We start from the raw sequence: 50000 nt of genomic DNA on the forward strand, positions 1-50000 counted from the left end.
AAGGAGAGGGGTTAGCGTAAGCGAAGCTCTGAACTGAAGCCCCAGTAAACGGCGGCCGTAACTATAACGGTCCTAAGGTAGCGAAATTCCTTGTCGGGTAAGTTCCGACCCGCACGAAAGGTGTAACGATTTGGGCACTGTCTCAACCAGAGACTCGGTGAAATTATAGTACCTGTGAAGATGCAGGTTACCCGCGACAGGACGGAAAGACCCCGTGGAGCTTTACTGTAGCCTGATATTGAATTTTGGTACATTTTGTACAGGATAGGCGGGAGCCATTGAAACCGGAGCGCTAGCTTCGGTGGAGGCGCTGGTGGGATACCGCCCTGAATGTATTGAAATTCTAACCTACGGGTCTTATCGACCCGGGAGACAGTGTCAGGTGGGCAGTTTGACTGGGGCGGTCGCCTCCTAAAGTGTAACGGAGGCGCCCAAAGGTTCCCTCAGAATGGTTGGAAATCATTCGTAGAGTGCAAAGGCATAAGGGAGCTTGACTGCGAGACCTACAAGTCGAGCAGGGACGAAAGTCGGGCTTAGTGATCCGGTGGTTCCGCATGGAAGGGCCATCGCTCAACGGATAAAAGCTACCCCGGGGATAACAGGCTTATCTCCCCCAAGAGTCCACATCGACGGGGAGGTTTGGCACCTCGATGTCGGCTCATCGCATCCTGGGGCTGTAGTCGGTCCCAAGGGTTGGGCTGTTCGCCCATTAAAGCGGTACGCGAGCTGGGTTCAGAACGTCGTGAGACAGTTCGGTCCCTATCCGTCGTGGGCGTAGGAAATTTGAGAGGAGCTGTCCTTAGTACGAGAGGACCGGGATGGACGCACCGCTGGTGTACCAGTTGTTCTGCCAAGGGCATAGCTGGGTAGCTATGTGCGGAAGGGATAAGTGCTGAAAGCATCTAAGCATGAAGCCCCCCTCAAGATGAGATTTCCCATAGCGTAAGCTAGTAAGATCCCTGAAAGATGATCAGGTTGATAGGTTCGAGGTGGAAGCATGGTGACATGTGGAGCTGACGAATACTAATAGATCGAGGACTTAACCATATAATATGTAGCAATGTTATCTAGTTTTGAAGGAATATGCCTTCATAGTTTGGTGATGATGGCAGAGAGGTCACACCCGTTCCCATACCGAACACGGAAGTTAAGCTCTCTAGCGCCGATGGTAGTTGGGACCTTGTCCCTGTGAGAGTAGGACGTCGCCAAGCAACTAAAAACACAAGTCTTTTGACTTGTGTTTTTTTGTGTTTTCAAACAGTACGTAAAAAGAAGTAATTATAATACAAACACGTTGCCCAAGGATTAATCATATTATATAAGAGATTGATGTATATTTTTCTGTAAATTGTTAAGGAATAGGAGTATAAAATATGTCCATTTAAATAGGGAGGGAAGGATATGAAATCGAAAAATGAAGTTTGTATTGTATGTGAGACAGAAAGAAAAGAAGGGATATATGTTTATAATAATTTAATATGTTATGAATGTGAAAAAGATATGGTGAATACGGAGACAAATGATCCGAAGTATATATATTATTTAAAACAGCTTCGGAAATTAGAAGTATCATATTTTTAAATAGGCATATGCCTATTATTTTTTTTGTTCTGTATAATAGAGAAAGAATGAAATAATAAGGAAGAGATATAGATGAATCAAAATCGCATACCTTTATATGAGGCATTAATAGAGTTTAAAGAAAGAGGGCCGTTGTCCTTTCATGTTCCAGGTCATAAAAATGGTTTGAACTTCCCTCAGGAGGCAGTAGAGGAGTTTAAAGATATACTATCTATCGATGTAACTGAGTTGTCGGGGTTAGATGATTTACATAGTCCGTTTGAATGTATAGATGAAGCACAACAATTATTAGCTGATGTATATGAAGTGGAAAAAAGTTATTTTTTAATTAATGGTTCAACAGTGGGGAACTTAGCAATGATTTTGTCTTGTTGCGGGGAACACGACATTGTTCTTGTACAAAGAAATTGTCATAAATCGATTATTAATGGTTTAAAATTAGCGGGAGCAAATCCAATTTTTTTAGATCCATGGATTGATGAAGCTTATAACGTACCAGTGGGAATTCATGATGAAATTATTAAGGAAGCAATTGAAAAATATCCAAATGCTAAAGCACTTATTTTAACGCATCCTAATTATTATGGTATGGGAATGGATCTAGAGGCAAGCATCGCTTATGCACATGCACATCAAATCCCTGTTTTAGTAGATGAAGCACATGGAGCCCATTTTTGTTTAGGGGGAGCATTTCCAAAGTCAGCATTAGCATATGGTGCAGATATTGTAGTTCATTCTGCACATAAAACATTACCCGCCATGACGATGGGATCCTATTTACATATAAATAGTCGCCTAGTGAAAGAAGAAAAAGTTTCTACTTATTTAAGTATGCTACAATCTAGTAGTCCATCGTATCCAATTATGACTTCTCTTGATATTGCACGCTTTACAATAGCGCGTATAAAGGAAAAGGGCTATGATGAAATTGTCGAGTTTTTACGGGGATTTAAAGAAGAATTGTGTTCTATTCCACAAATAGCTATTTTACAATATCCATTACAAGACGAGTTAAAGGTAACCGTACAGACACGTTGCCAGTTATCAGGATACGAATTACAGTCTGTATTTGAAAAGGTCGGTATATATACAGAAATGGCGGATCCATATAATGTCCTATTTATTTTGCCCTTGCAAGTAAATAAGGAGTATATGAAGGCTATAGAGATGATCCGAGAGGCATTGCAATATTATGAGGTGAAAGACAAGAAGGAATCTATTCGTTATACTTATAAAGGAGAAATTTCTCCTTTACCGTATACATATAAACAACTGGAAGGATATGAAACAAAAGTAGTATCTGTAGAAGAAGCAGTTGGGATGATAGCGGCAGAAATGGTGATTCCGTATCCACCTGGAATTCCATTGATTATGTATGGAGAAAGAATTACTTCAGAACATAAAGAGCAAATTATGTATTTAGAGAAAGCAGGCGCTCGTTTTCAAGGCAGTGCGAAATATATGAAAGTGTATGATATAGAAAGTGGGTTTTAGGATGAAGGGATTATTTGTAACAATTGAAGGTCCAGAAGGTTCTGGTAAGACAACGTTAATTCAAAGTTTATTGCCATACTTTGAACAAAAGGAACAGAAGGTAATGGCGACGAGAGAGCCAGGTGGTATTGCAATTTCTGAGGATATTAGAACGATTTTACATAAACAAGAATATACGATGATGGAAGCACGTACAGAGGCGCTTCTGTATGCTGCTGCACGTAGACAACATTTGGTGGAAAAAGTTATGCCAGCGCTTAACGAGGACTACCTTGTATTATGTGACCGTTTTATAGATAGCTCTTTAGCGTATCAAGGATATGCAAGAGGATTAGGTATGGACAAAGTATTTGAAATCAATCGTTTCGCAACTGAGGACTGTATGCCTAGTCTAACGATTTATTTAGACATTGAACCAGAGATTGGCTTAGCCCGAATTGAAAAAGATGCAGGACGTGAAGTGAATCGATTAGATATGGAAGATATCTCTTTCCATAAACGTGTGCGTGAAGGATATTTACAAGTTGTAGAACGTTTCTCAGATCGTATTGTATTAGTAAATGCTGATCAACCAATGGAAAAACTTATAGAAGAAGTTGTTCAGATTATAGAAGATAAATTGTTATAATAGAAGGAAAGAATGAAATAAGTGAGGTATGCATTATGACGAAGACGTGGGAGCAGCTTTCTGCTATACAACCCATCGGTGTAAAAATGTTGATGAATAGCATTGCAAAAGAGCGTATATCCCACGCTTACTTGTTAGAGGGAGGGAAAGGGACAGGAAAGTTTGCGACGGCAATTCAAATGGCAAAGAGTTTCCTCTGTTCTCAGCGGAATGGGGTAGAGCCTTGTCATGTATGTACAAATTGTAAGCGAATTGATTCAGGTAACCACCCGAACTTACATATTGTAAAACCAGACGGATTATCTATTAAGAAGCAACAAATTCATGATTTACAAGAAGAGTTTTCAAAAACAGGATTAGAGGCAAATAAAAAAGTATATATTATTGAGCACGCAGACCGCATGACAGCAAATGCAGCTAATACACTCTTGAAATTTTTAGAAGAACCGAGCAGTGATACAACAGCTATTTTACTTACTGAACAAAGTCATCAAATTTTAAATACGATTTTATCTCGCTGTCAAGTTGTTACATTTAGACCATTACCTACGGAATCTTTAATTAGAAGATTACAGGATGAAGGTATTACGGCATCTTTATCAACACTTGCTGCACAACTCACGAATAGTTTTGATGAAGCTTTAGCTTTATGTAGTGATGAATGGTTTGCACAAGCACGAGCTTTAGTGATAAAATTATGTGAAGCGCTCGAAAAGGATAAAGCCTCTATTTTTTTTGTACAAGAAAAATGGGGAAAACACTTTGGAGAGAAAGAACAATTACAGCAAGGTTTAGATATGTTACTCCTTATTTATAAGGATTTATTATATGTTCAACTTGGAGAAGAAGATCGTCTTGTTTTTCATGAGCAGAAAGAGATGTTTGAATCTTTCTCCTATGCTCAGAAGCGCATTGTATCAGCTCTCTTTAATATATTAGAGGCAAAAAATAGAATCAACGCTAATGTAAATGCGCAGCTTGTGTTCGAACAGTTAGTGTTGCGGTTGCAGGAGGGATGACCGTTTTGTATGATGTAGTAGGTGTTCGCTTTAAGAAGGCCGGAAAGGTGTACTATTTTGATCCGAACCAGTTCGATATCTCTGAAAATGAGTTTGTAATTGTAGAAACGGTAAGAGGTATTGAATACGGAAAAGTAGTTATTACCAAAAAGCAAGTTGATGAAAACGACGTTGTATTACCGCTAAAAAAGGTTATTCGTATTGCAAATGAAAATGATCGTACCATTGTTGAAGAGAACAAACATGCTGCGAAAGAAGCATATCAAGTTTGTCAGCAAAAGGTAGTAGAGCATAATCTTGATATGAAACTTGTAGATGTAGAGTATACGTTCGATCGTAATAAGATTATTTTCTACTTTACTGCGGATGGTCGGATTGATTTCCGAGAACTGGTGAAGGACTTAGCAGCAATTTTTAGGACAAGAATTGAACTAAGACAAATTGGTGTTCGTGATGAAGCGAAGATGCTTGGTGGTATTGGTCCGTGTGGTCGTATGCTTTGTTGTTCTACTTTTTTAGGTGATTTTGAACCTGTATCTATTAAGATGGCAAAGGATCAAAATTTATCATTAAATCCTGCAAAAATCTCTGGTTTATGTGGTCGTTTAATGTGTTGCTTAAAATATGAGAATGATGAATATGAGGCAGCAAAGGAACAACTTCCTGATTTAGATCAACGTATACAAACCCCGCATGGTACTGGCCGTGTTATCGGATTAAATATTTTAGAAAGATTAATTCAAGTGGAACTAGTAGACAAGGAACGGATAGTAGAATATACGTTAGATGAGTTAGTGAATAAAGGGGTCGTTTCGAGTCAAACCACAGATTAATGAGGTGGGTGCTTGTGGAGAAAAAAGATATTTTTGCATCGGTTTCTAGTATGGAAGAGCAAATTGGACATTTATACAAACAGTTGGGAGAATTAAAACAACATCTTGCAGAGTTGTTGGAAGAAAACCAACATATAAAAATGGAAAATGAAAATTTGCGACACCGTTTTGAAGAAGTGCAGATTAAAGAAAAACAAAAAACTCAAAAACGTAAAGAAGTGAAGCCGAAGACAGCTGATATTGGTGAAGGCTACGATAATTTAGCAAGACTATATCAAGAAGGTTTTCATATTTGTAATCTGCATTATGGAAGTGTACGTAAAGAGGGAGATTGTTTATTCTGCCTGTCATTTTTAAATAAAAAGTGAAATTACCTTTCCAATGATAATTGGAAAGGTAATTTTTTATACATGAGAGTAGAATGAAATATGTTTTTTATTAGTAGAAGATGAAATAGGGTAGGTTAAGTGTAAGAAAAGGAGTAACATATGAATTTATATGAAGATGAACGTTTAGATTACTTATTAGCGCAAGATATGAAGATCGTACAAAGCCCATCAGTATTTAATTTTTCGTTAGATGCTGTTTTACTTGCAGATTTTGCTTGGGTACCAATTCAAAAAGGTAATTTACTTGATTTGTGTACAGGTAATGCAGTTGTGCCTCTTCTATTAAGTACAAGAACGAAAGGGAATATTACAGGTGTGGAAATTCAAGAACGTTTATATGATATGGGAATCAGAAGCGTTCAATACAATAAGTTAGAAGAAAGAATTCACTTAATACACGGGGATTTGAAAGATATGCCGGAGAAACTTGGACGTCATCAGTATGATGTTGTCACATGTAATCCGCCTTATTTTCAAACACCTGCAACGTCTGAGAAAAATATGAATGAACATTTAGCGATAGCTCGTCATGAAATTATGTGTACATTAGAGGATGTTGTATCTGCAAGTAGTCAGCTAGTGAAGCAAGGCGGGAAAGTAGCATTTGTACATCGTCCAGGCCGTTTACTTGATATTGTTACATTAATGCGTAAATATAAAATTGAACCAAAACGTGTACGGTTTGTTTATCCAAAGGCAGGGAAAGAAGCAAATACGTTGTTAATTGAAGGCATTAAGGACGGAAACGCAGATTTAAAAATATTGCCACCTCTTTTTGTATATGAAGAAAATAATGAATATACAAAGGAGATTCGTTCAATTTTATATGGAGAAGAATAAGCATTGTTTTTATGTAGTAGTGTGCTCTGATGGAAGTTATTATGCTGGATATACAAATCATATAGAGAAGCGGATTCAGACACATAATAGTGGAAAGGGAGCTAGGTATACGCGTGCTAGACTTCCAGTTGTTTTAAAATATGTAGAATTTCATGAAGATAAGCGTACAGCTATGCAAGCAGAGTACTATTTTAAGCAATTAAATAGAAAACAAAAAGAAGAATATATGCAAAAAGGAGAACGCTATGTGGCAACAAAAAAGCTTTCAACAAAATGAAAAGGGAGTTTTATATTTAGTACCAACTCCTATTGGAAATTTAGAAGATATGACATTTCGTGCAATCCGAATTTTAAAAGAAGCTGATTTAATTGCTGCTGAAGATACGAGACAAACGAAAAAACTTTGTAATTACTTCGAAATTGAAACACCTGTTATGAGTTACCATGAGCATAATAAGGAAGTAAGTGGGAAGAAAATATTAGATAAGCTAGACGAAGGAAAGACAGTAGCACTTGTTAGTGATGCTGGTATGCCTTGTATTTCCGATCCAGGTTACGATATTGTTGTAGAGGCTGTAGCGGAACAGTATCATGTTATCCCGCTTCCTGGGGCAAATGCAGCCCTTACAGCGTTAATTGCGTCAGGTCTTGAAACAAAACAATTTTATTTCTATGGATTTTTACAAAGAAATAAAAAAGAAAGAAAAATGGAGTTAGAAAAGCTTCGTTATGTACAAACTACAATGATGTTTTATGAAGCGCCTCATCGTTTAGATGATACTTTAATCTCGATGCAAGAAGTGCTGGGAAATAGAGAAATTGTATTATGTCGAGAGTTAACGAAAAAATTCGAGGAATTTATTCGTGGAACAGTCGAGGAAGCAATTGAGTGGACGAAACAAAATGAAGTTCGTGGTGAGTTTTGTATTTTAGTAGCTGGCTCAACGGAAGAACCTGCTCCAGAAGAACAATGGTGGGAATCTATTTCGGTATATGATCATATTGAACATTATATAAACGAAAAAGGTATGAATTCAAAAGAGGCGATAAAAACAGTCGCTAAAGATCGAGATTTGTCGAAACGCGATGTATATCAAATCTATCATGTCGATAAAAAATAAGCTTCTCATAATTGAGAAGCTTATTTTGCTGTTTCGATATAATCTTGAAGTTCGTTTAAGATTTGCTCAGCGCCTTCTTTGCTTAAGATAATTTTACCTTCAGCTAAAGATAGGTTACCATCAGATACTTCACCAGTTACTTGGCAAGTCATGTTTGGCTTATATTTTTTTAAGATGATTTTCTCGTCATCAACGTAGATTTCAAGAGCATCCTTTTCTGCAATACCTAAAGTACGGCGTAATTCGATTGGAATTACTACACGACCTAATTCATCAACTTTACGAACGATACCAGTAGATTTCATAATTCTTTTCCTCCTAAAGAAATAGTTTATAAGTTTCGAGTCTATTTTCTAGATTCGTCATTTTTCGACAAAATACCCTATGGACATATGATACCAATCATTTACATTTCCGTCAATTCTTTAATTCTATATTTTTTAAAAAGATTTATAGATTTCTTACTTCTTATATATAATAGAATGTGAGTAATTTCTACTATTATTTCACTTTATTTTCAGAAAAATTTATAAATTTAAGTGAAGATTGTATATTTTCTCGAAATATGAGTAATAGATGATAAAGGCACTAGATATTAACTTGTTTTTTATCCCGCGTTAACGAGCAGTCAGATTCCCATTTCAAACCTCGGTTGGAAGAAAGAAGTCAAGTGGGGATCTGGCTGCTTGTAAAAGCCCAATTGGTGCGGGCTAATAATCCGCGGGAGTGAATAAAAGCCTACAGATTAAAGTTTCACTTTATATATAAGTTTTTGATATACTGTTTATAAATACATATGAGGTTATTCGGGAGGTCCAAAACAATGACAGAGGAAAACAAGTCCTTTTATATTACTACCCCAATTTATTATCCAAGTGGAAAATTACACATTGGACATGCTTATACGACAGTAGCAGGAGATGCGATGGCACGATATAAGCGTATGCAAGGATATAATGTTCATTATTTAACAGGAACTGATGAACATGGACAGAAGATCCAAAAGAAAGCAGAAGAATTAAACGTTACACCACAAGCATATGTGGATAACATCGTTGCAGGAATTAAAGAACTTTGGGAGAAGATGGATATCTCTTATGATGATTTTATTCGTACAACTGAAGATCGTCATAAAGATGTTGTTGAAAAAATCTTCAAGCAACTAGTAGATCAAGGTGATATTTATCTTGATGAATATGAAGGTTGGTATTCTGTACAAGATGAGACATTCTATACAGCACATCAATTAGTAGATCCAATTATGGAAGGTGACAAAGTAGTTGGAGGAAAAAGCCCAGATAGTGGTCATGATGTAGAACTTGTTCGTGAAGAATCGTATTTCTTTAGAATGGGTAAATATGTCGACAGACTATTAAAATTCTATGAAGATAATCCACATTTCATTCAGCCAGAGTCTCGCAAAAATGAAATGATTAATAACTTCATTAAACCAGGCTTAGAAGATTTAGCTGTTTCTCGTACTTCATTTGACTGGGGAGTTCGTGTTCCAGGTAACCCCAAACACGTTATTTACGTATGGGTTGACGCATTATCTAACTACATTACAGCATTAGGTTATGGAACAGAGAATGAAGAGATGTATAAGAAGTTCTGGCCGGCTGATGTGCACTTAGTTGGAAAAGAAATCGTTCGTTTCCATACAATTTATTGGCCAATCATTTTAATGGCATTAGATTTACCTCTTCCGAAAAAAGTCTTTGCTCATGGTTGGATTTTAATGAAGGATGGAAAGATGAGTAAGTCAAAAGGAAACGTAGTAGATCCAGTTACATTAATCGATCGTTACGGATTAGATGCATTACGTTATTACTTACTTCGTGAAGTTCCATTCGGATCTGATGGCGTATTCACACCAGAAGGATTCGTGGAGCGTATTAATTTCGATTTAGCAAATGACTTAGGTAACTTATTGAATCGTACAGTAGCTATGATTGATAAGTACTTTAACGGAGAAATCCCTGCATTTAAAGCAAATGTAACGGAATTCGATGAAACGTTAGTAACGTTTGCACAGGATACATTGAAAAAAGTAGAAGAAGCAATGGAGAATATGGAATTCTCTGTAGCGTTAAGCTCAATTTGGCAATTGGTTAGCCGTACGAATAAATATATTGATGAAACACAACCTTGGGTATTAGCAAAAGATGAGAATGATCGTGAAAAGTTAGCTTCTGTAATGGCCCATTTAGCAGAAGTACTTCGTCAAACAGGTATTATGCTTATGCCATTCTTAACAGTAGCACCAAGCAAGATGTTTGCTCAGCTTGGCCTTACTGATGAAGCGCATAAGTCTTGGGAAAGTCTATCTACAGTTGGCTGTATTCCAGCTGGAACAAAAGTAGAAAAGGGACAACCAATTTTCCCACGTTTAGAAATGGAAGTAGAGGTAGAGTACATTAAAGAACAAATGAAAGCCTCTGCTCCTAAAGTAGAAGAGAAAAAAGAAGAAGAACCGAAGGCAGAAGAAATTACAATTGATGATTTCTTTAAAGTAGAATTACGCGTAGCTGAAGTATTATCTGCTGAGCCTGTGAAAAAAGCAGATAAGTTGTTAAAAATCCAGCTAGATTTAGGTACAGAAAAGCGTCAAGTTGTTTCTGGAATTGCAAAATTCTATTCACCAGAAGACCTAAAAGGTAAAAAGGTTATTTGTGTAACAAACTTAAAACCTGTAAAATTACGCGGTGAATTATCACAAGGTATGATTTTAGCGGGTGAAGAGAATGGCGTATTGTCATTAGCAACAATTGACCAAAATCTACCAAATGGTACAAAAATTAAGTAATTAAGACAAGAAAAGAGATGTTTCACGTGTAACATGTGTGAAGCGTCTTTTTTCTTTTTACACTCTCAATTTTTGCATTAAGATTGTAGTATTGTTATCGTTAAGTTAGTAAAGGGCTTATTTGTGTAGAATAAACTTGATTTCAATATAAAAGGAGTTATGTATGATGTTGTTTGATACACATTCACATTTGAATGCAGAGCAATTTGAAGAAGATTTGCAAGAAGTTATTGCACGAATGAAAGAAGCGGGAGTTACTTATACAGTTGTTGTTGGTTTTGATGAAGTAACGATCAAAAAGGCGATTGAATTAGCTGAAACTTATGATTTTATTTACGCTGCAGTTGGATGGCATCCAGTTGATGCAATCGACATGACGGAAGAACATTTAGCTTGGTTAGAAGAACTTGCTTCCCATCCTAAAGTTGTTGCACTTGGAGAAATGGGCTTAGATTATCACTGGGATAAGTCTCCAAAAGAAATACAGAAGGAAGTATTCCGTAAACAAATTGCATTAGCCAAAAAGGTGAAATTGCCGATTATTATACATAACCGCGATGCAACTCAAGATATTGTTGATATTCTAGAAGAAGAGAATGCGGCTGAAGTGGGAGGCATTATGCATTGCTTTAGTGGCAGCGTAGAAGTAGCAGAGCGATGTGTTGATATGAACTTTTTAATTTCGTTAGGCGGACCAGTTACATTTAAAAATGCTAAGAAACCGAAAGAGGTTGCTGCGGAGATTCCGTTAGAGAAATTGTTAATAGAGACGGACTGTCCATATTTAACACCACATCCATTTCGAGGGAAACGAAATGAACCGAGTTATGTAAAACTTGTAGCAGAAGAAATTGCGAACTTAAAAGGAATTTCTTATGAAGAAGTAGCAGAAGTAACAACAAAAAATGCAAAAGCTTTATTTGGTGTTGAATAAAAAGGAGTGGGGGAACCCATTCTTTTTTTATTTTTGTGAAAAAAGAAGGGCGAATGAGGAAGTGTTACAATAAGGAGAGAGAAGAAAGTTTTGGACATTCTATTTTTTAAAATGTAAGAATGGGGAAAATAATAATGGAAAAGTCGTCATTTTTTTGTTTTACTAAGTAGAGACGAAACGAGTGTGGAGGCAAGCATGAAAATTAAAGAGATTATCGTTGTAGAAGGTAAAGATGATACAGTGGCGATTAAGCGTGCTGTTGATGCGGATACAATTGAAACGAACGGTTCAGCAATCGGTGATCATGTTATTGAGCAAGTTAAATTAGCGCTGCAAAAACGAGGCGTTATTATTTTTACAGATCCGGATTATCCTGGAGAGCGTATTCGAAAAATTATTTCTGATAAGGTTCCTGGATGTAAACATGCTTTTTTACCGAAGGAAGAAGCACTTGCTAAAAGGAAAAAAGGTGTCGGAATTGAGCATGCTTCTAATGAATCAATTCGCCGTGCTTTAGAGAATATACATGAAGAAATGGAAGCTTACACAAGTGAAATTAGTTGGAGCGATCTAGTCGATGCAGGCTTAGTGGGCGGAGAAATGGCAAAGAGTCGCAGAGAAAGAATGGGTAAGCTATTAAAGATTGGTTATACAAACGCAAAACAGTTACATAAACGTTTACAAATGTTTCAAGTTTCAAAAGAAGCATTTGCAGAAGCTTATAAGCAAGTCATACAGGAGGAAAGAAAATGAAGGATATCGCAACGCCAAATCGTACGAAAGACATTGTTGAAAAGTACGGATTCTCATTCAAAAAAAGTTTAGGACAAAATTTTTTAATTGATACGAATGTATTAAATCGTATCGTTGATCATGCTGAAATTGGTTCAGAAAGTGGTGCAATTGAAATTGGACCAGGTATCGGTGCATTAACAGAACAATTAGCGAAGCGTGCTAAAAAAGTAGTAGCTTTTGAAATTGATCAGAGATTATTACCAATTTTAGATGAGACGTTAGCTCCATATAGCAACGTTACAGTTATCAATAAAGATGTATTAAAGGCAGATGTCCATGAGGTGTTTAGTGATCAATTTGAGGAAGGGCAAGATGTAATGGTAGTAGCTAATTTACCGTACTATATTACAACGCCAATTTTATTTAAATTGCTGGAAGAGAAATTACCGGTTCGTGGATTTGTTGTTATGATGCAAAAAGAAGTGGGAGATCGTTTAGCTGCTAAGCCTGGAACGAAAGAGTATGGTTCTTTATCCATTGCTATTCAGTATTATACAGAGGTAGAAACGGTTATGACTGTACCACGTACAGTGTTTGTGCCACAACCAAATGTTGATTCTGCGATTATTCGTCTTCTGAAGCGTCCGAAACCAGTTGTAGAAGTAACAGATGAGACATTCTTCTTTGAAGTAGTACGAGCAAGTTTTGCACAGCGTCGTAAAACTTTAATGAATAATTTATCAAATAATTTAAATGGTTTCCCGAAAGATAAAGAGCTGTTGGATCGAATTTTAACAGAGGTAGGAATTGATCCGAAACGAAGAGGCGAAACGCTATCTATCGAGGAGTTTGCAACATTAAGTAATGCATTAATTCTTCATAAATTGTCATAAGAATACAAAAGGGATAGTTCAACTTGAACTGTCCCTTTTGTCACCTTTCCTCTCCTACATTCATACTTTAAAAACAGGTAAGATGGCCTAACGAGTTTGGAGGTAGGAGAATGGCTTTACATGTTGGAGAATTAGTGGAACGATATTCTCATAAGAGGGATATTCTTTTTCGTATTATAGAAATAAAAGGCGAGATAGCTATATTATTTGGAGAGGAAATTAGACTGGTGGCAGATGCGCCACTTGAAGACTTAGTTAGTATAGATCAACGAGAACATAAAAAAAGAGCAAAGCGTGAGAAGGAAACGATGGAGCGTACGTATCGTTTGTTTCAACAAGATTATGTATTAATGAAACAAAGGCATGAACACACTTCAACGGGTGGATACACAAGTGAGGTGAATTATTTTCAAATGCCAGGACGTGTATTGCATATAGATGGAGACCCGTTATATTTGCGCAAGTGCTTAGATTTATATAATAAAATTGGTGTTCCTGTACAAGGTATTCATTGTAAAGAAACAGAGATGCATGAAAAGGTAGTAGATTTAATAGATCATTTTCGCCCGGACATTTTAGTTATTACAGGGCACGATGCATATACAAAATCAAAAGGGGTAAAGGGAGATTTAGCAGCATATAGACATTCAAGGCATTTTGTACAGGCTGTTCGAGAAGTGAGAAAAAAATATCCATCATTGGATCAACTCGTTATTTTTGCCGGGGCATGCCAATCACACTTTGAAGCATTAATTCGAGCTGGCGCTAATTTTGCTAGTTCACCATCTAGAATTAATATTCACGCACTAGATCCTGTATATGTGGTGGGCAAAATTAGTTTTACGTCATTTATGGAGAGAGTCAATGTATGGGATGTTGTACGTAATACGATTACTGGCGAGAAGGGACTTGGCGGAATTGAAACGAGGGGAATTTTACGAACCGGATTACCCTTTCAACATTATGAAGAATAAGCAAGGTACATATGTATCTTGCTTTTTTGTATGGGAAGGATTTAAATCAGCTTGGATAAAAAGAGAGAAGAACGCACAGACTACATAATGATACTTTTACAATATAGTATTTCTTCTATCTATTCGAACGCATAATGCTTTTATAATGATATTGTCTGTGAGTTGCGGTTAATAATTGGGATAGATATATCGTGTTTTAAGTGTTCAATCTAAATTACAGCGAGGTGTAACGAAGTATATGTCAAAACGTTTAGATGAAATTAAAAGCGAATTAGATCACCATCTTGGAGAGAGACTGATGTTAAAGGCAAATAGTGGGAGAAGAAAAACAGTAGAACAATCAGGTGTACTTGCAGAAACGTACCGTTCTGTTTTTGTTGTACAATTGGATCAGCAAGAAGATGCGTTACAACGTGTATCATATAGCTATGCGGATGTTTTAACAGAGACAGTAGAGTTAACATTTTATGGTGAACCTCATAATGAAGTGATTTTATAATTGATGTAACGTTACATATATTCCCACAAATGAAAAGCTATATTATTTTGCATACTAATTATACCGTAGCAAAATAAGGAGGGACTCTGCATTGAGTAGACGAAGAGGTGTCATGTCAAATCAATTTAAAGAAGAGCTTGCAAAAGAGCTAGGCTTTTATGATGTTGTTCAGAAAGAAGGATGGGGCGGAATTCGTGCGAAAGATGCTGGTAACATGGTGAAACGTGCTATAGAAATTGCAGAACAGCAATTAATGAAACAAAACCAGTAGTTATAAGATACTTTCTATGCTACGGTAGCCGAGGAGTGATTCCTCGGCTTTTTGTACTCTAAAAGGTGCCATCATTTTACATAAGTAGTTTCATTCTGAATGCTTTTCGTTATAATTAGGGAAGTGTCATCGTCTTACTATAAATTTATGGTAAAATAAACGATAAAAGATTGAGTACATAGAGTGGGTGAATAGATTGAAGCTACTAGTGAAAGCACCAGCAAAGATTAATCTGTCGTTAGATGTACTGGGAAAAAGACAAGACGGATATCATGAAGTGAAAATGATTATGACAACAATTGATTTAGCGGATCGTTTAGAACTAATGGAATTAGCAGAAGACCGTATTGAAATTTTATCCCATAATCGGTATGTCCCAGACGACCAAAGAAATTTAGCTTATCAAGCAGCGAGATTATTAAAAGAGAAGTTTAATGTAAAAAAAGGCGTATCTATTACTATTGAAAAAACGATTCCAGTAGCAGCTGGATTAGCAGGTGGAAGTAGTGATGCAGCAGCGACATTACGTGGCCTTAATAAATTATGGAATTTAGGGCTTACAATTGACCAGTTAGCAGAGCTTGGCGCAGAAATCGGATCAGATGTATCGTTTTGCGTATATGGTGGGACAGCAATTGCCACTGGAAGAGGAGAGCAAATTGAGCACATAAAAACTCCACCTTCTTGTTGGGTTATTTTAGCAAAACCCCATATTGGTGTATCTACTGCTGATGTGTATGGAAATTTAAAGTTAAATCGAGTTACACATCCAAATGTAGATAAAATGGTTGATGTCATAAATGCCGGGGATTACAAAGGGATTTGTGATACTGTTGGTAACGTTTTAGAAGATGTAACGTTTGCGATGCATCCTGAAGTTGCACGTATTAAGGCACAGATGAAGCGATTTGGGGCGGATGCCGTATTAATGAGTGGAAGTGGCCCAACCGTATTTGGCCTTGTGCACCATGATTCGCGAATGCATCGTATATATAACGGATTAAAAGGATTTTGTGAACAAGTATATGCAGTACGTTTATTGGGAGAGCGAGAAACGCTTGAATAAAGACGTATAATACGTTATGATTTGTTTAGAATATTCGTGATTTGAGGTGGGAGTATGAAAATTAGACGAAGTACAAGATTAGTCGATATGACGTATTACTTGTTACAAAATCCTCGTCAGCTAGTTTCTCTCACTTTTTTTGCTGAAAGGTATCAATCAGCTAAGTCTTCCATTAGTGAAGATTTAGTTATTATTAAGCAAACGTTTGAACAACAAGGGGTCGGCACATTGCAAACGATACCAGGAGCAGCAGGAGGAGTGAAATATATACCATATATAAGTGCGGAAGAGGCAGATCTCATTATTGGAGAGCTTTGTAGCCTATTTGAAAATCCAGGTCGTATTTTACCCGGTGGTTACTTATATATGACAGATCTTTTAAGTAATCCTCGTCATATTAATGGCGCAGGTCGTTTGTTTGCTTCTGTTTTTGCTAGGCAACCAATTGATGCGGTTATGACGGTGGCAACGAAGGGGATTCCACTTGCTTATGCGGTGGCAAATTACTTAGATGTACCGGTAGTAATTGCAAGAAAAGATAATAAGGTAACAGAAGGCCCAACTGTTAGTATTAACTATGTATCAGGTTCTTCTAAGCGAATTCAAACAATGACGTTAGCAAAGCGTAGTCTTCCAGAAGGATCAAATGTTTTAATTATTGATGACTTCATGAAAGCTGGCGGGACAATTCAAGGTATGATGAGTATGTTAGAAGAGTTTAAGGCTAATGTTGTTGGTATTGGTGTATTAGTAGAATCCACGGATATCGAAGAAAGACTAATTAATAATTTTGTATCATTAATTCGCCTATCAGAAGTTGATGTGAAAGAAAAAGCGATTCAAGTGGAAAAGGGAAATTATTCACTGGCACCATTTGATGAAGGGCTTGTAGAGGCTGAGTAAAAAGGTAAAGCAGATCGCTTTATCTTTTTTTTATTCTATTTATAAATTATAAAATAGATGGACAAACTGCTTTTCGTGCACTATTTTTAAAGAGTAAAAATAAATAATAAAAGGGTGGAAAAATATGAAGGTTGTTCAAACAAGCAATGCACCACAAGCAATTGGACCATATTCACAAGGGATTATTGTAAATAATATGTTTTACAGTTCAGGACAAATTCCATTAACTGCAAGCGGAGAGCTTGTAGCAGGAGACGTGACAGTACAAACAGAGCAAGTATTTCAAAATTTACAAGCGGTATTAGAAGAAGCAGGTGCTTCATTTGATTCAGTAGTAAAAACAACAGTATTCTTAAAAGATATGGATGATTTTAATGCTGTTAATGACGTATACGGCTCTTATTTCTCTACTCATAAGCCAGCTCGTTCTTGTGTACAAGTAGCAAAATTACCGAAAGATGTTTCAGTTGAAATCGAAGTAATTGCCCTAGTTAAGTAGTTCTTTGTAAGCGATAACCTCCACTAATCTCTATATTCAATTACATTAAAAATTTTTATCTTAAAAATTTTTAAAAAATTAAAGGGAAAATAGAAAATTTGTGGAATTTATACAAATATATCGCTTATTTAGAAAAGGGTGGTGAACACAAGATGGAAGTGACTGACGTAAGATTACGCCGCGTAAACACAGAAGGCCGCATGAGAGCAATTGCCTCTATTACTCTAGACCATGAATTTGTTGTTCATGATATTCGTGTAATTGATGGTAATAATGGATTATTTGTAGCAATGCCAAGTAAACGTACTCCAGATGGAGAATTCCGTGACATTGCACATCCAATTAATTCTGGTACACGCTCTAAAATTCAAGATGCGGTTTTAACAGAGTATCATCGTTTAGGCGAGTTAGAAGAGGTTGAGTTTGAAGAAGCGGGTGCTTCGTAAAATTCGAATGAAAAGGGCTTTTTAAAGAAAGCCCTATAATTTTGCAACAAACTCCTGTAAGCATTTACAGGAGTTTGTTTTTTTTTTTTTTTGTGGTTTTATACATTTTATGTGCGGAAAATTCAGAATCAATTAAAATGAAGAAGAAAACTTCTAATTTTTTCAAAATCAATTTAAATAGTATAGCTTATTTCTTAAAAAAGATACTAAAGAGTAAAACATCGTATGAGAATTATGGTAAAATTTAATAGTTAAAATGTGTTTCTTGAAATATATGATGATTTAGGATAATATCGTTAATGGATAAATAGGTTGCGATGGAGGGTCTATATGTCAAACAGATTTGCAGTGATTCTAGCTGCAGGTAAAGGCACACGTATGAAGTCTAAGCTATACAAAGTGCTTCATCCTGTATGTGGAAAACCTATGGTACAACATGTTGTCGATCAAGTATCTCAATTAGGATTGCAGAAACTTGTAACAGTCGTAGGACATGGTGCTGAAATGGTACAAGAACAGCTAGGAAACGTAAGTGAGTTTGCATTACAAGCAGAACAACTTGGTACAGCGCATGCTGTAGATCAAGCTGCAAGTGTACTTGCAAATGAAGAAGGAACAACTTTAGTTATTTGTGGTGATACGCCGCTAATAACTGCTGAAACGATGGAATCATTGCTTCAGCAACATAAAGAAGCAGGGGCAATGGCAACGGTGCTAACAGCTTACATAGAAGAGCCTGCTGGATATGGTCGTATCGTTCGTAACGAGAATGGTCATGTTGAAAAGATTGTTGAGCATAAGGATGCAAATGAGAAAGAATTAGCTATTAAAGAAATCAATACAGGTACGTATTGTTTTGATAATAAAGCTTTATTTGCTTCGCTTTCTAAAGTTTCAAATGATAACGTACAAGGTGAATATTACCTGCCAGATGTTATTGAGATTTTAAAAAATGAAGGTCACATTGTATCGGCTTATCAAACAGAGCACTTCGATGAAACGTTAGGTGTTAACGACAGAGTCGCTCTATCGCAAGCGGAAATTATTATGAAAAACCGTATCAACCGAAAGAACATGGTAAATGGTGTTACGATTATTGATCCGAGTAACACGTATATTTCTGCTGATGCAATTATCGGTAGTGATACAGTTCTTCATCCAGGAACAATTATTGAGGGGAACACTGTAATCGGTTCTGATTGTGAAATTGGACCGCATACAGTAATTCGCGATAGTGAAATTGGAGATCGTACGACAATTCGTCAATCTACTGTACATGATAGTAAACTTGGTACAGAAGTATCGGTTGGTCCATTTGCACATATTCGCCCAGATTCAGTTATTGGAGATGAAGTACGCGTTGGAAACTTCGTGGAAATCAAAAAAACTGTTTTTGGTAATAGAAGTAAAGCTTCACACTTAAGTTATATCGGGGATGCACAAGTTGGAGAAGACGTGAATCTTGGTTGTGGTTCAATTACGGTGAACTATGACGGTAAGAATAAATTCAAAACTGTGATTGGTAACGGGGTATTTATTGGATGTAATTCAAACCTTGTTGCTCCTGTAACAGTTGAAGATGGTGCTTATGTGGCAGCAGGCTCTACAATTACAGAGAATGTTCCATCAAAAGCATTATCTGTAGCACGTGCACGTCAAGTTAACAAAGAAGACTATGTTGATCAATTGCTGAATAAGAAAAAATCATAATGTGGAGGGTTAATCTAGATGTCGACTCAATATCTAAATTCTAATTTGAAAGTATTCTCTTTAAACTCTAATAAGGAACTTGCTGAGCAAATTGCAAAGCACATTGGAGTAGGACTAGGAAAATGTTCTGTTGATCGTTTTAGTGATGGAGAAGTTCAAATTAACATTGAAGAAAGTATCCGTGGTTGCGATGTATTCATTATTCAATCTACAAGCTTCCCAGTAAACGAACATATCATGGAATTACTTATTATGATCGATGCATTAAAGCGTGCATCTGCAAAAACAATTAATATTGTTATTCCTTACTATGGTTATGCGCGTCAAGACCGTAAAGCGCGTTCTCGTGAACCAATTACATCGAAACTTGTAGCAAACTTGCTTGAAACAGCAGGTGCAACTCGTGTAATCACTCTAGATTTACATGCTCCACAAATTCAAGGGTTCTTTGATATCCCAATCGACCACTTAATGGGTGTACCGATTCTTTCAGATTACTTTGAAACAAAAGGTCTTAAAGATATCGTAATCGTGTCACCTGACCATGGTGGGGTAACTCGTGCTAGAAAAATGGCGGATCGCCTAAAAGCACCAATCGCTATTATTGATAAGCGTCGTCCTCGTCCGAACGTATCAGAGGTAATGAACATTATCGGTAATATTGAAGGTAAGACAGCAATTTTAATTGATGACATCATTGATACAGCTGGTACAATTACATTAGCAGCAAACGCTCTTGTTGAGAACGGTGCTTCTGAAGTATATGCTTGCTGTACACACCCAGTATTATCTGGTCCAGCAATTGAGCGTATCCAAAACTCAAATATTAAAGAGTTAGTTGTAACGAACTCTATCGTATTACCGGAAGATAAGAAAATCGACAAAGTACATGAACTTTCAGTTGCTCCATTAATCGGAGAAGCAATCATTCGTGTATACGAAGAAGAATCTGTAAGTGTATTATTCAATTAATTGGATAGAATGAGACGTAACCAAGATTGGTTACGTCTTTTCGTATCGAAAAAAGAAAGTAGTGGTACAAGAATGAAATTGATAGTAGGACTTGGGAACCCGGGTAGAGAATATGAATTAACAAGGCATAATATTGGATTTATGGCAATTGATGAACTTGCAAAGCGTTGGAATATTTCTTTGAATGAACAAAAATTTAAAGGAGTATTTGGTGCAGGATTTGTTAATGGGGAAAAAGTAATCTTATTAAAGCCACTTACATATATGAATTTATCTGGGGAAAGTATTCGTCCGCTCATGGATTACTATAAAATTGATGTTGAGGACTTCGTTGTTCTGTACGATGATTTAGACATTCCTGTAGGTAAATTACGCCTTCGTATGAAAGGTAGTGCTGGTGGACATAATGGTGTGAAATCAACAATTTCACATTTAGGAACACAAGAGTTTCAACGCATCCGCATGGGAATTGATCGCCCGAAAAATGGCATGAAGGTAGTAGATTACGTATTAGGACGTTTCACATCGGAAGAAATTCCTGATGTGGGTCATTCTATTGAAAAAGCAGCGGATGCATGTGAAGAATGGTTAAATAAACCTTTCCTTCAAATCATGAATACCTTCAATAGTTAAGGGTATGATTGGGAATATTTTGTTTTATTTTTACCCATACTAGTAGTAATTGGATTTTTAGGAGGCTAGTATGGAAGGTTATTATCATTGCAGACATTGCGGGAGTAATGTAGGCTCCGTTACTGCAGAAAAAGTATATAGCGACGTTTTATTTCAACTAACAGAGCAAGAAGTAGTAGAGATGATTCATTTTCATGAGAATGGAAATATATATATACAAACGATTTGTGAATCGTGTCAAGAAACGCTCGCATCTTATCCTGAGTATTATGAATATGAAAAATTTCTGCAATAAAATGTTGTCGCTTTGGCATGTCCAAAGCATTTTTCTGTTTTCTTTTTCCGAAATATTTGCATAAAATGTAGTGGCTTGCTCTTTATGTTGAGAGGGGTTTTGAAAATGATAGGTTTATTAGAGCAATTTTATAAAAATGAAGAGATCCAATCGGTTATTAATGGATTAGAAGATGGTTTAAAAGAACAGCTTGTATCAGGTATGGCAACCTCTTCTCGTTCGTTATTAATGGCGGCCTTATATAAAAAAACAAAAAAATCACAACTTATTGTGACGCATAATTTATATCAAGCGCAAAAAGTACATGAAGACTTAGTGGCGTTACTTGGTGAAAAAGATGTGTGGCTATACCCAGTAAATGAATTGATAGCATCAGAAATTGGTGTTGCAAGCCCAGAATTGAAGGCGCAACGTATTGAAGTGTTAAATCGTTTAGCTGCAGGAGAGAATGGGATTATTGTAGCACCGGTTGCGGGACTACGCAGATTTTTACCAATGAAAGAATTGTGGAAGCAAAGGCAAATCGAAATTAATCTAGGGCAAGAGATTGATTTAGATACATTCTTGCATACTTTACATCATATTGGTTATGAGCGTAAGTCGATGGTAGAGGCTCCTGGGGAATTCAGTTTGCGCGGGGGAATATTAGATATTTATCCATTAACTGAAGAGTTACCATTTCGTATTGAATTTTTCGACACAGAAGTTGATTCTATTCGATTATTTGATGTGGATGAACAGCGCTCTCAAGATAAAAAAGAAAGTGTTAGATTTGGTCCAGCAACAGAGTTTTTATTTTCACAGGAAGAATTGAAGTCGGGAATTAAGCGTCTTGAGGAAGGCTTAACTAAGACGATGCAAAAACTTTCCGATGATAAATTGAAGACTACAGTGCTTGAGACGGTAAGTCATGAAATTGAGATGTTAAAAAACGGGCAAAGTATAGAACAGATGTTTAAATATTTATCTATTTTCTATAACGAACCTGCTAGTCTGATAGATTATTTACCAGAAGATGGTATTGTGGTTTTAGATGAGATTTCCCGTATTCAAGAAACAGCATCACATCTTGAAACGGAAGAGGCGGAATGGTATATCTCGCTTCTTGGTGAGGGAACAATTATTCAAGATTTATCTTTCTCACACTCGTTTGAGGAATTTCTTCATCATAAAAAAAGAAGTTTTGTATATTTAACGTTATTCTTACGTCATATAGCACATACACATCCGCAAAATATTGTGAATGTGACATGTAAAACAATGCAAGATTTCCATGGGCAGATGCAGTTGTTGAAAACTGAAATTGATAGATGGAACGAAGGGCATTTTACGACTGTTGTGCTCGGAACTGATGATGAACGTGTGAAAAAATTACAACATATTTTAAGTGATTATGATATTGAGGCAGATATCGTAGAGGGCACAGATATATTATTGCCTGGAAGGTTACAAATTGCTGTAGGTGATTTACATGCAGGATTTGAAATGCCGATGCAAAAGCTTGTTGTTATTACTGAAAAAGAGCTTTTTCATAAGAAAGTTAAAAAATCACAACGTAAGCAAAAGTTATCTAATGCCGAACGTATTAAAAGTTATTCGGAATTAAAAGTTGGAGATTATGTAGTTCATGTTAATCATGGTATAGGTAAATTCTTAGGTATCGAGACGTTAGAGATTAATGGCGTTCATAAAGATTACCTGAATATTAAATATCAAGGTAATGATAAGTTATACGTTCCAATTGAACAAATTGACCAAGTGCAAAAATATGTAGGATCTGAAGGTAAGGATCCTAAAGTTTATAAATTGGGCGGAAATGACTGGAAAAAGGTCAAAACGAAAGTTGAAAAATCTGTACAAGACATTGCGGATGACCTAATTAAATTATATGCTGAACGCGAAGCCTCAAAGGGTTATGCATATACACCAGATACGGCAGAACAACAAGAATTTGAATCTTCTTTCCCGTATCAAGAGACAGAGGATCAATTACGTTCTATTGAAGAGATTAAGAAAGATATGGAACGTGGACGTCCGATGGATAGGCTTCTTTGTGGTGATGTAGGATATGGAAAAACGGAAGTAGCTATCCGTGCGGCATTTAAGGCAATTATGGATGAAAAACAAGTTGCCATTTTAGTGCCGACAACGATCCTTGCACAACAACACTATGAAACAATTCGAGAGCGTTTTCAAGATTATCCAATCAATATAGGATTATTAAGTAGATTCCGTACGAGAAAACAGCAAAATGAAACAATTAAAGGCTTAAGAGATGGTACGGTAGATATCGTAATTGGAACGCATCGTATTTTATCTAAAGATGTTACGTATAAAGATTTAGGTCTCCTTATTATTGATGAAGAACAAAGGTTTGGTGTAACGCATAAAGAAAAAATTAAACAATTAAAAGCAAATGTTGACGTATTAACATTAACGGCAACTCCGATTCCGCGTACACTCCATATGTCTATGCTTGGTGTGCGTGACTTATCTGTTATTGAGACACCACCAGAAAATCGTTTCCCAGTTCAAACGTATGTAGTAGAGTATAATCCAGCGTTAATGCGAGAAGCGATAGAACGAGAGCTTGCAAGAGGTGGGCAAATTTACTTCCTATATAATCGTGTGGAGGATATCGAAAGAAAAGCAGATGAAATTTCGATGTTAGTTCCAGACGCGCGTGTAACTTATGCACATGGGAAAATGAACGAAAGTGAATTAGAGTCTGTTATGCTATCGTTTTTAGAGGGACAGCATGATGTTCTTGTAAGTACAACAATTATTGAGACGGGTGTAGATATTCCGAATGTAAATACGTTAATTGTATTTGATGCAGATCGTATGGGATTATCGCAGTTGTATCAGCTTCGTGGGCGTGTCGGACGTTCTAATCGTGTTGCATATGCATACTTTGCATACAAACGAGATAAAGTGTTATCAGAAGTTGCAGAGAGGCGTCTACAAGCCATTAAAGAGTTCACAGAGCTTGGATCAGGTTTCAAGATTGCGATGAGAGACTTATCTATTCGTGGTGCAGGTAACTTGTTAGGTGCCGAACAGCATGGATTTATTGATTCTGTCGGATTTGATCTATATTCTCAAATGTTAAAAGATGCAATTGAACAGCGTAGAGGAACAGATGGGGTTGAAAATACAGTTAATGTTGAAATTGATTTAGAAGTAGATGCATATTTACCAGATGCTTATATTTCAGATAGTAAACAAAAAATTATGATGTATAAACAGTTTAGAGGCGTTTCTGCAATGGAGGATATTGAAGAGTTGCAGGAAGAGATGATAGATAGATTTGGTGATTACCCGCAAGAAGTTGGTTACTTATTACAAATTGCAAATATTAAAGTATTGGCAATGAAAGAACAAATTGAGTTAATTAAGCAAAATAAATTTGAAGTAACGATTCTGTTCTCAGAACAAGCAAGTCAAAATATTGATGGCGGAAAATTATTCATGCTTGGAAATAGTTTTGGACGTATGATTGGTTTAGGGATGGAAGGATCACAATTGAAAATCGTTATGAAAACAAATGGCTTAGAGACATCGAAGTGGTTAACAATTGCTGAAAATTTATTAAAAGGTCTACCAGATGTAAAAAAAGAAGTCATAAATGCCTAATATTAGATAAAAAAATACAATTCGGCGTGCATAGAAGAACTAATGTGTAAAATACTATGTCTAACAGTTGGTGATTTTTACATGAACAGGTAAATTCACCACTTTCATCATCAGTAGAAAGTGAGGCAGCATTAGAATGAAAGCAACTGGAATCGTACGTCGAATTGATGATTTAGGTAGGGTAGTAATCCCGAAGGAAATTCGTAGAACTTTACGTATCCGAGAAGGAGACCCATTAGAAATATTTGTTGATCGCGATGGAGAAGTGATTTTGAAGAAATATTCTCCGATTAGTGAACTAGGTGATTTTGCAAAAGAATATACGGAAGCTTTATACGATAGCTTAGGACATAATGTGCTTGTATGCGATCGTGATTCTATTATCGCGGTAGCAGGCATATCTAAAAAAGAATACTTAAATAAAAGCGTTGGCGATTTAATTGAGAAGACAATGGAAGATCGTAAGTCTGTAATTATGACGGATGAAAGCGAAATTTCAATTATTGATGGAGTAACAGAAAAAGTTAGTTCTTATACAATTGGCCCGATTGTTGCGAATGGGGATCCAATTGGAGCTGTTATTATCTTCTCTAAAGAGGCCATTATAAGTGAAGTAGAGCATAAGTCAGTAAATACAGCTGCGAGCTTTTTAGCGAAACAAATGGAGCAGTAAGGCCATATTGAATTTTAGAAGTAGCAATCTTTCCTAATTATGATATTTCTTCTTGAGAAATCAATTATTTGGAGATATATGTATATTGAAAAAAGGTAGCGCTTTGCTACCTTTTTTCGTTGAACATTTCTAGCGTTGCACGAACGTATTATTACTCGTGTAGGTAAGGAAGCTTGTCCTTTTCTTTATGATATAATACGAGGGGTGAGAATAGAAAAAGGAGTTTTCTTGTATGGAATCGAAGAAGTATCAAGCCTTTTGGCGTGGGGCTATTATATTAACAATCGCAAGTTTTGTTACAAAGGTATTAAGCGCTTTTTACCGTATTCCATATCAAAATATAGCGGGTGATATTGGTTTTTATATTTACCAACAAATTTATCCGTTTTATGGATTTTGTTTAATTTTAGCTACTTATGGATTCCCCATTATAATTTCAAAAATGGTTGCGGAACGATTAGAGCGAGGGAAACAAAAAGAAGCAGAAGAAATTATTTGTGTATCTTTTTGGTTTTTATTAGGAATTGGTTTCATAGGCTTTTTTACATTGTTTTTTGGTGCCGAAGCAATTGCAACAGCTATGGGCGATATACACTTAGATAAGTTATTACGTGTTATTTCATTTTCATTCATATTGATGCCGTTTCTATCTGTAGCAAGAGGATATTTTCAGGGGTTCAATAATATGATGCCAACAGCTGTTTCGCAAGTGATAGAACAAACGATTCGTGTTTCTATTATTGTATTTTTATCTCTATTCCTAATTGCTCACGGATTTGATTTATATACAGTCGGTGCAGGTGCTATGTTAGGTTCAATCGCAGGTGGACTGATTGGGATTATCGTACTTGTACTTTATATGCGTCATGACTTTCGTTCTATATTCTTCAAAAGTGTAAAGAGAATTAAGGGCAAAAAGAGGATCATTAAAATTCTGTTTTGGCAGGGATTGGCGATTTGTGTTAGTAACTTAGTACTTATTTTTATACAAATGGCTGATTCGGTTTCCTTCTATTCCTTACTTATTGGAGCAGGAGAGCCAGCTGAAAGTGCAAAGGTATTAAAAGGTGTGTATGACAGAAGTATCCCGCTTATGCAATTAGGGACTGTCGTGACAACTTCTTTCTCGTTGTCGCTTATTCCAATCATTACAGCGGCGAAGGAAAGAGGAGATCTTTCCTTTATTCGAGAAAAGGTAAAGTTAGCAATGAAAATAACATTTGTTATTGGGTTTGCAGCGGCCATTGGATTAACTTGTATTATTCAGCCTACGAATATTATGCTGTTTGAAAATAGTGATGGGTCAGATGTTTTATCCATTTTATCTTTATCTATTTTATTTAGTTCATTGTCGATTACAACTGCTTCTATTTTGCAAGGGTTAGGACAAACATTAAAACCAGCAATATTCGTTATATTTGGGAGTTGTTTAAAGTTAGCTTTAAATTATATATTAATGCCGTATTTTGGTGTGAAGGGAGCTGCAATCGCAACACTAGTTGCGTTACTTGTAATTTCTGTGTTAAATAGTGCATTACTTATGCAAGCCGTATCTGAATCGCTCATCGATAAACGTAATATGTTAGGTGTAGTTATTAGTGGTATCGGTATGGGATTTGTATTAATAATGTTTATGCGTGTGATGCAAATGTCTGGATTAGTAATTGATACGGAACATAGAGGAATCGCGACAATTGAGGCGTTGTTAGGTGTAGCTATCGGCGGATTGGTATATATGTTTTTAATTTTAAAATTACGTGTATTTACAAAAGCGGAAATAGGAACCGTTATGAAAAAAGAGAAAAAAGAAGGTTCTTTGAAGAAGAGTGGATAGAGGTGGCAGGTTGTGAGTGGAATCATTACTATTTTAGGATTAGGTGCTGGTGAGTTAGATCAGTTAACGATGGGTGTATATCGAAAAATAAAAGAAGCAGATCACATGTTTGTTAGAACGAAGGAACATCCCGTTATAGAAGAGTTGGAGAAAGAAGGTATACAATATACAGCCTTTGACAGTGTGTATGAAGCACATGATACGTTTGAAATTGTATATGAAACAATTGCGAATACATTGTTAGAACAAGCTGAAGGCGCAGAAATCATCTATGCCGTGCCAGGGCATCCGCTTGTAGCGGAAAGAACGGTTCAGCTACTATTGGAAAAAGGCGAAGTAGCGAATGTTGAAGTGCGCATTGAAGGTGGACAAAGTTTCCTTGATCCTATGTTTGCAAGTCTAAAGATTGATCCGATTGAAGGATTCCAATTAATTGATGCTACATCATTTGAAAGAGGGCAATTAGAATTACGTCAACATTTAATCTTTTGCCAAGTATATGACGCATTCGTTGCATCTGATGTGAAATTAACATTAATGGAGATGCTGCCAGATGATTATGAAGTGTATATCGTAACAGCTGCAGGGACTTCATTTGAACAAGTTAAAAAGGTGCCGTTGTACATGTTAGATCATGAAACGGAATTAAATAATTTAACGAGTGTATATGTACCACCAGTTCAGGAACGTGCGTCCTTGTATCAACAGTTTGACGTGCTTAGAGAAATTATTGCAGACCTTCGTGGACCGAATGGTTGTCCGTGGGATAAAAAGCAAACACATCAATCTTTAAAGAAGTATTTAATTGAGGAAGCTTATGAAGTGTTGGAAGCAATTGATGAAGAGGATGATGATCACTTAGTAGAAGAACTGGGTGATGTATTATTACAAGTTATGCTGCATGCCCAAATCGGAGAGGATGAAGGTTGGTTCTCTATAGATGATATTATTCGAACTTTATCTGAGAAAATGGTTCGTCGCCATCCGCATGTATTTGGGAATACAGATGTAAATAGTGCCGATGAAGTACTTGCTAATTGGGAAGAAATTAAAAAACAAGAAAAAGGATTCGTAAAAGAATCTGTTTTAAATGGAGTTCCAAAAAGTTTGCCACAGTTACTACGCGCTTATGAAATCCAGAAAAAAGCTGGCAAGGTTGGTTTTGATTGGGTTGATGTACAACCGATGATAGAAAAAGCTTTAGAAGAATGGCAAGAGTTCCAGCAAGAAGTTACAAACATGGATGAGGCGAAGATGTTAGGTGAATTCGGCGACTTACTATTTGCATTTGTGAATATTGCTCGTCATTATAAAATAGATCCCGAAGAAGCGTTACATTTAACGAATGAGAAATTCGTCGGTCGTTTCTTATACATGGAAGCAAAAGTAGCTGAAATGAATAAAGAGATGCAAGATTTATCATTAGAGCAGTTAGATGTTTTATGGGAAGAGGCAAAACAAACAGAACGTTAATAGGGGGATTTGATATGCGTCTAGATAAGTTTTTAAAAGTATCACGTTTAATTAAAAGAAGAACATTAGCGAAAGAAGTAGCTGATCAAGGAAGAATAGCAATTAATGGTCAAGTGGCAAAAGCGAGTTCGGATGTGAAAGTAGCTGATGAATTAACAATTCGTTTTGGTCAAAAAATAGTAACTGTAAAAATAAACGAATTGAAAGAAACGACTAAAAAAGAAGATGCAGCAAATATGTATAGCTTAGTTCGCGAAGAAAAAGTAAAGGCTGAAGAAGGCTTGTTCTAAAATCAATTATCCCTTCATACATTACTATTAGCTAGTATAAATGTATGGGGGGATTTACGTGAATAATGGTTACTCACCTATGTCTTCTAATCAACAAAATGTTTCTGTAGAGCATGATATTATTATGCGTGGCAGGCGTGTAATTGATATTACCGGTGTAAAGCAGGTAGAGAGTTTTGATAGCGAAGAGTTTTTGCTTGAGACTGTAATGGGCTTTTTAACAATTCGTGGTCAAAATTTGCAAATGAAAAATTTAGATGTGGAAAAAGGTGTTGTATCGATTAAAGGGAAAGTTCATGAGATGCTGTATATTGATGAGAATCAAGGGGAGAAAACTAAAGGATTCTTTAGTAAGTTGTTTAAATGAGCCTAACAATTCAGTTGTATACGATGCTCTCAATGATCGGAATGGGTGCTTGGGTTGGGGCATCTTTAGATACATACCAACGATTTTTAAATCGTCAGGAACGTAAACGTTGGCTTGTATTTATATATGATATACTATTTTGGATTGTCCAAGCATTATTCGTTTTTTACGTATTGCTTCTTGTAAATGAAGCTGAACTACGTATATATGTATTTTTGGCATTATTATGTGGTTTTGCGGCGTATCAAAGCTTATTGAAAGCAATATACATGAGATTGTTAAATTTTCTCATCTATATTTTTATGCAAACAACACACTTTTTTGTTCAAATTATAAAGCTACTCATGATAAAACCTGTTATTATTATAGCGCAGCTATTTATTGCATTTATATTATTCTTATTTCGTATACTGCTTTCAATTGGACATGTGTTATGGAAAATGGTGATTTGGATATTACTTTTCATATGGAAAGTTTTTTTCTGGCCTGTTCGATTTATTGCTTCGCTCATATGGAAACTTCTCCCTAATCGTGTTAAACTTTTTATAATGAAACATGTAGGGTTCCTGCAATATATAGCAAAATTAAAGGGACATATCTTCCAATTATGGGAGCGTATAAAAAAGAAGTTAGGGGGACCTCGGAAATGAGGGAACTGAGACAAAGAACAATCGAAAAACAGAGTCCAAATCCTGTTAAAGAGCATATAATACAAACGGATGAGAACAGGAAGCGACTTTATCGCCGTTTAGCGGTTTTTCTTGTCTTTGCTTTTACAATTATTGCGAGTATTAGTGTAACGTTTTATCAACAAAACAGTTCCATTAGAGCAAAAGAAGCAAAAGTTAAGGACATGAAAAAAGAACTGGATTCATTAACGAATAAAGAAAAGAGTCTAAAAGACGAAGTTCAAAAGTTAAATGATGAAGAGTACGTATTAAAGATTGCTAGAAGGGATTATTTCTTCTCTGGAAAAGGGGAGATAATTTTTCCTGTTTCTAAGTAGAGTATGTCTTATTGACACTATATTTTAGGATTATATATAATAAAGTAAAATTTGACTTTTTAACCACTAAGGAGGAGCATTTTTTTTATGTCAATCGAGGTAGGCAGCAAGTTACAGGGTAAAGTAACAGGTATTACAAATTTTGGGGCTTTTGTGGAGCTGCCAGAAGGCTTAACGGGTCTTGTTCATATTAGTGAAGTTGCTGATAATTATGTGAAAGATATTAACGATCACTTAAAAGTGGGCGACCAAGTAGAAGTAAAAGTTATTAACGTTGAAAAAGATGGCAAGATCGGTCTATCTATTAAAAAAGCGAAAGAGCGTGAAAAAACAGAAGGAGATCGTCCACGTGGTGAATACCAACGCGGTGGCGGCGATCAACAACGTTCTGGACGTCCACAACGTAATAATCGTTCTTTCAACAGAGATAACCGTGGCGGCGGTAACGAACGAGCTCCAAAAGAAACATTCGAGCAAAAGATGGCACGTTTCTTAAAGGATAGTGAAGATCGTTTAACTTCTTTAAAGCGTAACACAGAATCTAAACGTGGTGGCCGTGGCGCACGTCGCGGATAATAAGAACGTTTAATTCTTAGCATATAGAGAGGTACCCAGGGCGATTGCTCAGGGTGCTTTTTTATATGTGAAAATATATTTTTAAAAAAGTTTTCAAGATGTGTTGACTTTAAATTATATCTGAGGTAAGATACTAATTGTCCGTTAAATAAGACGACATGGCGGTGTAGCTCAGCTGGCTAGAGCGTACGGTTCATACCCGTGAGGTCGGGGGTTCGATCCCCTCCGCCGCTATATTTAATTTAACGGCCCGTTGGTCAAGTGGTTAAGACACCGCCCTTTCACGGCGGTAACACGGGTTCGAATCCCGTACGGGTCATCCTAAAAAGATCATGCAAATTTGCATGATCTTTTTTTGTTAAATAAATTAAGACATACAATACTTCTACAAAATCACCCTATATTTTCTGAATGTTCGATTAAAATATTAAGGATACATTACATACCGTGTATATATGTAGAGTTATTTCGAATAAAAAGTCGAACGATTATAAAAGTGAAAACTGTTGTTTTGACAAAAATCCCAATAATCATCTTTTATAATGACAGTAATTAAACTATGCAGGTGGTGTTAAAAATATGCCTAAAGCAGGAAGGAATACTATGAATACAAGTGCATTGGCAATGAATGAGAGTCAGCTTGGAGCAGGAAAGTGGACAAGTAAGTTGCGAATGAAGTTTGAACAAGTTTTCTTTAGATGGGGATTTATTATTGTTGTTATTGGTTTTCTTTTGGGACGAGCATATATATTAACAAACATTTTACCGTTTGCACTGCCATTTTTTGCTGCTGTTTATGTTATGAAGCGGGATAAAATGCCGCTCGCGTTCTTGGCTCTAATGGGGGGCGCACTTTCAGTTTCGATAGATAATTTATTCTTTACCTTTGCATCTATTTTTACTTTCTTCATTTATAATATCTTCTTTAGTCGGTTTACACGTAAAACTGTCGGACTTGTTCCATTCCAAGTATTTATCTCCGCATTAACCGCGCATTTAGTTGTCGTATATTTTGCGCAACAAACTGTTACCATGTACGATTTACTCGTTAGTACGATTGAGGCAGGGCTTAGCTTCGTATTAACTATGATATTTTTACAAAGTGTTCCGCTTTTAGTCGAACGAAAAGGTAAACAACAAGCGCTAGAGACAGAAGAAATTGTTTGTTTAATTATATTACTAGCTTCTGTTTTAACAGGTACAACAGATTGGTTTGTATATGACGCTTCTATTCAACATATTTTTACTAGGTATTTAGTGCTCGTGTTTGCATTTATCGCGGGGGCGGCTACAGGATCTACAGTGGGGGTCGTCACTGGATTAATATTAAGTTTAGCGAATGTCTCTAGTTTGTCTCAACTTAGTCTGCTTGCTTTTTCTGGGTTGCTTGGTGGTTTGTTAAAAGAAGGAAAGCGTTTAGGTGTTAGTTTAGGTTTATTAATTGGGACGAGCTTGATTACGCTATATGTAGACAAACAAACAAACATTGTGACAACTTTAATTGAATCTGGTGTGGCGATTGCGTTCTTCTTATTAACACCGAAACTTGTTATGGATCGTATTGCTAAATTCATGCCAGGCACACAGGAACATTCGCAAGATCAACAACAGTATTTAAGAAGGATGCGTGATGTTACAGCGAATAAAATTAATCAATTTGCCAATGTATTTGCTGCTTTATCTAATAGCTTTTCTGTATATGGATATGTGGAGGAGGAAGATAAAGAGACGGAGGCAGATTTGTTCTTAAGCACAATTACTGCAAAAACATGTCAAACATGCTTTAAAAAGGACCAATGCTGGGTAGTTAATTTCGATAAAACGTACGACTATATGAAACAAATAATGAGTGAAACGGAAGAGGGGACGTTGCAGCATAATCGGAAGTTAGTCCGTGAATGGGACAAGCATTGTGTGAGAGGAAAGAAAGTGACGGATTTAGTAGCTGGTGAATTAGATCATTTCTATGAGGGACAGAAATTACGAAAGCAAATGAAAGAAAATCGTAGAATAGTAGCGGAGCAACTATTAGGTGTATCAAAAGTTATGGAGGATTTTGCTAAGGAGATACAAAGAGAACGAGAAAATCATCAAGTACAAGAAGAACAGATCTTGCAAGCGTTTCGTGATTTTGGTGTAGAAATAGAGCACGTTGATATTTATTGTTTAGATAGAGGAAGTATTGATATTGAAATGCTGATTCCAGTTGCATCTAATGAACATGGAGAGTGTGAAAAATTAGTTGCGCCGATGCTTTCTGATATTCTAAAGGAAAATATAGTTGTTAAACATGAAGAAAAGTCTTCTTATCCGAACGGCCACAGCTTAATATCATTTGGTTCAGCAAAGACATATTCTCTTGATACTGGATTGGCCACAGCTGCAAAAGGCGGTGGGTTTGTTTCGGGTGATTCTTACGCGATGATGGATCTAAGCGTCGGTAAATATGCGCTTGCAATTAGTGATGGTATGGGAAATGGGCAAAGAGCTCATATGGAGAGTAAAGAAACGGTGAAATTATTACAAAAAATACTTCAATCAGGCATTGATGAGGAAATAGCGATTAAGTCTATCAATTCTATTCTTTCTTTAAGGACAACAGAAGAGATGTTTACGACGTTAGATTTAGCTATGGTAGATTTGCGGGATGCAAGCGCGAAGTTTTTAAAGATTGGGTCGACACCGAGTTTTGTTAAACGCGCAAATAATATTTTGAAAATTGAGGCAAGTAATTTGCCGATGGGGATTATTGAGGATGTTGAAGTTGATGTAGTAGGTGAACAATTAAAAACGGGTGATATTCTTATTATGATGAGCGATGGGATTTTTGAGGGAGCGCAACATGTGGAGAATCATGAACTATGGATGAAACGAAAAATTAAAGAATTACAAACCGAAGATCCACAAGAAATTGCTGATATCATTATGGAAGAGGTGATTCGCTCTTGTGATGGTTATATAAATGACGATATGACTATTGTTGTGGCGAAAGTGAAGAAAAATATGCCAAAGTGGGCTACGATTCCAATTGTAGGAATGCAGGCACAATAAATTTCAAGTGTGAAGTTTCTCTATTGCTGTTTCTTTCTAAAAACCTAGGTGGATGCCTAGGTTTTTTTGCTTTAACAGATAATATTATTATTTTTGTGAATATGTACGGATGATGTAAGATAAAAATGTAATTTTTGTATATCTTTTTTTTGCACAATGTTTGTAAAAGTTGTACCATTATAAACAAGGTAACTAACGTTGCTGTTCTTGTTTAATGAAAGGTGATTACGAAGTTGAAATATACATTTGTTGAAAAGGTAGATGACTTTGTAAAGCAGCATGATGTATTAAAGGAACATTCAACGATTGTTGTAGGGGTTTCTGGTGGTCCTGACTCTTTGGCTCTTCTATATTATTTGTTAGAAAAAAGAGCAGCAAAACAGTTTGAAATTGTAGTGGCACATGTGGATCATATGTTTAGAGGTGATGAATCTCATGAGGACCTACAGTTTGTGCAGGAACTTTGTAAGGGACTGGGAGTTATTTGCGAAACGATAAGGATTAATGTGTCGCAATATCAACAGCAATACGGGATGAATGCACAAGTTGCTGCTAGAGAATGCAGATATGCATTTTTGGAAAGAATAATGAAGAAATATGATGCGAGATATGTAGCTCTTGGACATCATGGTGATGACCAAGTAGAGACGATCTTAATGCGCCTTGTGCGAGGGAGTACTCCGAAAGGGTATGCAGGCATTGCAGTGAAGCGTCCTTTTCATAATGGATATTTAATTAGGCCGTTACTTGGAGTAACGAAGGAAGAAATTGTTGATTACTGTAATAAGCTAAAAATAATTCCTCGTATAGATCCAAGTAATAAAAAGGAAGTATATACAAGGAATCGATTACGTAAATATGTCCTTCCGCATTTGAAAGAAGAAAATTCACAAGTGCATGAGAAATTCCAAAAATTTAGCATGCAGATGCAAGAGGATGAGGCGTATTTGCAGGAATTAGCTTTTGAGAAAATGAATAAAGTAATTACAAAAAAAAGTGATAAACAAATTAGCTTATCAATTCCTGCCTTTGAATCCATGTCTATGCCTTTACAAAGAAGAGGGATTCAACTAATATTAAACTATCTTTATGAATATAAGATTCCATCTTCTCTTTCCTCTATACATATTGACAAAGTGATTGAGTTTTTTAAGCGAACACAACCTTCGGGTTCACTTGATTTCCCAGGTGATTTAAAAATTGTTCGCGCATACGAGGAGTGCAGCTTTGGATTTAAACAAGAAATTGTTTCTCCTTTTTCACAAGATTTATCAATTCCCGGGACAATTACGCTATCGAACGGGGATAAGCTTGTAGCAGAGGTGAGCGAAGATATACCAAGTAACATGAATGAAACAGTATTTGTTGCTAAGTATAATGATATATCATATCCACTTCGTATTCGTTCTAGAGAAAATGGAGATCGTATGTCAATACAAGGTATGAATGGCACAAAAAAGATAAAAACTATTTTTATCGAAGCAAAAGTACCAAGAGAAAAAAGAGAAGAATGGCCGGTCGTTTGTGATGCAAGTGGGAATATTATTTGGATACCCTTGTTGAAGCGATCTGCATTTGCTATCTCGAAAGAGACGGCAAAGAAGGATAAATATATGATTATTCACTACAAAAGCAAGGAGTCTTCCGGGAGGATAATGAAATGATGAATCAAGATATCGAAAAAGTATTAATTTCTGAAGAACAAATACAAGAAAAGGTGCTCGAATTAGGCGCAATTATTGCAGAGGATTATAAAAACACAGTACCTCTTGCAATCGGCGTATTAAAGGGTGCAATGCCATTCATGGCAGATTTATTAAAGAGAACAGATACATATCTTGAAATGGACTTTATGGCTGTATCTAGTTACGGTCACTCTACTGTTTCAACAGGCGAAGTGAAAATTTTAAAAGACCTTGATACTTCTGTAGAAGGTCGCGATATTTTAATCGTTGAAGATATTATTGATAGCGGTCTTACGCTAAGCTACTTAGTAGACCTATTTAAATATCGTAAAGCGAAATCTGTAAAAATTGTTACGTTATTAGATAAGCCAACAGGCCGCAAAGTAGATTTGAAAGCGGATTATGTTGGATTTACTGTACCGCATGAATTTGTTGTAGGGTATGGATTAGATTATAAAGAGCAGTACCGTAATCTTCCTTATGTAGGAGTATTAAAACCAAGCGTTTACTCAAATTAATTAAATACAGGCGTCACAATTGTATAGGAAATTTTTTCTATGTTACGATTTACTATAGTGTTTATGCCGTGAGAGGAGGTTAGGAATGAATCGTATCTTCCGTAATACCATCTTTTATTTACTGATATTCCTAGTAGTAATTGGAATCGTGAGCTATTTTAATGGTTCGACACAAAAAACGACATCAGTTAGCTACGATAAATTCATTACTAAACTAGAAAAAGGTGAAGTGCGTAATGTGCAACTTCAACCGAAAAATGGTGTATTTGAGGTAAAGGGACAATTTAACAACTCTAGCCAAGGAGAACAATTTGTTACTTATGCACCAAATACTGAGGAATTACAAAAGAAAATTAATGACAAAGCGCAAGGTGCTGAAGTTAAGTATCAACCAGCAGAAGAAACAAGTGCTTGGGTAACGTTCTTTACTTCTATCATTCCGTTTGTTATTATCTTCATTTTATTCTTCTTCTTATTAAACCAAGCTCAGGGCGGCGGTAGCCGTGTTATGAACTTTGGGAAAAGTAAGGCGAAGTTATATAATGACGAAAAGAAAAAAGTTCGTTTCAGAGATGTTGCTGGAGCGGATGAAGAGAAACAAGAGCTTGTTGAGGTAGTTGAATTCTTGAAAGACCCTCGTAAGTTTGCTGAAGTTGGTGCCCGTATTCCGAAGGGTGTTCTATTAGTAGGACCTCCAGGTACAGGTAAAACTTTACTAGCACGTGCCGTTGCAGGTGAGGCAGGCGTTCCGTTCTTCTCTATCAGTGGTTCCGATTTCGTAGAGATGTTTGTCGGTGTCGGTGCATCACGTGTACGTGATTTATTCGAAAATGCAAAGAAAAATGCTCCTTGTATCATTTTCATTGATGAAATTGATGCAGTAGGACGTCAACGTGGCGCAGGTCTTGGTGGTGGCCATGATGAGCGTGAGCAAACGTTGAACCAATTACTTGTTGAAATGGATGGATTCGGTGCAAACGAAGGTATTATTATCATCGCTGCGACAAACCGTCCTGATATTCTTGATCCAGCATTATTACGTCCAGGTCGTTTTGACCGTCAAATTACAGTAGATCGTCCAGATGTAAATGGCCGTGAAGCTGTACTGAAAGTACATGCTCGTAATAAACCGCTTGATGAGAATATCAACTTAAGAGCAATCGCAACTCGTACACCAGGATTCTCTGGTGCCGATCTTGAAAACTTATTAAACGAAGCTGCTTTAGTGGCTGCGCGTCAAGATAAGAAGAAAATTGATATGAGTGACATTGATGAAGCGACGGATCGCGTTATTGCAGGTCCTGCTAAGAAAAGTCGTGTTATCTCTGAAAAAGAACGTAATATCGTTGCTTTCCATGAAGCGGGCCATACTGTAATTGGTGTTGTTCTTGATGAAGCTGATGTCGTTCATAAAGTAACAATTGTCCCTCGTGGTCAAGCTGGTGGATATGCAGTAATGCTTCCGAAAGAAGATCGTTACTTCATGACAAAACCAGAGTTGCTTGATAAAATCACTGGTTTACTTGGTGGTCGAGTGGCTGAGGAGATTGTATTTGGTGAAGTGAGTACAGGTGCTCACAACGACTTCCAACGTGCGACTGGCATTGCAAGACGTATGGTTACGGAATTCGGTATGAGTGATAAGCTTGGACCGATGCAATTTGGTAGCTCACAAGGTGGTCAAGTGTTCTTAGGAAGAGACTTCCATTCAGAACAAAACTACAGTGATGCAATTGCACATGAAATCGATGTGGAAATGCAAACAATTATGAAAGATTGTTATGCTCGTGCGAAAGAAATTCTTACTGAAAATCGTGATAAACTAGATCTTATTGCGAAAACGCTACTTGAAGTAGAAACGTTAGATGCAGAGCAAATCAATCATTTATGTGATTACGGCAGATTGCCAGAACGTCCAACATCTTCAGCTGATGTGAAAGTAAACATCAACATGAAAAAGGACGATGAAGAATCAGAAGATAAGTAAGAGATGAAGGAGTGACGATGGTCACTCCTTTTTTTATTTGTGGAACGAGATGAAGTAGAAAAGAATTTAAATAAATCGGGTATTAAAAATTGAAATAGGGCGTAATCTTTTTGTAAAATGATGAGGATAGAAAAGCTGATTATATAAGTATGTGTGATATGATGTTTTTATAAGTTTTATACATACTGCACAAATATAGATTAAATAAGATAAGTGGTGAGAATATGATTTTTGTATTGGATGTAGGTAACACAAATGCTGTGCTAGGCGTGTTTGAAGAGGGGGAACTTCGTCAACATTGGCGCATGGAAACAGATCGTCATAAGACAGAAGATGAATATGGAATGCTTGTAAAGCAGTTGCTTGAGCATGAAGGTCTTTCGTTTGAAGATGTGAAAGGTATTATTGTGTCTTCAGTCGTACCACCAATTATGTTTGCTTTAGAGCGCATGTGTGAAAAATATTTTAAAATTAAACCGCTTGTAGTAGGTCCTGGAATAAAAACGGGGCTAAATATTAAATATGAAAATCCACGTGAAGTAGGCGCGGACCGAATTGTAAATGCGGTAGCAGGAATACACTTATATGGAAGTCCGCTTATTATTGTCGATTTCGGTACGGCTACTACATATTGTTATATTAACGAAGAAAAGCATTATATGGGTGGAGTTATTACGCCGGGAATTATGATTTCAGCAGAGGCTTTATATAGTAGAGCGGCAAAACTTCCTCGTATTGAAATTACAAAACCAAGCAGTGTTGTTGGAAAGAATACGGTAAGTGCGATGCAATCGGGTATTCTTTATGGTTATGTTGGACAAGTGGAAGGTATTGTTAAGCGTATGAAAGAGGAAGCTAAACAAGAACCGAAAGTTATTGCAACAGGTGGATTGGCGAAATTAATTTCAGAAGAATCGAATGTAATTGATGTTGTAGATCCATTTTTAACATTAAAAGGTTTGTATATGTTATACGAGCGTAATGCAAATTTACAGCATGAGAAAGGTGAATAAATGAGTATGAAAGATTATTTAGTAAAAGCGTTAGCGTTTGATGGAGAAGTGCGTGCATATAGTGTACGTACTACAAACACAGTAAGTGAGGCGCAAAGACGTCATGACACATGGAGAACAGCTTCAGCGGCGCTTGGTCGTTCTTTAACTGCAGGTACAATGATGGGCGCAATGTTAAAAGGTGACCAAAAGTTAACGATTAAGGTAGAAGGTAATGGTCCGATTGGCCCCATCTTAGTAGATGCTCATGCAAATGGGGATGTACGTGGTTATGTAACGAATCCACATGTTGATTTTGAAGGAACGGAACAAGGGAAATTACGTGTATATCAAGCGGTAGGCACTGAAGGATTTGTAACAGTAATTAAAGATATTGGTATGCGTGAGCCGTTTATTGGTCAATCTCCAATTGTTTCAGGAGAATTAGGAGAAGACTTCACGTATTATTTTGCAGTTTCTGAGCAAACACCTTCTTCTGTAGGAGTTGGCGTTCTTGTAAATGGAGATGACAGCGTATTAGCAGCAGGTGGATTTATCCTTCAAATTATGCCAGGTGCACAGGAAGAAACAATTTCATTCATTGAAGATCGTTTGCAGAACATTCCTCCTGTATCAACGTTAATTGAACAAGGGCTTTCTCCAGAAGAGTTACTGTATGCAGTTCTTGGAGAAGATAAAGTAAAAGTATTGGAAACGATGGATGTTCAATTTAATTGCACATGTTCACGCGAACGTATTGAGAGTGTGTTAATTAGTTTAGGTAAAACAGAGTTAGAGCAAGTTCGTGCAGAAGAAGAAGAGACAGAAGTTCATTGTCATTTCTGTAATGAGCGATACAAGTTCTCTAAAGAAGATATTACAAATTTAATCGAGAGTTTGTAATAAGGAAATTAAGGGGATTCACCCCCTAAATAGATTGACAAACAGGGAATTTTCTGACAAAATCTAAATATAGATAAAACCAATAAAAATACTCGGTGTTAGGAGTGACAGGAATGCGAGTGGCACAATCAGTTTCAGAATTAATCGGGAAAACGCCGATCGTTAAGTTGAACCGCATCGTAGAATCAGACAGCGCAGATATATACTTAAAATTAGAATTTATGAATCCAGGGAGCAGCGTTAAAGATCGTATTGCATTAGCTATGATTGAAGATGCTGAGAAAAAAGGATTATTAAAAGAAGGCGATACAATCATTGAACCAACAAGTGGTAACACAGGAATTGGTTTAGCGATGGTAGCGGCCGCTAAAGGATATAAGGCAATTTTAGTAATGCCAGAAACAATGAGTATTGAGCGTCGTAATTTATTACGTGCTTACGGTGCGGAATTAGTATTGACTCCAGGGCCTGAAGGAATGGGTGGAGCAATTCGTCAAGCGACTGAATTAGCAAAAGAGCATGGTTACTTTATACCGCAACAGTTCAAAAATCAATCGAATCCAGAAATTCATCGTTTAACAACAGGGCCAGAAATTGTTGAACAAATGGGCGATCAATTAGATGCGTTTATTGCAGGTATTGGCACAGGTGGAACGATTACTGGTGCTGGTGAAGTACTGAAGGAAGCGTATAAAGATATTAAAATTTATGCAGTAGAACCTGCGGATTCACCAGTATTATCTGGTGGGAAACCAGGTCCACATAAAATCCAAGGAATTGGGGCGGGATTCATCCCAGAGACATTGGATGTAGAAGTATATGATGAAATTGTTCAAGTGAAAACGGAGCAAGCATTTGAATATGCAAGAAGAGTGGCTAAAGAGGAAGGTATTTTAGTTGGTATCTCTTCTGGAGCGGTTATTTATGCGGCAACAGAAATTGCGAAAAAGTTAGGTAAAGGGAAAAAGGTACTTGTTATTATCCCAAGTAACGGTGAACGTTATTTAAGTACACCACTTTATCAATTTGAGTCTTAATTATATGTGATTGAAAAAGCATCCTTGAAAAAGGATGCTTTTTCTTTTTGGATTGGAAATAGGAAAAGAGTGAATGACTAGAAAACTTCATGTAAAATAAGAGATAGTATAATTAATTTATTTTCACTAGCCTTCGAGTATAACCGTTCTATATACATAATGAATGTAGTTTGTGGTGGTTACTTTAAGAGGGTGGGATAAAAGAAGACGGGGTGTTGATATGCAACGAAGAAAATCTTTAGCGCTTTCTATTCCATATCAGTTAGATTTCTTTAAGCAATATAAATTTCTTTCTAAGGATAAACCGCAACATATTTTGTTAGAAAGTGGACGTGGCGGTCGTTATAACATTGTGGGGTTGAACCCAGTAGCGGTAATCCGAGGGAAGGATGAAACGTTACATATAAGCGAAAGTGGTAAGGAAACAATAAAGCAAGGAAACCCATTAGATTTAATGCAGGAATATATGGAGCGATGGAAAACGGACTATAATCCAGAGTACCCGCCTTTTCAAGGTGGTGCGATTGGTTACTTTAGTTATGATTGCATCCGTTATATTGAAAAACTTCCTTCTCTTGCGGAGGATGACATTAATATACCTGATATATTCTTTTTATTATTTGATGATGTGTTTGTGTATGATCAAGAAGAGAAAGTATTATGGATTATTACACATTATGTAGATAAGCATGAAGAGGCAAAAGAGCGATTAAATGAGTGGAAGGTTCTTTGGGCGACAGAAGCGCCGGAAGTGACTATACCATTTGCATGCCCTGAAAAGAAAAGTGAAGCAGTTGCTTTTACGGAAGAAAGCTTTATGAAGGCGGTTGAATGTATTCAAGAATATATTGGTGCTGGTGATGTGTTCCAAGTGAACTTGTCGACGAGACAAGAAAGAACGTTACAAACACACCCGCTAGAAATTTATACAAGTCTTCGTGAAATTAATCCATCTCCATATATGGGTTACTTGGAGCTGGGAGATTTTCAAATTGTTAGTGGATCGCCGGAGTTGTTAATTAAGAAACAAGGAACCGAAGTAAGTACAAGACCAATTGCTGGAACAAGATCTAGAGGTGCGAATGAGCAAGAGGATGAAGCATTAGCCAGAGAATTGATTGAGAACGAAAAAGAAAGAGCAGAGCACGTCATGCTTGTAGATTTAGAACGAAATGATTTAGGGCGTGTTTGTAAATATGGCACTGTAGAAGTAGATGAATTTATGGTAATCGAGAAATACTCACATGTAATGCATATTGTTTCTAATGTGCGTGGTGAGGTGGATGAAGATAAAGATGCTTTTGATTTAGTGAAGGCTGTATTCCCTGGGGGAACAATTACTGGTGCCCCGAAAATACGTACGATGGAAATTATTGAAGAATTAGAACCTGTTCGCAGAGGGATTTATACAGGTTCAATCGGTTGGATCGGTTATTCTGGAGATACAGAATTGAATATTGTAATTAGAACACTTCTTGCTAAAGATGGACAGGCTCATGTACAAGCAGGAGCGGGAATTGTAATTGATTCAAATCCGGAAAATGAATATAAAGAGTCGTTAAAAAAGGCGATTGCTTTATGGCGTGCAAAAGAACGTAGTGAAGAAACGGTTAGGTGAGAGAAATGATATTAATGATTGATAATTATGATTCTTTTACATTTAATTTAGTGCAGTTTCTTGGGGAACTCGGACAAGAGCTTGTTGTTAAACGAAACGATGAAGTGACTATTTCAGATATTGAGAATATGAAACCAGACTTTTTAATGATTTCACCAGGTCCGTGTAGTCCGAATGAAGCAGGTATTAGTATGGAGGTTATTCAATACTTTGCTGGGAAGATTCCGATTTTCGGGGTTTGCCTTGGGCATCAATCCATTGCACAAGTGTTCGGTGGAGAGGTTGTTCGTGCTGAGCGCTTAATGCATGGAAAAACATCGCTTATGCATCATGACGGAAAGACGATTTTTTTGGATATTCCTAATCCGTTTACTGCAACGCGCTATCATTCCCTTATCGTTAAGAAAGAGACATTACCTGATTGCTTAGAGGTAACATCTTGGACGGAAGAAGGGGAAATTATGGCGCTCCGTCATAAAACGTTACCGATTGAAGGTGTACAGTTCCATCCGGAATCGATTATGACTTCCCACGGGAAAGAGTTGTTGCAGAATTTCATTCGTAAATACAGTCCAAGTGTGACATCATGTTAATTTACGTAAATGGTGAGTATGTAGAAGCAAATGAAGCAAGAATTTCTCCTTATGACCATGGTTATTTATATGGCCTTGGAGTTTTTGAGACATTTCGTATTTATAATGGTCATCCTTTCTTATTGGATGATCATTATGATCGTTTAATAGATGCGCTGAATACATTGCAAATTAAATGGACAATGACGAAAGATGAAGTGTTGCTTATTTTGAAGAATCTACTCGTTAAGAATGAATTAGAGCATGCGTATGTTCGTTTTAATGTATCGGCGGGTATAGATGAAATTGGATTACAAACGGAAATGTATGAAGAGCCGTCTGTTATTGTTTTTATAAAACCTTTAGCAGCCCCGGGAGATGTAGTGGAAAAAGAAGGGGTTGTTTTAAAGCAAGTGCGAAATACACCAGAAGGTGCGTCCCGCTTGAAGTCTCATCATTACTTAAATAACATTTTAGGGAAACGTGAAATTGGAAATGTTGTGAATAAGGAAGGTATTTTCCTTACTGAAACAGGTTATGTTGCAGAGGGTATTGTTTCGAATCTCTTTTTCGTAAAAGGTAGTATTTTATATACACCTTCGTTAAAAACGGGGATTTTAAATGGTATCACTCGTGCGTTTATTATAAAGGTTGCTGAAGAGTTAGGGATAGAAGTAAAGGAAGGTTTCTTTACAAAAGATGAATTACTTTCAGCTGATGAAGTTTTCGTAACAAACTCGATTCAAGAAATTGTTCCACTTTACCATGTAGAGGGAAGAGATTTCCCGGGTAAAGTAGGCATAGTTACAAAAAGGTTTATGAGTCTTTATGAAATGCAGAGAGAGAAATTGTGGAGCAGAAATGAATTGTGAAGAGGAGATGTGTAGTTTGAAGTGGGATTATGATTTGCGCTGCGGCGAATATACATTGAACTTAAATGAAAAAACCTTAATTATGGGGATTTTAAATGTAACGCCAGATTCGTTTTCCGATGGTGGGAGTTACAACGAGGTAGAGGCTGCGGTGCGCCATGCGAAAGAAATGCGAGATCAAGGTGCTCATATTATTGATGTCGGCGGTGAATCTACTCGTCCGGGTTTTGCTAAAGTATCGGTGGAAGAAGAAATCAAGCGAGTCGTTCCGATGATTCAGGCTGTTTCAAAAGAAGTGAAATTACCTATTTCTATCGACACGTATAAAGCTGAAGTTGCAAAGCAGGCAATAGAGGCGGGTGCTCATATTATTAATGATATTTGGGGAGCGAAGGCGCAACCAAAAATCGCTGAAGTAGCAGCTCATTACGATGTACCTATTATTTTAATGCATAATCGCGATAACATGAATTACCGCAATTTAATGGCTGATATGGTTGCTGATTTATATGACAGTATTAAAATTGCTAAAGATGCTGGTGTGCGAGATGAGAATATCATTTTAGACCCAGGCATCGGTTTTGCTAAAACACCTGAACAAAATTTAGAAGCGATGCGTAATTTAGAACAGTTAAACGTACTGGGTTACCCGGTGCTGTTAGGTACTTCAAGAAAGTCCTTTATTGGGCATGTGCTAGATTTACCAGTAGAGGAACGTCTTGAGGGAACGGGAGCTACCGTTTGTCTCGGTATTGAAAAGGGCTGTGAGTTTGTTCGTGTTCATGATGTGAAGGAAATGTCACGTATGGCTAAGATGATGGACGCGATGATTGGTAAGGGGGTAAAGTAATTGGATAAAATCTATGTTCATGATATGGAGTTTTACGGTTATCATGGTGTATTCCCAGAGGAAAATAAATTGGGACAGAGATTTAAAGTGGACTTAACGGTGGAATTGGATCTGAAGCAGGCGGGAGAAAGTGATGACTTAGAGCATTCTGTCAATTATGGAGAACTTTTCGAATTATGTAGAAAAGTTGTTGAAGATAGAAAGTATAAGCTTGTGGAGAGTATCGCTGAAAATATTGCTGCAGATATATTGAAACAATATGAGAGTATTTGCCGTTGTACAATTAAAGTAATTAAACCAGATCCGCCGATACCTGGGCATTATCGTGCTGTAGCAGTGGAAATTACGAGAGAACGTCCATGAATAATATAGCTTACATTGCATTAGGCTCAAATATCGGAGAACGTCACACGTATTTAACTGAAGCGATTCAGTTTCTAAATAAAAATCCTTATATCCAAGTTGAGGATGTTTCGTCTGTATATGAAACGGAACCAGTTGGTTATACTGACCAAAGTTGTTTTTTAAATTTAGTTGTAAAAATTTCTACCAATTTATCACCGCAAGAGTTATTGAAAGTTACGCAAAGAGTAGAGAATGATTTAGGAAGAAAAAGGGAAATCAGGTGGGGTCCGAGGACCATCGACCTTGACATTTTGCTATATAATCAAGAAAATATTGAAGCAGAGAATCTTATTGTTCCGCATCCGCGGATGTTCGAAAGAGCTTTTGTTATCGTTCCGTTGTTAGAGATTAATCAAGATATTAAACAAAACATTTCACGTTCACAAGTAGAAGAAATGAAAAGGCGAGAGGGAGTAACGGTATGGAAGCAGAAAAATGGGGAAGACGCATTCGTGCTTTTCGAAAGCTAAAAGGCTATACGCAAGAAGGTTTTGCGAAAGAGTTAGGGGTATCTGTATCTGTTTTAGGTGAAGTTGAGAGAGGGAATCGATCGCCTTCCCAAGATTTTGTAGTGGAAGTTGCTAAGGCATTGAAGGTTTCGGTGGAGGAATTAATGCCAAAGTGACTATGAAGGAAGGAGTAAGTCGAGTGTTAAAGATCGCAAATATTGAGATGAAAAACCCGGTTGTATTAGCACCGATGGCGGGAGTGTGTAATTCTGCATTCCGTTTGACAGTAAAAGAATTTGGTGCAGGACTAGTTTGTGCTGAGATGGTAAGTGATAAAGCGATATTGCTTAATAACAAAAGAACATTAGATATGTTATATATTGATGAAAGAGAAAAGCCATTAAGTTTACAAATTTTCGGCGGAGAGAAAGAAACTCTTGTAGATGCTGCGAAATATGTAGATAAATATACGACAGCAGACATTATTGATATTAATATGGGGTGCCCAGTACCGAAAATCATTAAGTGTGATGCGGGAGCAAAGTGGCTTTTAGACCCGAATAAAATATATGAAATGGTAGCGGCAGTTGTAGATGCTGTTGAAAAGCCGGTTACAGTTAAGATGCGTATTGGTTGGGATGCAGATCATATTTTTGCAATTGAGAATGCGAAAGCTGTTGAGCGTGCTGGCGGACAAGCGGTAGCGGTTCATGGGCGTACACGAGTACAAATGTATGAAGGGAAAGCGGATTGGGATATTATTAAACAAGTAAAACAAGCTGTAAATATCCCGGTTATCGGAAATGGTGATGTCGAAACACCACAAGATGCAAAGCGTATGCTTGATGAAATTGGTGTAGATGGTGTTATGATTGGTCGCGCTGCCCTTGGGGACCCGTGGATGATTTATCGCACGGTAAAGTATTTGGAAACAGGTGAATTAATGCCGGAACCGACAGTGCGTGAGAAAATTGACGTATGTATGTTGCATCTAGATCGTCTTATCGATTTAAAGAACGAAAATGTCGCTGTAAGAGAAATGAGAAAGCATGCAGCTTGGTATTTAAAGGGTGTTCGTGGTAATGCAACTGTACGTAATGGAATCAATGCTTGTAATACGCGTGAAGACCTTGCGAATGTATTAGGTGCATTTGTAGAAGAAGTAGAAGCGAAACAACAAACAATTCACGTTGGTTAATAATAGATAGGGAAGATTGACATTCTTCTATACACTTCCTATAATTACGTGAAAGAAAGAAGAACTGCCAGCTAGTTGCTGGCAGTTTTTCTAGTTGAGTAGAAAATGCTATACTGTATATATTGTAAAAATTAATAGAGCTGGAGTGATATCAATACCATGGATAACATGAACCACGAAGAATTAAACGACCAATTGCTTGTTCGTCGTGAAAAGTTACATAACTTACGTGAGCAAGGAATCGATCCGTTCGGTAAACGATTTGAACGTACAAATGCAACAAATGACTTATTAAGCTTATATGGAGAGTTCTCTAAAGAGGAATTAGAAGAGAAAGAAATCTCTGTTTCTATCGCTGGTCGTATTATGACAAAACGCGGTAAAGGAAAAGCTGGATTTGCACATATTCAAGATTTACATGGACAAGTTCAAATTTATGTTCGTAAAGATGCTGTTGGAGATGAAGAGTACGAATTATTTAAAACAGCAGATTTAGGTGACTTAGTAGGTATTGAAGGTAAAGTATTCAAAACAAACGTTGGAGAACTTTCAGTGAAAGCAACGGGCTTTACACTATTAACGAAATCTCTTCGTCCATTACCGGATAAATATCATGGGTTAAAAGATGTTGAACAACGCTACCGTCAACGTTACTTAGATTTAATTACAAGTATGGAAAGCCGTGAAACATTCGTTACTCGTAGTAAAATCATTCGTGAAATGAGAAGATACTTAGATGACAATGGTTACCTTGAAGTGGAAACACCTATGATGCATGCAATTGCAGGTGGAGCTTCTGCGCGTCCTTTCATTACACACCATAATGCGTTAGATATGGAATTATACATGCGTATCGCAATTGAACTTCATTTAAAACGCCTTATTGTGGGTGGATTAGAAAAAGTTTATGAAATCGGTCGTGTATTCCGTAATGAGGGTGTATCAACTCGCCATAACCCAGAGTTTACAATGATTGAATTATATGAGGCGTATGCTGATTATAAAGATATTATGAAACTAACAGAAAATATGGTTGCTCATATTGCGAAGCAAGTACTAGGTACAACAACAATCCAATATGGTGATTATGAAATTAATCTAGAGCCAGAATGGACACGTCTTCATATGGTAGATGCGATTAAAGAACACTCTGGAGCAGATTTCTGGAATCCAATGAGTGTAGAAGAAGCGCGTGAACTTGCAAAAGAACATAATGTAGGTATTAAGGATACGATGGAAGTTGGTCATATTATAAACGAATTCTTCGAACAAAAAGTAGAAGATAAATTAATCCAACCAACGTTTATTTACGGTCATCCGGTAGAAATTTCGCCACTTGCGAAAAAGAATGACGAAGATCCACGATTCACAGATCGTTTCGAATTATTTATCGTTGCACGTGAACATGCAAATGCATTCACTGAGCTAAATGATCCGATTGATCAAAAAGAACGTTTTGAAGCGCAACTAAAAGAGCGTGAACAAGGTAATGATGAAGCCCACATGATGGATGATGATTATATTGAAGCTCTTGAGTACGGTATGCCTCCTACAGGTGGACTAGGAATTGGTATTGATCGTCTTGTTATGCTATTAACAAATGCGCCATCTATTCGTGATGTATTATTATTCCCTGCTATGCGTCATAAACAAGACTAAGCTTTGGAGATTTCTCCAAAGCTTTTTTTATTTGAGTAAGAGTTACATGGGGATAGTAGTTCTTGATGGCGCAAGAAATTATATTTATATAGAAGAAATGTGCTGTTTTTATACTTTTTTACTAAGTTAAAAATTTTATTAGAAAAACTATTGCATTTTAATAATCAAACTGGTATATTTATATTCGTTGCCACGAAAGGTAACAAGCAAAACAAACGAAAAACAACTTATTGAAAAAAAGTTGTTGACGAAAATATAACGAAATGTTATATTAATAAAGTCGCTTCTGAGCGACAGGCAAGTTCTTTGAAAACTGAACGAAACAAACAACGTGAAACGTCAATTTTTATTTTTAGATGCTAGACAAACTAACTTTATTGGAGAGTTTGATCCTGGCTCAGGATGAACGCTGGCGGCGTGCCTAATACATGCAAGTCGAGCGAATGGATTGAGAGCTTGCTCTCAAGAAGTTAGCGGCGGACGGGTGAGTAACACGTGGGTAACCTGCCCATAAGACTGGGATAACTCCGGGAAACCGGGGCTAATACCGGATAACATTTTGAACTGCATGGTTCGAAATTGAAAGGCGGCTTCGGCTGTCACTTATGGATGGACCCGCGTCGCATTAGCTAGTTGGTGAGGTAACGGCTCACCAAGGCAACGATGCGTAGCCGACCTGAGAGGGTGATCGGCCACACTGGGACTGAGACACGGCCCAGACTCCTACGGGAGGCAGCAGTAGGGAATCTTCCGCAATGGACGAAAGTCTGACGGAGCAACGCCGCGTGAGTGATGAAGGCTTTCGGGT

At 36.9% G+C, this 50000-nt stretch carries 50 protein-coding genes, 2 tRNA genes and 3 rRNA genes (2 of these 55 running past the window's edge); 54 read left to right on the plus strand and 1 reads right to left on the minus strand.

Annotation, left to right across the window (positions count from 1 at the left end):
• From MHB74_RS00165 to rsmI, 11 genes are all read left to right on the plus strand, one after another.
• Positions 1–1047 (plus strand): 23S ribosomal RNA (locus MHB74_RS00165) (it extends 1875 nt beyond the left edge of the window).
• Positions 1048–1095: 48 nt separating this feature from the next.
• A 5S ribosomal RNA gene (gene rrf, locus MHB74_RS00170) occupies positions 1096–1211 on the plus strand.
• 190 nt (positions 1212–1401) lie between these two features.
• A complete protein-coding gene (locus tag MHB74_RS00175) occupies positions 1402–1581 on the plus strand; it encodes a sigma factor G inhibitor Gin (protein WP_061678926.1) in 180 nt (59 codons plus the stop codon).
• Between the two features lie 72 nt (positions 1582–1653).
• Positions 1654–3075, plus strand: a complete 1422-nt coding sequence (locus MHB74_RS00180) for an aminotransferase class I/II-fold pyridoxal phosphate-dependent enzyme (protein WP_061678925.1) — start codon at positions 1654–1656, stop codon at positions 3073–3075.
• Between the two features lies 1 nt (position 3076).
• Entirely contained in the window at positions 3077–3703 is a 627-nt protein-coding gene (gene tmk, locus MHB74_RS00185; protein ID WP_061678924.1) for a dTMP kinase, read from the plus strand.
• Between the two features lie 35 nt (positions 3704–3738).
• On the plus strand, positions 3739–4722 hold the full coding sequence (gene holB / locus MHB74_RS00190) for a DNA polymerase III subunit delta' (protein ID WP_000169570.1): 984 nt from the start codon (positions 3739–3741) through the stop codon (positions 4720–4722).
• Between the two features lie 5 nt (positions 4723–4727).
• Positions 4728–5555: a PSP1 domain-containing protein gene (locus MHB74_RS00195; RefSeq protein ID WP_000272429.1), complete on the plus strand. Its 828-nt coding sequence runs from the start codon at positions 4728–4730 to the stop codon at positions 5553–5555.
• Between the two features lie 14 nt (positions 5556–5569).
• Positions 5570–5923 (plus strand): DNA replication initiation control protein YabA, encoded by a 354-nt coding sequence (yabA, locus tag MHB74_RS00200; RefSeq protein WP_000412055.1) that lies wholly within the window; start codon positions 5570–5572, stop codon positions 5921–5923.
• 120 nt (positions 5924–6043) lie between these two features.
• The gene (locus MHB74_RS00205; RefSeq protein ID WP_061678923.1) at positions 6044–6784 is read left to right on the plus strand and encodes a tRNA1(Val) (adenine(37)-N6)-methyltransferase; all 741 of its coding nucleotides are present in this window, start codon (positions 6044–6046) and stop codon (positions 6782–6784) included.
• On the plus strand, positions 6771–7061 hold the full coding sequence (locus MHB74_RS00210) for a GIY-YIG nuclease family protein (RefSeq protein ID WP_061678922.1): 291 nt from the start codon (positions 6771–6773) through the stop codon (positions 7059–7061). Before MHB74_RS00205 ends, MHB74_RS00210 begins: the two co-directional genes overlap by 14 nt.
• Positions 7030–7905, plus strand: a complete 876-nt coding sequence (gene rsmI / locus MHB74_RS00215; RefSeq protein WP_061678921.1) for a 16S rRNA (cytidine(1402)-2'-O)-methyltransferase — start codon at positions 7030–7032, stop codon at positions 7903–7905. Before MHB74_RS00210 ends, rsmI begins: the two co-directional genes overlap by 32 nt.
• A 20-nt stretch (positions 7906–7925) precedes the next feature.
• On the opposite strand, the gene MHB74_RS00220 is transcribed toward rsmI, so the two are convergent.
• Complete coding sequence (locus tag MHB74_RS00220; RefSeq protein WP_000843036.1) at positions 7926–8210, minus strand: AbrB/MazE/SpoVT family DNA-binding domain-containing protein; 285 nt, start codon at positions 8208–8210, stop codon at positions 7926–7928.
• 518 nt (positions 8211–8728) lie between these two features.
• On the opposite strand from MHB74_RS00220, the gene metG reads away from it, so the two are divergent.
• From metG to MHB74_RS00435, 43 genes are all read left to right on the plus strand, one after another.
• The gene (metG, locus tag MHB74_RS00225) at positions 8729–10711 is read left to right on the plus strand and encodes a methionine--tRNA ligase (RefSeq protein ID WP_000134145.1); all 1983 of its coding nucleotides are present in this window, start codon (positions 8729–8731) and stop codon (positions 10709–10711) included.
• 166 nt (positions 10712–10877) lie between these two features.
• Complete coding sequence (locus MHB74_RS00230; RefSeq protein ID WP_061678920.1) at positions 10878–11645, plus strand: TatD family hydrolase; 768 nt, start codon at positions 10878–10880, stop codon at positions 11643–11645.
• Positions 11646–11840: 195 nt separating this feature from the next.
• On the plus strand, positions 11841–12398 hold the full coding sequence (gene rnmV / locus MHB74_RS00235; RefSeq protein ID WP_048562636.1) for a ribonuclease M5: 558 nt from the start codon (positions 11841–11843) through the stop codon (positions 12396–12398).
• A complete protein-coding gene (gene rsmA / locus MHB74_RS00240) occupies positions 12395–13273 on the plus strand; it encodes a 16S rRNA (adenine(1518)-N(6)/adenine(1519)-N(6))-dimethyltransferase RsmA (RefSeq protein WP_061678919.1) in 879 nt (292 codons plus the stop codon). Before rnmV ends, rsmA begins: the two co-directional genes overlap by 4 nt.
• 110 nt (positions 13274–13383) lie before the next feature.
• Positions 13384–14247, plus strand: a complete 864-nt coding sequence (yabG, locus tag MHB74_RS00245; RefSeq protein ID WP_061678918.1) for a sporulation peptidase YabG — start codon at positions 13384–13386, stop codon at positions 14245–14247.
• A gap of 238 nt (positions 14248–14485) precedes the next feature.
• A complete protein-coding gene (gene veg / locus MHB74_RS00250) occupies positions 14486–14746 on the plus strand; it encodes a biofilm formation stimulator Veg (RefSeq protein WP_061678917.1) in 261 nt (86 codons plus the stop codon).
• A gap of 91 nt (positions 14747–14837) precedes the next feature.
• Entirely contained in the window at positions 14838–15017 is a 180-nt protein-coding gene (gene sspF, locus MHB74_RS00255) for an acid-soluble spore protein SspF (protein WP_001985066.1), read from the plus strand.
• 196 nt (positions 15018–15213) lie between these two features.
• Complete coding sequence (gene ispE / locus MHB74_RS00260) at positions 15214–16083, plus strand: 4-(cytidine 5'-diphospho)-2-C-methyl-D-erythritol kinase (RefSeq protein ID WP_000772099.1); 870 nt, start codon at positions 15214–15216, stop codon at positions 16081–16083.
• Positions 16084–16137: 54 nt separating this feature from the next.
• Complete coding sequence (gene purR, locus MHB74_RS00265) at positions 16138–16986, plus strand: pur operon repressor (protein ID WP_061678916.1); 849 nt, start codon at positions 16138–16140, stop codon at positions 16984–16986.
• A gap of 124 nt (positions 16987–17110) precedes the next feature.
• Positions 17111–17485: a RidA family protein gene (locus MHB74_RS00270; RefSeq protein WP_048542187.1), complete on the plus strand. Its 375-nt coding sequence runs from the start codon at positions 17111–17113 to the stop codon at positions 17483–17485.
• A 152-nt stretch (positions 17486–17637) separates the two neighbouring features.
• Positions 17638–17931, plus strand: a complete 294-nt coding sequence (gene spoVG / locus MHB74_RS00275; RefSeq protein WP_000454041.1) for a septation regulator SpoVG — start codon at positions 17638–17640, stop codon at positions 17929–17931.
• 330 nt (positions 17932–18261) lie between these two features.
• On the plus strand, positions 18262–19641 hold the full coding sequence (glmU, locus tag MHB74_RS00280) for a bifunctional UDP-N-acetylglucosamine diphosphorylase/glucosamine-1-phosphate N-acetyltransferase GlmU (RefSeq protein ID WP_061678915.1): 1380 nt from the start codon (positions 18262–18264) through the stop codon (positions 19639–19641).
• 18 nt (positions 19642–19659) lie between these two features.
• The gene (locus MHB74_RS00285) at positions 19660–20613 is read left to right on the plus strand and encodes a ribose-phosphate diphosphokinase (RefSeq protein ID WP_002174555.1); all 954 of its coding nucleotides are present in this window, start codon (positions 19660–19662) and stop codon (positions 20611–20613) included.
• A 72-nt stretch (positions 20614–20685) separates the two neighbouring features.
• On the plus strand, positions 20686–21246 hold the full coding sequence (gene pth / locus MHB74_RS00290) for an aminoacyl-tRNA hydrolase (RefSeq protein ID WP_080000234.1): 561 nt from the start codon (positions 20686–20688) through the stop codon (positions 21244–21246).
• 70 nt (positions 21247–21316) lie between these two features.
• Complete coding sequence (locus MHB74_RS00295) at positions 21317–21541, plus strand: anti-sigma-F factor Fin (protein WP_061678914.1); 225 nt, start codon at positions 21317–21319, stop codon at positions 21539–21541.
• A 105-nt stretch (positions 21542–21646) separates the two neighbouring features.
• Positions 21647–25177 carry a transcription-repair coupling factor gene (gene mfd / locus MHB74_RS00300; RefSeq protein ID WP_061678913.1) on the plus strand — a complete coding sequence of 1177 codons (3531 nt, stop codon included), beginning with the start codon at positions 21647–21649 and terminating at the stop codon, positions 25175–25177.
• 136 nt (positions 25178–25313) lie between these two features.
• A complete protein-coding gene (spoVT, locus tag MHB74_RS00305) occupies positions 25314–25850 on the plus strand; it encodes a stage V sporulation protein T (protein ID WP_000648309.1) in 537 nt (178 codons plus the stop codon).
• A 232-nt stretch (positions 25851–26082) separates the two neighbouring features.
• Positions 26083–27684, plus strand: a complete 1602-nt coding sequence (locus tag MHB74_RS00310; RefSeq protein ID WP_061678912.1) for a putative polysaccharide biosynthesis protein — start codon at positions 26083–26085, stop codon at positions 27682–27684.
• 12 nt (positions 27685–27696) lie between these two features.
• Complete coding sequence (mazG, locus tag MHB74_RS00315; RefSeq protein ID WP_061678911.1) at positions 27697–29157, plus strand: nucleoside triphosphate pyrophosphohydrolase; 1461 nt, start codon at positions 27697–27699, stop codon at positions 29155–29157.
• A 14-nt stretch (positions 29158–29171) separates the two neighbouring features.
• A complete protein-coding gene (locus MHB74_RS00320; protein WP_001234875.1) occupies positions 29172–29447 on the plus strand; it encodes an RNA-binding S4 domain-containing protein in 276 nt (91 codons plus the stop codon).
• Between the two features lie 58 nt (positions 29448–29505).
• Positions 29506–29814 carry a sporulation protein YabP gene (yabP, locus tag MHB74_RS00325; protein ID WP_001059101.1) on the plus strand — a complete coding sequence of 103 codons (309 nt, stop codon included), beginning with the start codon at positions 29506–29508 and terminating at the stop codon, positions 29812–29814.
• Positions 29811–30464, plus strand: coding sequence for a spore cortex biosynthesis protein YabQ (yabQ, locus tag MHB74_RS00330; protein ID WP_061678910.1), 654 nt, complete (start codon positions 29811–29813; stop codon positions 30462–30464). Before yabP ends, yabQ begins: the two co-directional genes overlap by 4 nt.
• Positions 30461–30820, plus strand: a complete 360-nt coding sequence (gene divIC / locus MHB74_RS00335; protein ID WP_001208737.1) for a cell division protein DivIC — start codon at positions 30461–30463, stop codon at positions 30818–30820. The genes yabQ and divIC overlap by 4 nt, the downstream gene beginning before the upstream one ends.
• A gap of 87 nt (positions 30821–30907) precedes the next feature.
• Entirely contained in the window at positions 30908–31396 is a 489-nt protein-coding gene (locus MHB74_RS00340; RefSeq protein WP_061678909.1) for a S1 domain-containing RNA-binding protein, read from the plus strand.
• A gap of 160 nt (positions 31397–31556) precedes the next feature.
• Positions 31557–31630, plus strand: a tRNA-Met gene (locus MHB74_RS00345).
• Between the two features lie 13 nt (positions 31631–31643).
• Positions 31644–31715, plus strand: a tRNA-Glu gene (locus MHB74_RS00350).
• Positions 31716–31975: 260 nt separating this feature from the next.
• Positions 31976–34447, plus strand: a complete 2472-nt coding sequence (gene spoIIE / locus MHB74_RS00355) for a stage II sporulation protein E (RefSeq protein ID WP_061678908.1) — start codon at positions 31976–31978, stop codon at positions 34445–34447.
• A gap of 233 nt (positions 34448–34680) precedes the next feature.
• A complete protein-coding gene (tilS, locus tag MHB74_RS00360; protein WP_061678907.1) occupies positions 34681–36111 on the plus strand; it encodes a tRNA lysidine(34) synthetase TilS in 1431 nt (476 codons plus the stop codon).
• On the plus strand, positions 36108–36650 hold the full coding sequence (hpt, locus tag MHB74_RS00365; RefSeq protein WP_000981838.1) for a hypoxanthine phosphoribosyltransferase: 543 nt from the start codon (positions 36108–36110) through the stop codon (positions 36648–36650). Before tilS ends, hpt begins: the two co-directional genes overlap by 4 nt.
• An 85-nt stretch (positions 36651–36735) precedes the next feature.
• Positions 36736–38637, plus strand: coding sequence for an ATP-dependent zinc metalloprotease FtsH (ftsH, locus tag MHB74_RS00370; RefSeq protein ID WP_001079662.1), 1902 nt, complete (start codon positions 36736–36738; stop codon positions 38635–38637).
• Between the two features lie 224 nt (positions 38638–38861).
• Entirely contained in the window at positions 38862–39650 is a 789-nt protein-coding gene (locus MHB74_RS00375; protein ID WP_000578367.1) for a type III pantothenate kinase, read from the plus strand.
• A gap of 6 nt (positions 39651–39656) precedes the next feature.
• Entirely contained in the window at positions 39657–40532 is an 876-nt protein-coding gene (gene hslO / locus MHB74_RS00380) for a redox-regulated molecular chaperone HslO (RefSeq protein WP_061678927.1), read from the plus strand.
• Positions 40533–40645: 113 nt separating this feature from the next.
• Complete coding sequence (gene cysK / locus MHB74_RS00385) at positions 40646–41569, plus strand: cysteine synthase A (RefSeq protein ID WP_001261702.1); 924 nt, start codon at positions 40646–40648, stop codon at positions 41567–41569.
• A gap of 220 nt (positions 41570–41789) precedes the next feature.
• Positions 41790–43187 carry an aminodeoxychorismate synthase component I gene (gene pabB / locus MHB74_RS00390; RefSeq protein ID WP_061678906.1) on the plus strand — a complete coding sequence of 466 codons (1398 nt, stop codon included), beginning with the start codon at positions 41790–41792 and terminating at the stop codon, positions 43185–43187.
• Between the two features lie 5 nt (positions 43188–43192).
• Positions 43193–43780, plus strand: coding sequence for an aminodeoxychorismate/anthranilate synthase component II (gene pabA, locus MHB74_RS00395; protein ID WP_061678905.1), 588 nt, complete (start codon positions 43193–43195; stop codon positions 43778–43780).
• A complete protein-coding gene (pabC, locus tag MHB74_RS00400; RefSeq protein WP_061678904.1) occupies positions 43774–44631 on the plus strand; it encodes an aminodeoxychorismate lyase in 858 nt (285 codons plus the stop codon). The genes pabA and pabC overlap by 7 nt, the downstream gene beginning before the upstream one ends.
• Positions 44621–45481 (plus strand): dihydropteroate synthase, encoded by an 861-nt coding sequence (folP, locus tag MHB74_RS00405; RefSeq protein WP_061678903.1) that lies wholly within the window; start codon positions 44621–44623, stop codon positions 45479–45481. Before pabC ends, folP begins: the two co-directional genes overlap by 11 nt.
• Positions 45482–45844: a dihydroneopterin aldolase gene (folB, locus tag MHB74_RS00410; protein ID WP_061678902.1), complete on the plus strand. Its 363-nt coding sequence runs from the start codon at positions 45482–45484 to the stop codon at positions 45842–45844.
• Positions 45841–46356: a 2-amino-4-hydroxy-6-hydroxymethyldihydropteridine diphosphokinase gene (gene folK, locus MHB74_RS00415; RefSeq protein WP_001059441.1), complete on the plus strand. Its 516-nt coding sequence runs from the start codon at positions 45841–45843 to the stop codon at positions 46354–46356. Before folB ends, folK begins: the two co-directional genes overlap by 4 nt.
• Entirely contained in the window at positions 46308–46511 is a 204-nt protein-coding gene (locus tag MHB74_RS00420; RefSeq protein ID WP_000387029.1) for a helix-turn-helix domain-containing protein, read from the plus strand. Before folK ends, MHB74_RS00420 begins: the two co-directional genes overlap by 49 nt.
• Before the next feature lie 23 nt (positions 46512–46534).
• Positions 46535–47533: a tRNA dihydrouridine synthase DusB gene (gene dusB / locus MHB74_RS00425; RefSeq protein ID WP_000912237.1), complete on the plus strand. Its 999-nt coding sequence runs from the start codon at positions 46535–46537 to the stop codon at positions 47531–47533.
• A gap of 159 nt (positions 47534–47692) precedes the next feature.
• Positions 47693–49192 (plus strand): lysine--tRNA ligase, encoded by a 1500-nt coding sequence (lysS, locus tag MHB74_RS00430; protein WP_000369672.1) that lies wholly within the window; start codon positions 47693–47695, stop codon positions 49190–49192.
• A gap of 374 nt (positions 49193–49566) precedes the next feature.
• A 16S ribosomal RNA gene (locus MHB74_RS00435) occupies positions 49567–50000 on the plus strand; it runs 1118 nt beyond the window's last position.

It is taken from the genome of Bacillus sp. FSL K6-0069, assembly GCF_038007785.1.
Taxonomy (GTDB): domain Bacteria; phylum Bacillota; class Bacilli; order Bacillales; family Bacillaceae_G; genus Bacillus_A; species Bacillus_A mobilis.

What these genes read in the sequence shown, in the direction of transcription:
- glmU (WP_061678915.1), top strand. Translation starts at nt 18,262, where the DNA reads ATGTCAAACAGATTTGCAGTGATTCTAGCTGCAGGTAAAGGCACACGT.
- divIC (WP_001208737.1), top strand. Translation starts at nt 30,461, where the DNA reads ATGAGGGAACTGAGACAAAGAACAATCGAAAAACAGAGTCCAAATCCT.
- MHB74_RS00205 (WP_061678923.1), top strand. Translation starts at nt 6,044, where the DNA reads ATGAATTTATATGAAGATGAACGTTTAGATTACTTATTAGCGCAAGAT.
- yabG (WP_061678918.1), top strand. Translation starts at nt 13,384, where the DNA reads ATGGCTTTACATGTTGGAGAATTAGTGGAACGATATTCTCATAAGAGG.
- hslO (WP_061678927.1), top strand. Translation starts at nt 39,657, where the DNA reads ATGAAAGATTATTTAGTAAAAGCGTTAGCGTTTGATGGAGAAGTGCGT.
- lysS (WP_000369672.1), top strand. Translation starts at nt 47,693, where the DNA reads ATGGATAACATGAACCACGAAGAATTAAACGACCAATTGCTTGTTCGT.
- rsmA (WP_061678919.1), top strand. Translation starts at nt 12,395, where the DNA reads ATGAAGGATATCGCAACGCCAAATCGTACGAAAGACATTGTTGAAAAG.
- pabB (WP_061678906.1), top strand. Translation starts at nt 41,790, where the DNA reads ATGCAACGAAGAAAATCTTTAGCGCTTTCTATTCCATATCAGTTAGAT.
- MHB74_RS00320 (WP_001234875.1), top strand. Translation starts at nt 29,172, where the DNA reads ATGCGTCTAGATAAGTTTTTAAAAGTATCACGTTTAATTAAAAGAAGA.
- MHB74_RS00230 (WP_061678920.1), top strand. Translation starts at nt 10,878, where the DNA reads ATGTTGTTTGATACACATTCACATTTGAATGCAGAGCAATTTGAAGAA.
- MHB74_RS00420 (WP_000387029.1), top strand. Translation starts at nt 46,308, where the DNA reads ATGGAAGCAGAAAAATGGGGAAGACGCATTCGTGCTTTTCGAAAGCTA.
- spoIIE (WP_061678908.1), top strand. Translation starts at nt 31,976, where the DNA reads ATGCCTAAAGCAGGAAGGAATACTATGAATACAAGTGCATTGGCAATG.
- pabC (WP_061678904.1), top strand. Translation starts at nt 43,774, where the DNA reads ATGTTAATTTACGTAAATGGTGAGTATGTAGAAGCAAATGAAGCAAGA.
- tmk (WP_061678924.1), top strand. Translation starts at nt 3,077, where the DNA reads ATGAAGGGATTATTTGTAACAATTGAAGGTCCAGAAGGTTCTGGTAAG.
- rsmI (WP_061678921.1), top strand. Translation starts at nt 7,030, where the DNA reads ATGTGGCAACAAAAAAGCTTTCAACAAAATGAAAAGGGAGTTTTATAT.
- cysK (WP_001261702.1), top strand. Translation starts at nt 40,646, where the DNA reads ATGCGAGTGGCACAATCAGTTTCAGAATTAATCGGGAAAACGCCGATC.
- MHB74_RS00270 (WP_048542187.1), top strand. Translation starts at nt 17,111, where the DNA reads ATGAAGGTTGTTCAAACAAGCAATGCACCACAAGCAATTGGACCATAT.
- rnmV (WP_048562636.1), top strand. Translation starts at nt 11,841, where the DNA reads ATGAAAATTAAAGAGATTATCGTTGTAGAAGGTAAAGATGATACAGTG.
- folK (WP_001059441.1), top strand. Translation starts at nt 45,841, where the DNA reads ATGAATAATATAGCTTACATTGCATTAGGCTCAAATATCGGAGAACGT.
- MHB74_RS00340 (WP_061678909.1), top strand. Translation starts at nt 30,908, where the DNA reads ATGTCAATCGAGGTAGGCAGCAAGTTACAGGGTAAAGTAACAGGTATT.
- MHB74_RS00285 (WP_002174555.1), top strand. Translation starts at nt 19,660, where the DNA reads ATGTCGACTCAATATCTAAATTCTAATTTGAAAGTATTCTCTTTAAAC.
- mfd (WP_061678913.1), top strand. Translation starts at nt 21,647, where the DNA reads ATGATAGGTTTATTAGAGCAATTTTATAAAAATGAAGAGATCCAATCG.
- folP (WP_061678903.1), top strand. Translation starts at nt 44,621, where the DNA reads ATGAATTGTGAAGAGGAGATGTGTAGTTTGAAGTGGGATTATGATTTG.
- yabQ (WP_061678910.1), top strand. Translation starts at nt 29,811, where the DNA reads ATGAGCCTAACAATTCAGTTGTATACGATGCTCTCAATGATCGGAATG.
- MHB74_RS00180 (WP_061678925.1), top strand. Translation starts at nt 1,654, where the DNA reads ATGAATCAAAATCGCATACCTTTATATGAGGCATTAATAGAGTTTAAA.
- purR (WP_061678916.1), top strand. Translation starts at nt 16,138, where the DNA reads ATGAAAATTAGACGAAGTACAAGATTAGTCGATATGACGTATTACTTG.
- pth (WP_080000234.1), top strand. Translation starts at nt 20,686, where the DNA reads ATGAAATTGATAGTAGGACTTGGGAACCCGGGTAGAGAATATGAATTA.
- hpt (WP_000981838.1), top strand. Translation starts at nt 36,108, where the DNA reads ATGATGAATCAAGATATCGAAAAAGTATTAATTTCTGAAGAACAAATA.
- holB (WP_000169570.1), top strand. Translation starts at nt 3,739, where the DNA reads ATGACGAAGACGTGGGAGCAGCTTTCTGCTATACAACCCATCGGTGTA.
- ftsH (WP_001079662.1), top strand. Translation starts at nt 36,736, where the DNA reads ATGAATCGTATCTTCCGTAATACCATCTTTTATTTACTGATATTCCTA.
- MHB74_RS00210 (WP_061678922.1), top strand. Translation starts at nt 6,771, where the DNA reads ATGGAGAAGAATAAGCATTGTTTTTATGTAGTAGTGTGCTCTGATGGA.
- MHB74_RS00295 (WP_061678914.1), top strand. Translation starts at nt 21,317, where the DNA reads ATGGAAGGTTATTATCATTGCAGACATTGCGGGAGTAATGTAGGCTCC.
- MHB74_RS00220 (WP_000843036.1), bottom strand. Translation starts at nt 8,210, where the DNA reads ATGAAATCTACTGGTATCGTTCGTAAAGTTGATGAATTAGGTCGTGTA.
- spoVT (WP_000648309.1), top strand. Translation starts at nt 25,314, where the DNA reads ATGAAAGCAACTGGAATCGTACGTCGAATTGATGATTTAGGTAGGGTA.
- pabA (WP_061678905.1), top strand. Translation starts at nt 43,193, where the DNA reads ATGATATTAATGATTGATAATTATGATTCTTTTACATTTAATTTAGTG.
- MHB74_RS00175 (WP_061678926.1), top strand. Translation starts at nt 1,402, where the DNA reads ATGAAATCGAAAAATGAAGTTTGTATTGTATGTGAGACAGAAAGAAAA.
- metG (WP_000134145.1), top strand. Translation starts at nt 8,729, where the DNA reads ATGACAGAGGAAAACAAGTCCTTTTATATTACTACCCCAATTTATTAT.
- MHB74_RS00375 (WP_000578367.1), top strand. Translation starts at nt 38,862, where the DNA reads ATGATTTTTGTATTGGATGTAGGTAACACAAATGCTGTGCTAGGCGTG.
- MHB74_RS00310 (WP_061678912.1), top strand. Translation starts at nt 26,083, where the DNA reads ATGGAATCGAAGAAGTATCAAGCCTTTTGGCGTGGGGCTATTATATTA.
- veg (WP_061678917.1), top strand. Translation starts at nt 14,486, where the DNA reads ATGTCAAAACGTTTAGATGAAATTAAAAGCGAATTAGATCACCATCTT.
- spoVG (WP_000454041.1), top strand. Translation starts at nt 17,638, where the DNA reads ATGGAAGTGACTGACGTAAGATTACGCCGCGTAAACACAGAAGGCCGC.